At 52.8% G+C, this 56,977-nt stretch carries 55 protein-coding genes (1 of these 55 cut by a window edge); 32 read left to right on the top strand and 23 right to left on the bottom strand.

Annotation, left to right across the window (positions count from 1 at the left end; genetic code table 11):
• Positions 1-330: 330 nt before the first annotated feature.
• Positions 331-630 carry a putative quinol monooxygenase gene (locus tag ACPUC7_RS00005; RefSeq protein WP_494921302.1) on the bottom strand — a complete coding sequence of 100 codons (300 nt, stop codon included), beginning with the start codon at positions 628-630 and terminating at the stop codon, positions 331-333.
• Positions 631-788: 158 nt separating this feature from the next.
• Here ACPUC7_RS00005 and ACPUC7_RS00010 point away from each other — a divergent pair, with 158 nt between their 5' ends.
• The 12 genes from ACPUC7_RS00010 (at position 789) to ACPUC7_RS00065 (ending at position 12,830) form a co-directional block, all read left to right on the top strand.
• The gene (locus ACPUC7_RS00010; RefSeq protein ID WP_494921303.1) at positions 789-1,421 is read left to right on the top strand and encodes a LysE family translocator; all 633 of its coding nucleotides are present in this window, start codon (positions 789-791) and stop codon (positions 1,419-1,421) included.
• A gap of 247 nt (positions 1,422-1,668) precedes the next feature.
• Positions 1,669-2,697 (top strand): substrate-binding domain-containing protein, encoded by a 1,029-nt coding sequence (locus ACPUC7_RS00015; protein WP_494921304.1) that lies wholly within the window; start codon positions 1,669-1,671, stop codon positions 2,695-2,697.
• Between the two features lie 10 nt (positions 2,698-2,707).
• Positions 2,708-4,216 (top strand): sugar ABC transporter ATP-binding protein, encoded by a 1,509-nt coding sequence (locus tag ACPUC7_RS00020; protein ID WP_494921305.1) that lies wholly within the window; start codon positions 2,708-2,710, stop codon positions 4,214-4,216.
• On the top strand, positions 4,213-5,208 hold the full coding sequence (locus tag ACPUC7_RS00025) for an ABC transporter permease (RefSeq protein WP_494921306.1): 996 nt from the start codon (positions 4,213-4,215) through the stop codon (positions 5,206-5,208). Before ACPUC7_RS00020 ends, ACPUC7_RS00025 begins: the two co-directional genes overlap by 4 nt.
• Positions 5,209-5,221: 13 nt before the next feature.
• Positions 5,222-6,211 carry a sugar-binding transcriptional regulator gene (locus ACPUC7_RS00030; protein WP_494921307.1) on the top strand — a complete coding sequence of 330 codons (990 nt, stop codon included), beginning with the start codon at positions 5,222-5,224 and terminating at the stop codon, positions 6,209-6,211.
• Positions 6,204-7,958 carry a glycerol-3-phosphate dehydrogenase/oxidase gene (locus ACPUC7_RS00035; protein ID WP_494921308.1) on the top strand — a complete coding sequence of 585 codons (1,755 nt, stop codon included), beginning with the start codon at positions 6,204-6,206 and terminating at the stop codon, positions 7,956-7,958. The genes ACPUC7_RS00030 and ACPUC7_RS00035 overlap by 8 nt, the downstream gene beginning before the upstream one ends.
• Complete coding sequence (locus ACPUC7_RS00040) at positions 7,942-8,781, top strand: class I fructose-bisphosphate aldolase (protein WP_494921309.1); 840 nt, start codon at positions 7,942-7,944, stop codon at positions 8,779-8,781. The genes ACPUC7_RS00035 and ACPUC7_RS00040 overlap by 17 nt, the downstream gene beginning before the upstream one ends.
• 59 nt (positions 8,782-8,840) lie before the next feature.
• Positions 8,841-10,325, top strand: a complete 1,485-nt coding sequence (locus ACPUC7_RS00045; protein ID WP_494921310.1) for an FGGY-family carbohydrate kinase — start codon at positions 8,841-8,843, stop codon at positions 10,323-10,325.
• Positions 10,326-10,688: 363 nt separating this feature from the next.
• Positions 10,689-11,015 carry a hypothetical protein gene (locus ACPUC7_RS00050; RefSeq protein ID WP_494921311.1) on the top strand — a complete coding sequence of 109 codons (327 nt, stop codon included), beginning with the start codon at positions 10,689-10,691 and terminating at the stop codon, positions 11,013-11,015.
• A gap of 384 nt (positions 11,016-11,399) precedes the next feature.
• Positions 11,400-11,729, top strand: a complete 330-nt coding sequence (locus ACPUC7_RS00055; RefSeq protein ID WP_494921312.1) for a DHCW motif cupin fold protein — start codon at positions 11,400-11,402, stop codon at positions 11,727-11,729.
• A 103-nt stretch (positions 11,730-11,832) separates the two neighbouring features.
• Complete coding sequence (locus ACPUC7_RS00060; RefSeq protein ID WP_494921313.1) at positions 11,833-12,315, top strand: Xre family toxin-antitoxin system antitoxin; 483 nt, start codon at positions 11,833-11,835, stop codon at positions 12,313-12,315.
• Entirely contained in the window at positions 12,315-12,830 is a 516-nt protein-coding gene (locus ACPUC7_RS00065) for an RES family NAD+ phosphorylase (RefSeq protein ID WP_494921314.1), read from the top strand. Before ACPUC7_RS00060 ends, ACPUC7_RS00065 begins: the two co-directional genes overlap by 1 nt.
• Positions 12,831-12,904: 74 nt before the next feature.
• On the opposite strand, the gene ACPUC7_RS00070 is transcribed toward ACPUC7_RS00065, so the two are convergent.
• Together ACPUC7_RS00070 and ACPUC7_RS00075 are read right to left on the bottom strand one after the other, a co-directional pair.
• A complete protein-coding gene (locus ACPUC7_RS00070) occupies positions 12,905-14,164 on the bottom strand; it encodes an acid phosphatase (RefSeq protein WP_494921315.1) in 1,260 nt (419 codons plus the stop codon).
• A 76-nt stretch (positions 14,165-14,240) separates the two neighbouring features.
• Positions 14,241-14,480 carry a hypothetical protein gene (locus ACPUC7_RS00075; RefSeq protein WP_343551997.1) on the bottom strand — a complete coding sequence of 80 codons (240 nt, stop codon included), beginning with the start codon at positions 14,478-14,480 and terminating at the stop codon, positions 14,241-14,243.
• 32 nt (positions 14,481-14,512) lie between these two features.
• On the opposite strand from ACPUC7_RS00075, the gene ACPUC7_RS00080 reads away from it, so the two are divergent.
• Both ACPUC7_RS00080 and hpxO read left to right on the top strand, forming a co-directional pair.
• The gene (locus tag ACPUC7_RS00080; protein WP_494921316.1) at positions 14,513-14,716 is read left to right on the top strand and encodes a hypothetical protein; all 204 of its coding nucleotides are present in this window, start codon (positions 14,513-14,515) and stop codon (positions 14,714-14,716) included.
• Between the two features lie 14 nt (positions 14,717-14,730).
• On the top strand, positions 14,731-15,888 hold the full coding sequence (gene hpxO / locus ACPUC7_RS00085) for an FAD-dependent urate hydroxylase HpxO (protein ID WP_494921317.1): 1,158 nt from the start codon (positions 14,731-14,733) through the stop codon (positions 15,886-15,888).
• Positions 15,889-15,922: 34 nt separating this feature from the next.
• On the opposite strand, the gene dcp is transcribed toward hpxO, so the two are convergent.
• From dcp to guaD, 5 genes are all read right to left on the bottom strand, one after another.
• A complete protein-coding gene (dcp, locus tag ACPUC7_RS00090; protein WP_494921318.1) occupies positions 15,923-17,971 on the bottom strand; it encodes a peptidyl-dipeptidase Dcp in 2,049 nt (682 codons plus the stop codon).
• Between the two features lie 71 nt (positions 17,972-18,042).
• Positions 18,043-18,822, bottom strand: a complete 780-nt coding sequence (gene xdhC / locus ACPUC7_RS00095; RefSeq protein ID WP_494921319.1) for a xanthine dehydrogenase accessory protein XdhC — start codon at positions 18,820-18,822, stop codon at positions 18,043-18,045.
• Positions 18,809-21,175, bottom strand: coding sequence for a xanthine dehydrogenase molybdopterin binding subunit (gene xdhB, locus ACPUC7_RS00100; RefSeq protein ID WP_494921320.1), 2,367 nt, complete (start codon positions 21,173-21,175; stop codon positions 18,809-18,811). Before xdhB ends, xdhC begins: the two co-directional genes overlap by 14 nt.
• Complete coding sequence (gene xdhA, locus ACPUC7_RS00105) at positions 21,165-22,607, bottom strand: xanthine dehydrogenase small subunit (RefSeq protein WP_494921321.1); 1,443 nt, start codon at positions 22,605-22,607, stop codon at positions 21,165-21,167. Before xdhA ends, xdhB begins: the two co-directional genes overlap by 11 nt.
• Entirely contained in the window at positions 22,604-23,932 is a 1,329-nt protein-coding gene (gene guaD / locus ACPUC7_RS00110; RefSeq protein WP_494921322.1) for a guanine deaminase, read from the bottom strand. Before guaD ends, xdhA begins: the two co-directional genes overlap by 4 nt.
• 383 nt (positions 23,933-24,315) lie before the next feature.
• On the opposite strand from guaD, the gene ydfG reads away from it, so the two are divergent.
• Complete coding sequence (ydfG, locus tag ACPUC7_RS00115; protein WP_343551989.1) at positions 24,316-25,062, top strand: bifunctional NADP-dependent 3-hydroxy acid dehydrogenase/3-hydroxypropionate dehydrogenase YdfG; 747 nt, start codon at positions 24,316-24,318, stop codon at positions 25,060-25,062.
• A gap of 72 nt (positions 25,063-25,134) precedes the next feature.
• Here the strand turns inward: ydfG and ACPUC7_RS00120 are convergent, their stop codons facing one another.
• Positions 25,135-25,461, bottom strand: coding sequence for a YnfA family protein (locus tag ACPUC7_RS00120; RefSeq protein ID WP_494921924.1), 327 nt, complete (start codon positions 25,459-25,461; stop codon positions 25,135-25,137).
• Positions 25,462-25,594: 133 nt separating this feature from the next.
• Here ACPUC7_RS00120 and ACPUC7_RS00125 point away from each other — a divergent pair, with 133 nt between their 5' ends.
• A complete protein-coding gene (locus tag ACPUC7_RS00125) occupies positions 25,595-25,930 on the top strand; it encodes a DUF1283 family protein (protein WP_494921323.1) in 336 nt (111 codons plus the stop codon).
• A 52-nt stretch (positions 25,931-25,982) separates the two neighbouring features.
• Entirely contained in the window at positions 25,983-26,279 is a 297-nt protein-coding gene (locus tag ACPUC7_RS00130; RefSeq protein WP_494921324.1) for a DUF1161 domain-containing protein, read from the top strand.
• Positions 26,280-26,315: 36 nt separating this feature from the next.
• Here the strand turns inward: ACPUC7_RS00130 and ACPUC7_RS00135 are convergent, their stop codons facing one another.
• Positions 26,316-27,776, bottom strand: a complete 1,461-nt coding sequence (locus ACPUC7_RS00135; protein ID WP_494921325.1) for an MDR family MFS transporter — start codon at positions 27,774-27,776, stop codon at positions 26,316-26,318.
• Positions 27,777-28,161: 385 nt separating this feature from the next.
• Between ACPUC7_RS00135 and ACPUC7_RS00140 the strand changes: the two genes are divergently transcribed.
• Genes ACPUC7_RS00140 through osmV form a run of 4 tightly spaced genes read left to right on the top strand, consistent with a single transcriptional unit; the run spans position 28,162 to position 31,614 of the window.
• Entirely contained in the window at positions 28,162-28,878 is a 717-nt protein-coding gene (locus ACPUC7_RS00140; protein ID WP_494921326.1) for an ABC transporter permease, read from the top strand.
• Positions 28,879-28,894: 16 nt separating this feature from the next.
• The gene (locus ACPUC7_RS00145) at positions 28,895-29,821 is read left to right on the top strand and encodes a glycine betaine ABC transporter substrate-binding protein (RefSeq protein WP_494921327.1); all 927 of its coding nucleotides are present in this window, start codon (positions 28,895-28,897) and stop codon (positions 29,819-29,821) included.
• Between the two features lie 9 nt (positions 29,822-29,830).
• Positions 29,831-30,478 (top strand): osmoprotectant ABC transporter permease OsmW, encoded by a 648-nt coding sequence (gene osmW / locus ACPUC7_RS00150; protein WP_343551983.1) that lies wholly within the window; start codon positions 29,831-29,833, stop codon positions 30,476-30,478.
• On the top strand, positions 30,478-31,614 hold the full coding sequence (gene osmV, locus ACPUC7_RS00155; protein ID WP_343551982.1) for an osmoprotectant ABC transporter ATP-binding protein OsmV: 1,137 nt from the start codon (positions 30,478-30,480) through the stop codon (positions 31,612-31,614). Before osmW ends, osmV begins: the two co-directional genes overlap by 1 nt.
• Before the next feature lie 140 nt (positions 31,615-31,754).
• Here the strand turns inward: osmV and ACPUC7_RS00160 are convergent, their stop codons facing one another.
• From ACPUC7_RS00160 to ACPUC7_RS00175, 4 genes are all read right to left on the bottom strand, one after another.
• On the bottom strand, positions 31,755-33,128 hold the full coding sequence (locus ACPUC7_RS00160; RefSeq protein ID WP_494921328.1) for a nucleobase:cation symporter-2 family protein: 1,374 nt from the start codon (positions 33,126-33,128) through the stop codon (positions 31,755-31,757).
• 178 nt (positions 33,129-33,306) lie between these two features.
• On the bottom strand, positions 33,307-34,011 hold the full coding sequence (gene bioD, locus ACPUC7_RS00165; protein WP_494921329.1) for a dethiobiotin synthase: 705 nt from the start codon (positions 34,009-34,011) through the stop codon (positions 33,307-33,309).
• A 101-nt stretch (positions 34,012-34,112) separates the two neighbouring features.
• The gene (mlc, locus tag ACPUC7_RS00170; RefSeq protein WP_494921330.1) at positions 34,113-35,330 is read right to left on the bottom strand and encodes a sugar metabolism global transcriptional regulator Mlc; all 1,218 of its coding nucleotides are present in this window, start codon (positions 35,328-35,330) and stop codon (positions 34,113-34,115) included.
• A 134-nt stretch (positions 35,331-35,464) separates the two neighbouring features.
• Complete coding sequence (locus tag ACPUC7_RS00175) at positions 35,465-36,361, bottom strand: LysR family transcriptional regulator (RefSeq protein ID WP_494921331.1); 897 nt, start codon at positions 36,359-36,361, stop codon at positions 35,465-35,467.
• A gap of 94 nt (positions 36,362-36,455) precedes the next feature.
• Between ACPUC7_RS00175 and ynfM the strand changes: the two genes are divergently transcribed.
• The 3 genes from ynfM (at position 36,456) to ACPUC7_RS00190 (ending at position 39,663) form a co-directional block, all read left to right on the top strand.
• Positions 36,456-37,712 carry a multidrug efflux MFS transporter YnfM/SxtP(Kp) gene (ynfM, locus tag ACPUC7_RS00180; RefSeq protein ID WP_494921332.1) on the top strand — a complete coding sequence of 419 codons (1,257 nt, stop codon included), beginning with the start codon at positions 36,456-36,458 and terminating at the stop codon, positions 37,710-37,712.
• 167 nt (positions 37,713-37,879) lie between these two features.
• The gene (locus tag ACPUC7_RS00185) at positions 37,880-38,137 is read left to right on the top strand and encodes a hypothetical protein (RefSeq protein WP_494921333.1); all 258 of its coding nucleotides are present in this window, start codon (positions 37,880-37,882) and stop codon (positions 38,135-38,137) included.
• A 344-nt stretch (positions 38,138-38,481) separates the two neighbouring features.
• Positions 38,482-39,663 (top strand): sugar transporter, encoded by a 1,182-nt coding sequence (locus ACPUC7_RS00190; RefSeq protein ID WP_343551975.1) that lies wholly within the window; start codon positions 38,482-38,484, stop codon positions 39,661-39,663.
• A 107-nt stretch (positions 39,664-39,770) separates the two neighbouring features.
• Here ACPUC7_RS00190 and bhsA read toward each other — a convergent pair whose 3' ends face one another.
• Positions 39,771-40,028, bottom strand: a complete 258-nt coding sequence (gene bhsA / locus ACPUC7_RS00195; RefSeq protein ID WP_343551974.1) for a multiple stress resistance protein BhsA — start codon at positions 40,026-40,028, stop codon at positions 39,771-39,773.
• A 294-nt stretch (positions 40,029-40,322) separates the two neighbouring features.
• On the opposite strand from bhsA, the gene ACPUC7_RS00200 reads away from it, so the two are divergent.
• Positions 40,323-40,976 carry a TetR/AcrR family transcriptional regulator gene (locus ACPUC7_RS00200; protein ID WP_494921334.1) on the top strand — a complete coding sequence of 218 codons (654 nt, stop codon included), beginning with the start codon at positions 40,323-40,325 and terminating at the stop codon, positions 40,974-40,976.
• Between the two features lie 61 nt (positions 40,977-41,037).
• Here the strand turns inward: ACPUC7_RS00200 and rhaM are convergent, their stop codons facing one another.
• From rhaM to rhaB, 4 genes are read right to left on the bottom strand one after another with little or no spacing between them, the layout of a single operon-like run.
• Entirely contained in the window at positions 41,038-41,352 is a 315-nt protein-coding gene (gene rhaM, locus ACPUC7_RS00205; protein ID WP_494921335.1) for an L-rhamnose mutarotase, read from the bottom strand.
• Positions 41,342-42,184, bottom strand: coding sequence for a rhamnulose-1-phosphate aldolase (rhaD, locus tag ACPUC7_RS00210; protein WP_494921336.1), 843 nt, complete (start codon positions 42,182-42,184; stop codon positions 41,342-41,344). Before rhaD ends, rhaM begins: the two co-directional genes overlap by 11 nt.
• Before the next feature lie 10 nt (positions 42,185-42,194).
• Complete coding sequence (locus ACPUC7_RS00215; protein WP_494921337.1) at positions 42,195-43,451, bottom strand: L-rhamnose isomerase; 1,257 nt, start codon at positions 43,449-43,451, stop codon at positions 42,195-42,197.
• Entirely contained in the window at positions 43,444-44,916 is a 1,473-nt protein-coding gene (rhaB, locus tag ACPUC7_RS00220; RefSeq protein ID WP_494921338.1) for a rhamnulokinase, read from the bottom strand. Before rhaB ends, ACPUC7_RS00215 begins: the two co-directional genes overlap by 8 nt.
• Positions 44,917-45,206: 290 nt before the next feature.
• Between rhaB and rhaS the strand changes: the two genes are divergently transcribed.
• A complete protein-coding gene (gene rhaS, locus ACPUC7_RS00225) occupies positions 45,207-46,028 on the top strand; it encodes an HTH-type transcriptional activator RhaS (RefSeq protein WP_343551967.1) in 822 nt (273 codons plus the stop codon).
• Between the two features lie 15 nt (positions 46,029-46,043).
• Entirely contained in the window at positions 46,044-46,910 is an 867-nt protein-coding gene (gene rhaR / locus ACPUC7_RS00230) for an HTH-type transcriptional activator RhaR (RefSeq protein WP_494921339.1), read from the top strand.
• A 25-nt stretch (positions 46,911-46,935) separates the two neighbouring features.
• Here rhaR and rhaT read toward each other — a convergent pair whose 3' ends face one another.
• The gene (rhaT, locus tag ACPUC7_RS00235) at positions 46,936-47,970 is read right to left on the bottom strand and encodes an L-rhamnose/proton symporter RhaT (RefSeq protein WP_494921340.1); all 1,035 of its coding nucleotides are present in this window, start codon (positions 47,968-47,970) and stop codon (positions 46,936-46,938) included.
• 366 nt (positions 47,971-48,336) lie between these two features.
• On the opposite strand from rhaT, the gene ACPUC7_RS00240 reads away from it, so the two are divergent.
• The 3 genes from ACPUC7_RS00240 to aldA all read left to right on the top strand — a co-directional run bounded on the left by ACPUC7_RS00240 (position 48,337) and on the right by aldA (position 50,412).
• On the top strand, positions 48,337-48,660 hold the full coding sequence (locus ACPUC7_RS00240; RefSeq protein ID WP_343551963.1) for a hypothetical protein: 324 nt from the start codon (positions 48,337-48,339) through the stop codon (positions 48,658-48,660).
• Between the two features lie 14 nt (positions 48,661-48,674).
• Complete coding sequence (locus ACPUC7_RS00245; RefSeq protein ID WP_008108862.1) at positions 48,675-48,773, top strand: YoaK family small membrane protein; 99 nt, start codon at positions 48,675-48,677, stop codon at positions 48,771-48,773.
• A gap of 202 nt (positions 48,774-48,975) precedes the next feature.
• Positions 48,976-50,412, top strand: a complete 1,437-nt coding sequence (gene aldA, locus ACPUC7_RS00250; protein WP_494921341.1) for an aldehyde dehydrogenase — start codon at positions 48,976-48,978, stop codon at positions 50,410-50,412.
• A 39-nt stretch (positions 50,413-50,451) separates the two neighbouring features.
• Here the strand turns inward: aldA and ACPUC7_RS00255 are convergent, their stop codons facing one another.
• Positions 50,452-51,726: an MFS transporter gene (locus tag ACPUC7_RS00255; RefSeq protein ID WP_494921342.1), complete on the bottom strand. Its 1,275-nt coding sequence runs from the start codon at positions 51,724-51,726 to the stop codon at positions 50,452-50,454.
• Positions 51,723-53,144, bottom strand: coding sequence for a M20 family metallopeptidase (locus tag ACPUC7_RS00260; RefSeq protein WP_494921343.1), 1,422 nt, complete (start codon positions 53,142-53,144; stop codon positions 51,723-51,725). The genes ACPUC7_RS00255 and ACPUC7_RS00260 overlap by 4 nt, the downstream gene beginning before the upstream one ends.
• A 147-nt stretch (positions 53,145-53,291) precedes the next feature.
• Between ACPUC7_RS00260 and ACPUC7_RS00265 the strand changes: the two genes are divergently transcribed.
• Positions 53,292-54,203, top strand: a complete 912-nt coding sequence (locus ACPUC7_RS00265) for a LysR family transcriptional regulator (RefSeq protein ID WP_494921344.1) — start codon at positions 53,292-53,294, stop codon at positions 54,201-54,203.
• A gap of 6 nt (positions 54,204-54,209) precedes the next feature.
• On the opposite strand, the gene ACPUC7_RS00270 is transcribed toward ACPUC7_RS00265, so the two are convergent.
• Positions 54,210-55,805 (bottom strand): ABC transporter substrate-binding protein, encoded by a 1,596-nt coding sequence (locus ACPUC7_RS00270; RefSeq protein ID WP_494921925.1) that lies wholly within the window; start codon positions 55,803-55,805, stop codon positions 54,210-54,212.
• A gap of 126 nt (positions 55,806-55,931) precedes the next feature.
• On the opposite strand from ACPUC7_RS00270, the gene pepT reads away from it, so the two are divergent.
• Positions 55,932-56,977 carry the 5' portion of a peptidase T gene (gene pepT, locus ACPUC7_RS00275; protein WP_494921345.1) on the top strand. It continues 181 nt past the right edge of the window, so only the first 1,046 of its 1,227 coding nucleotides appear in the window; its start codon is at positions 55,932-55,934; its stop codon lies beyond the right edge, outside the window.

The following is a 56,977-nucleotide window of genomic DNA, read 5'->3' on the forward strand; positions in this document are numbered from 1 at the left end:
CAACAGGCTGATACTGGCATATTATGACCGGACAGAAAGACGTATTATCCGAATCGACTGAGCACAAATGTGTCACCTATGTGCCCGGTCTGATCTGTTACCTATGTGCCCGGTCGTACCTTTATGGTGACCGTGTGCTAATTCGGAAGTCGGATCTTATTAATTCGGGATGGATTACGTTAGGAAGTTAAGTTGGAGGTCACCATAAATGGCGCCCCTACTAGCTTGAGGCATGGTTTAAATAGGCTATGTTTTTGCGTTCTCATTATTTAGCTCCATTCTTTTTTATCGGACCGCCAATCATAGCGGTCCTTACACTAATAAACGCTATTAAGCATCGCCTCCGGCGACTTTACGTAATGGCACCACTTCTGCATGCTCTAGCAGCGGCTCCAGATCGGCAAACAGCTTAACAATATGTGGCGCATTCAGGTGATTATCCAGCAATTCCTGGCTTGCCCACTCTTCCGTCCAGACAAAACGCCGCGGATTAGTGCGGTCGATATTCAGTTGGTAAGTGATGCAACCTTCTTCGCGCAACGTCTTTTCAATCACACCACGAAATAATTGCTCTGCTTGATCTTCACAACCAGGTTTAGCCGTTAATAACGCAACAACAGGAACCGTCATAATCATCTCCAAATAAAAGCAAAAAAAGTTAACGCGGTTTCAAATTACTCCAGCTTAAGCGTGCTGTCAGTCTGAAAAGGTGCGTTGCCGGAATACCCGATTTCACGCCATAATCGCCAGCGAGATATTTTTCCGCACGCCTAATACGAGGAATTTGCATGCCGGACTTATCCAGTTGGTTAGCTTTTGCATTAGTGGCGCTGGGATTAGTATTAACGCCTGGCCCCAATATGATGTATTTAATTTCTCGATCGCTGTGCCAGGGAAAGCGCGCCGGATATATCTCGCTTGGCGGTGTGGCATTGGGTTTTGTCTTCTACATGTTGTGTGCGGCGTTGGGCATTACTGCATGGTTACTGGCGGTGCCATGGGCTTATGATGCGCTGCGTTTTACCGGTGCGCTGTATCTGCTGTATCTCGCCTGGCAGGCATTAAAACCCGGTGGACGCTCGCCATTTGCGGTGCGAAATCTGCCGGCAGACAACAACCGTAAGCTGTTTACCATGGGATTTCTCACCAATCTCGCCAATCCAAAAATCGCCATGATGTTCCTCTCCTTGCTGCCGCAGTTTATTACCCCCAATCATGGCAGCGTGTTGTTGCAATCGCTGGTGCTTGGCTTGACGCAAATCGTGATCAGCCTGACGGTGAATGCCATTTTTATTACCACGGCTGGCCAGGTTTCGACATTTCTAATGGAGCGTCCCAGCTGGCAGCGCCTGCAACGCTGGTTGATGGGCACGGTACTGGCCGGCATGGCGGTTAGGTTAGCGTTGGATTCCCGCAAGTAATTCCCTTCTCCTCTCCTGCCAAACAGGCGGAATCGTGCCGGTCGATTCCGCCTGTTAAGTGAACAAAATCACAACTACGAAACATTTTGTTAACCATAAATTGATCTTTTCCCGCGCCGCTTTTATACCTTGTGAAAATTATTTCACCCTTACGAAATAATTTTCAGCGTTAACCCCGGCTCGTTTTTCCGCGTTTTGTCGTCACGGCTGAGCCATACACATTCAGCGTCAGTTCCGGGGAAACATCATGAAAAAGATCGCCACGCTTTTTGCCAGTTTGCTGTTGGTCGGCAGCATCACCAACAGCGCGCACGCCGCCGACGAAACGCCACAATTTCGCTGTAAACCCGGCGAAACCTACTACATGAACGTGATGGTAACCGGCGTTGAATACTGGTTCCCAGTGTATGAAATGTTCAAGCAAGCGGCGCATCAATTAGGCTGTAAAACCGTGTACGGCGGCACGCCGGCGTATGACGTCAACCAGCAACTCTCCAGTTTTGAACAAATATTGGCGCAAAAACCTGCCGGTATTTTCCTGCATCCGATGAATCCGGATCCGTTTATTGAGCCGATCAATCGCGCCGCCGAAATGGGCATTCCGGTGGTGACCTTCGCCGCCGATTCGCCAAACAGCAAACGTGTCGCTTACATCACCTCCGATAACTTCCGCGAAGGCAAAGCCGCCGCCGATGAACTCGGCAAAGCGATGGGCAAAGATGCTGAGTTCGCGGTACTGGAAAATCCCGGTCAGGATAACCACGACCGTCGCGTCACTGCGTTTATCAATGAAATGAAAGCCGCCTTCCCCGACAGCAAATTGGTCGCCCGCGCGGCCACCAATCAAGACCCGTCTAAAGCCTATAACGCGGTGCTTTCGATGTTGCAGGCGCATCCGAACCTGAAAGGCATCTTCATGCCGGAAGCCAGTTCCGCGATCGGTGCTGCACAAGCGGTAGCGGAAAACGGCGGCAAAGTGAAAGTGATGACGGTAGATGTTAACGCCAAGGTGCTGGATATGATCAAGAGCGGCCAGGTGTTTGGTGCCATCAACCCGAATCAGGGCATTCAGGGCTACATGGGCTTTATGACCTTATTCCTCGCCGCGCACCCTGAATTGATCGACCCAATGAACGATGCCAAACGCAACGGCACCAATCCTTTCGCCTTCCCAATTCTGGATAACGGTTATGCGGTGGTGACCAAAGACAACGCCGACGATTTCCGCTGGGATACCTATCTGAAACGCCGTGGCACCAAAGGCATCAACGAGTAAGGCGACGATTATGACGGCATTGCTTGAATTGCGCGGCATCAGTAAAAGCTTCGGCGCAGTACGCGCGCTGCAAGGTGTTGATCTGACCTTGCGCGCCGGAGAAATTCACGCGCTGGCAGGAGAAAACGGCGCAGGCAAATCCACCTTGATGAATATCATTGACGGCATTTTACGCCCGGACAGCGGCGAAATGGTGCTCGATGGCAAAGCCATCACCGTGCATTCGCCGCGTGAAGCGCAGCAGCTCGGCATTGGTTTGGTGCATCAGGAAATCGCATTGTGCCCGGATATCAGCGTGTATGAAAACATCTGGATGGCGCACGCCGCCAGCCAACGTGGCCTGCTGATGCCGCATAAACAATTGCGTGAAAAAGCTCAGCAGGTAATGAACCGTCTGGCGCCGATCCCGGTTAGCAAAAAAGTCGGCGAACTGTCGTTGTCGCAACAGCAGTTGGTGGAGATCGCTAAGGCGTTAACGCTGGATTGCCGCCTGTTAATTCTCGATGAACCGACCGCCGCGCTGACGGAGCCGGAAGCGCAAACACTGTTTGGCATTGTGCGCCAACTGCAAGCGCAAGGCATCGCGGTGGTGTATATCAGCCATCGCATGGCGGAGATTTTTGCGCTGTGTCAGCACATCACCATTCTGCGTGATGGCCGCACGGTGCACAGTGCACCACTCAATAGCATGACGCCGGATCAGGTGATCACCCGTTTGGTTGGCCGCGAACTCTCCCAGCTCTATCCGGATAAACGTCCGGTGACGGCTGCCACGCCGTTACTCGAAGTCCGCGCGCTCGGCGATGGCAAACGCTTTCACGATATCGGCTTTGATCTGCGCCCCGGCGAAATTCTTGGCATTGGCGGTTTGATGGGCGCGGGCCGCAGCGAGATTGCGCAAGGGATTTGCGGTTTGCATCCCATCAAACAGGGCGAGATTCGCCTGCACGGCCAAGCGGTGAAGTTACGCGATTACGCCGCCAGCATTGCACAGCGCATGGTGTATTTGTCGGAAGATCGCAAAGACGCCGGGTTGTTTCTCGATATGCCGATTGCGTGGAATATTTCAGCGCTGGATATTCAGGCGGTGAGCCATCAGCGCTGGTTGCTCAGTCCACACCGCGAACAGAAGCAAGCGGCAGCGCTGGCCCAGCAGGTAAAACTCAAACACGGCAAGTTAAGCGATCCGGTGTCGTCGCTGTCGGGCGGCAATCAGCAGAAAGTGGCGTTGGCGCGGGTGTTATCGGTGCAGCCACAGATTGTGTTTCTCGACGAACCCACGCGCGGCGTTGATGTTAGCGCCAAAGCGGAAATCTACAGCATTCTCGCCAAACTGGCGGCGAACGGCATCGGTTTAGTGGTAATTTCGTCAGAATTGCCGGAACTGATTGGCCTGTGCGACCGCATCATGGTGATTCACGAGGGGCGCATCAGCGGTGAAGTCACCGGTGAGGCGATGACAGAAGAGAATCTGATGCGGCTGGCAGCCGGCATCACTGCACAAGCGGAGGCCGTATGACCATGAATTCCACCCTTCCCGTCCTGCCCAAATCGCGCTGGTCACTGTTTGGCAGTATTCACAAACAGCGCGAAGTCGGTTTGGTGGTGATCATTGCATTGATCTTCGTGGTGATGAGTTTCACCTCGCCGTATTTCCTCACCTGGGCCAACATGAAAGCGATGCTGCTGTCGTTTTCGATTGAAGGCATCGTGGTGATCGGCATGACCATTTTGCTGATTGTCGGCGGGATCGACCTGTCGGTAGGCGCGGTGGTGTGTTTGTCGATGGTGGTCGCCGGTCAGTTGTTCCTCAGCGGCGTTGATCCGTGGCTGGCGAGCCTGGGCGGGATCGGCGCGGCGGCACTGGTTGGCCTGTTGATGGGATTAACGGTCACCAAAATCGGCCTCAGTCATTTTATTGCCTCGTTGGCGGCGATGGTGATCGTGCGTGGCCTGTGCATGATCGTTACGCAAGGCACGCCGCTGTCGCTGTTTACCTTGCCGCTGAGTTTTAAATTTATCGGTCAGGGCGCGTTGTGGGGCATTCCGTTTGTCATCGTGCTGTTCTTTGTTTTGGTGGCGTTGTTCGACTTTATGCTGCGTAAAGCCACGCTGTTCCGCAAAGTGTTTTATACCGGCAGCAATGAACGCGCCGCCGCCTATTCCGGCATCAACATCAATCGCATCAAATTATGGGTCACCGTGCTCACCTCCACGTTGGCGGGTTTAGCGGGCATCATCTATATGGCGCGCCTCGGTTCAGCAACCCCGACGTTTGGCGTTGGCATGGAGCTGAACGTCATCGCAGCGGCAGTGATTGGCGGTGCCAGCCTTAAAGGCGGCAGCGGATCGATCCTCGGCGCGGTGTTGGGTGTGGCGCTGCTGTCGATCGTCACCAGCTCGCTGATTTTGATTAACGTTTCCGTGTACTGGCAGGAGCTGATTAAAGGTCTGATTTTGCTGGCCGCGGTCTCCATCGACCATTTACTGAATAAATACCGTGCAGCCTAAGGAACACTCACTCATGGAATTCGCTAGCGAACATCCGGCGTTTCACAGCGCACGCCAGATTTACCAGGTTTTAGTGATGTATTACCTCGACGGCAAAAAACAGTCCGAAATTGCCGTCGAAACCGGCTTGTCGGTGGCCAGCGTCAATCGTCTGATCCGCCAGGGCAAAGAGAGCGGCATGGTGGAAATCACCATTAAATCACCGTGGCTCTCCGCGCATCAGCTGGAAAGTGATTTGGCGGCGTTGGGCAAATTGCAACAGGTGGTGGTCGCGCCGAATGTGGCGCGCAGCGAGGAACAAAACCTGCAAATGGTCGGCGCAGCGGCGGCGGAATATCTGCTATCGCGCATCAAAGATGGCGACGTGATTGCGATTACCGGCGGCAAAGGGGTCAGCGCGTTGGTTGACGCCTTGCAGCCCGCGCGCAAATACGATGTGCAGATCGTGCCTGCACTGGGTTGCGTGCAAGGCAAGCACTACACCGATGTGAATCATGTGGCATCAGAAATGGCTGCGCGCCTGGGCGGCCACGCCTGGCAGATCCACGCCCCGTTATTCACCGATTCTGCCGATGAACGCGACATGCTGATGGGGATTAGCGCCGTCGAACAGGTGCTGGATAAAGCGCGGCATGCCACGCTGGCGGTGGTTGGTTTGGGTTCGATTTACAGCGACAGCTCCAGCTATTACGACCTCAACCTCGCCGCGCGTGATGCGGCAGCCAGCATTGAAACCAGTGGCGCGCGCAGTGAGCTATTGGCGTGGCTGCTGGATGCTAACGGCCAACCGGCACCGTTTGATGCCAATCGTCGCTTAGTGGGATTAACGCTGCCCGAACTGCAACGGATTCCCTTTTCGATGGCGGTGGTGGCCGGTCGCGACAAAATCGACCCGATTCGTTGTGCGCTGCACGGGCAATGGCTGAAAGCCATGGTTACCGATGAATCCACGGCGGCGGGCGTGCTGGAGATGACACTGAGCGAAGGAGCTATCGATGGATAAATTACTCACCCGCGAACAGCGTTTAAACGCCCTGCGCCAACGCACCTCAACACCGGTTTTGATCGTCGGCGGCGGCATCAACGGCATCAGCACCTTTCGTGAGCTGGCGTTGCAGGGCATTTCGGCCATTTTGGTGGAAAAAGGCGACTGGTGTCAGGCCGCCAGCGGTGCGCTCTCACGCATGATCCACGGCGGTTTACGTTATCTGGAAACCGGTGAATTTACCTTGGTAAAAGAGTCAGTGACCGAACGCGATCGCCTGCTGAAAAACGCCGCACATTACGTGTTCCCGCTGCGCACCACCGTGCCGATTGATAACCTTGCCGGTGGATTGATCAACGCCACGCGCCGTTTTCTGCACCTGGGCGATAAACCCACCCGGCGCGGCGCGCTGCTGATCAAAACTGGCCTGAGTTTGTACGACATTTACACCCGCCAGTATGGCTCAATGCCGAAACATCAGGTGCGCAGCGAAGCGGCGACACGCGAACGCTGGCCGGGTTTTGCGCCTTGGGTAAAATACAGCGCCAGCTATTACGATGCGTGGATCAGCGCACCGGAACGGCTGGGATTTGAATTGATTGACGATGCTGAACAAGCTTGCCCGGAAGCATTGGCCGTCAACTATCTGCAATTGGTGAGTGCAGAAGGTGAAACGGTGATGTTGCAGGACGCCTTGAGCGGCGAACGCTTTAGCCTACAACCGCATGTGTTGGTCAATGCCGGTGGAGCGTGGATCGATCAACTAAATCAACGCGTTTCACCCACCAGCGATCTACCAAAATTGATTGGCGGCACCAAAGGATCGCATTTGATCCTCGATCATCCCGAACTGTTGCAGATGCTGGATGGCGAAATGGTCTATTTCGAGAATCAGGAAGGCCGCGTCTGCATCATGTTCCCATGGTTTGGCAAAGTGCTGGTGGGTTCCACCGATATTCGCGTTGACGATCCTGATGCGGTGGTGTGCGAAGAGGATGAAAAAGCCTATATCCTCGAATCACTGCGCTTTGTCTTCCCTCACATCACGGTGCCGGATGCCGCCATTGTGTATACCTTCTGCGGCGTACGCCCGCTGCCCGCCAGCGATGCCAAACTCAACGGCCAAATTTCACGTAATCACTCGTTAGTGCTGCTGCCGCCCGATGCGCAACGTGCCTGGAGCACGCTGTGTTTAGTCGGCGGCAAGTGGACCACTTTCCGTCAGTTCGGCGAAGAAGCTGCCGATCGCGTATTGCGTTTGCTGGGCGAAAAACGCCAGCTTTCCAGCGGCGATCTGCCGATTGGTGGCGGACGCGACTTTCCGCCACCTTCCGGGCAAAACGCCTGGCTGGCGCAATTAGTGCAACGCTTCGGCGTACCGCTGCCGCGCGTCACACAGCTGGCGAAACGCTATGGCAGCCGCGCCTTGCCGCTTTTGGATCTGATTCAGCAGCACGGCGAGCAAGCGCTGCAACATCACCCCGCTTACAGCGATGTTGAACTGCGATATCTGATTGAACACGAGCAGGTTTGTCAGTTGGAAGATTTGCTGGTGCGCCGCACTTCGCTAGCCATATGCGGCGAACTGACTGCGCCGCTGGTGCAGGAAATCGCCACCTTGCTGGCATCCACCCTTGGCTGGAACGACACCCAACGCCAGCAGCAACTGCAACGTTGCTGTGACAACCTCGCCCGCTTGCATGGTTTATCCAACCTCAATCCCACGATTTTTCAGGAGGAAGCACGACATGTTAGTAACCAATAAAGTTCGCCTCAACCGCCTGTTTCAGCACGGCAAATGTCTGGATGTCGCCATTGATCATGGCATCGCCAACGAGCCGGACTTTCTCATCGGGCTGGAGAATATCGAAGCGGTGATGGATAACCTGATCGCCGCGCAACCGGATGCGATTCAGGTGAATTACGGCCAGGCCGATTTACTGCAACGTGTCGCCGGACGCAAACCGGCATTGGTGATGCGTACCGATGTCGGCAACGCCTACAACGCCGCGCGTCACCGTGAAATGTGGGCGGTGCTGCACAATCCGGATGAACCGATCCTCGCCGCGTTGCAAATGGATGCCGCTGCGGTGGTGGTTAATCTCTATCTGATCCCCGATGAACCGGGCATTTTCCGCATGTGTGTCGAGAATATTGGTCGTTTACGCCAGGCCTGCGATCGCTACGGCATGCCGCTGATGATTGAACCGCTGGTGATGGCTCCAGCAGGACAAGGCGCGGCATACGGCTCGCTCGGCGATGTCGAGAAAATCGTGCCGCTGGTACGTCTCGCACGCGAACTCGGCGCGGATATCGTCAAAGCCGATCCCACGGAGAATGTGGAAGATTTCCATCGCGTGGTGGAAGCGGCCCGTTGCCCAACGCTGGTGCGTGGCGGCGGCAAAGGTGAAATCGCCGGTGTGCTGGCAAAAAGCGCGGCGCTGATGGCGCAAGGCGCCAGCGGCATGGTGTATGGCCGCAACGTTTATCAGCACGACAATCCTTCACGCGTGGTGAAAGCGTTGATGGCGATTATTCATCAGGGTGTCAGCGGCCCGGACGCATTGGAAATTTATCAGCAGGGTTAAGCCTTACCTGCACCGGCGCTTAAGCGGTGCGCCGTCTTCGCCAGTTAACGGAGTCGGATATGAAGATAGTCGGGATTGATGCCGGAAACACCATGATCAAAGCGGTGCTGTTTGATCTCAGCGGCCGGGTGTTGTCGGTGGCCGAGTGCGCGGGCGAAACCCATCGTCCGCAGGAAGGCTATGCCGAACGGCCGGTGGAAGATATCTGGCACGGCGTTAGCGCTGCGGTGAGTCGCTGTTTGCAACAAGCGGGGTCGCCCGCCAGCGATGTGATCGCAGTTGGCGCCGCCGGTCACGGCAACGGTTTGTATGCACTGGATAAACAGCAGCGACCGCTGTTTGGCATCCAATCGATTGATCATCGTGCCAGTGAAACCGTGCATGCGCTGGAAAATAGCGGAGCGGATCAGCGCATTTATCAGATCTCGCTACAAAAGCCGTGGCCCGCTGCCACGCCGGTATTAATCAGCTGGATTAAGCAACATCAGCCACAACGTTGGGCGCAGATCGGCCATTTGCTGTGTGCCAAAGACGTCATCGCCCACTTTCTCAGTGGCGCAATTAGCGCCGATTACTCGGACGCCGCCGGTGCCGGATTAATTGATTATCGTCAGCGTGGTTACAGCCGCGAATTGATGGCGCTGTACGACATTGAAGAGGCGCTCGCCCTGCTACCCGAATTGCGTGAATCTTGCGATGTGGTCGGCCATGTCACGGCGCAAGCCGCGCAACTCACCGGCCTGCCCGCAGGTATTCCGGTGGTTGCCGGGATTTTTGATGTGGTGGCCAGCGCAATTGGATCTGGCGTGGTGAACAGCGGAGAAGCGTCGATTGTGGCAGGCACCTGGAGCATCAATCAGGTGGTGATGGATAAGCCCGATTATCTGCGCCCAGTGTTTATGAATTCGATTATCGAATCCGATCGCTATATGGCGATTGAAGCCAGCGCCACCTCTGCCGCCAACCTCGACTGGTTCCTGCGCGAATTCGACGACGGTCGCAGCGGCCAGGGCGCAGCACGCAGCAGCGATACCGTTGCGCATGTCGAACCCAACGCGCAGTTGCCGCTCTATCATCCTTATCTCTATTCAGGGCGCAAGTCTGAACCGGCTAAAGCCGGATTTTACGGGCTGGGCGGTTGGCACACCCGCGCCGACATGTTGTTTGCCCTGTTTGAAGGCGTGACCTTTGCCCATCGCGCGCACATTGATCGCTTGCGTGCCGCCGGTATCCCTTTTACGCAAGCCATTTTGTCGGGTGGCGCGGCGCGCAGTTGCATCTGGCCGCAGATGTTTGCCGATGTATTGGGTATTCCGATTCGCGTGGCCGAATGCAAAGAGACCGGCGCGTTGGGCGCAGCGTTGTGCGCGGGTGTTGGTGTGGGTACGTGGCGCAATCTCGCTGAAGCCGCTCAGCAAGCGGTGCAACTTAATCCCGGCGAATTATTACCGCGTCCGGAACGCTTTGCTTTCCACGATGCGCGTTATCGGGTATTCAAAAAACTTGAGCTGGCAATGCGCGAGATGTGGCAAGAAGCGAGTTGATTGCTATCTTCGTGTGGGTGGGAGATTGCTGCTCACACATAAATCTATTACTTATTCCTCTAAATGACGCACAATATAAAATTGATACAGTTCAAAGTTTTTTAATTTTATTTTTTCGGAAATTAAAATAAAAAACCAAGTTAGCACTCAAAAAATTAATGTTTGAATTGATATTAATCAAGATATTAAGATTTTACAGTCTCTTGAAAATCGAAAAACAAGACACTTCTTAATTCATATTTAAATAACTATAATTACGCCAACTTTAATCCAACCACAAGAAATTAAAAAACATTTTATTAGTTTGTTTGGATGTTGTAAAAAATAATTCGATTTAATTGAGTTATTTTTAAAGGAATGATTATGAGAACACTTAACTTGCAAGAGATGGAAATGGTATCAGGGGCGGGTAACTATGCTGACAAACATGGTCCGGGAAATAATAATTCATCACGCCAAAATGGGGGTAATTATGGTGGAGTTCCTAAAACCTGCGAAAACATGGTTGGCTTCGGTATTATTTCAGGAATGATTGCTGGCAGCATTGGGGGCCCTGCAGGAATTGTTGCAGGAGGCGCACTTGGAGGTGTCACCTCTGCTGTTAGCGCATGTGATAATAGTCCTTACGGTGGAAACAAAGGGGGGAATACTTCAGGAGGTGGGTATGGAGTTGGCCAGTGCACCTGGTGATGGATGGGAATGAAAATATGAGGCGCTATCAAAGAGCTGCAATCAATGTAGCTTGGGTTGTGACTTTATTACCTTTTATTTTTAAAGAGACACCCTGTAGCTATCTTGAGACAGGAAATAACATTGATTTGATTAAATCGCTTTTCATATCAATTGGGATATATTCTTTTTATTCTTGGATGGCCCGATTTTACAGTCACTGTAAAAATAGTTAATGATGTGTTTATAACCAAGCCTCTCTAGCTGAGGCCTGGTTTTTATTTATAAATTCTGCTAACGCAGATTCATAGCATGACTGTCTTTAAGAAACGTTTATAATCCTTTTTATGTTGAACAACATGCTACTGCTCATCACTTTAAACTCATTATAAAAAGGACATCCGCATGCAAATCAATCAAATTCCCTTTGGCATTACCAACTGGGCCGACATCGCGCCGGAAACGCATCCGGGCGAGCACGGTTTTGCGCTGTGGCGTACCCAACGCTTCGGTGATATTCGCGTACGCATGGTGGAGTATTCGCCGGGTTATCTGGCAGATCACTGGTGCAGTAAAGGCCATATCCTGTTGTGCCTGGAAGGTGAAATGATCACAGAGTTGGATGATGGACGTACCTTCACGCTCACGCCTGGTGTCAGCTATCAGGTGGCAGATCATGCCGAAGCCCATCGCTCATCCACCATTAACGGCGCAAAGCTGTTTATCGTGGATTAAGCGCCAGAGAAAGAGTGGCGTTGTACAAAAAATGACAACCTCGTCGCCATGATGTACACTTGAACCATGTAAATGTTCAAATGAACATTATCTGGAGGTTGTTATGACAACGATATCCCCTTTAAACCACGGCAATGCGGCACGCGTGTTTGATCCTTCGCTGATTCAACACGCCGATAAATCCTTTATGGATCAAATGGGATTACCGCGCAATCCGCTCAAAGCGCATCAGCTGATTACCGAAGGATTGGATGTCGGCATCGTGGAACGTGCTGCCACAGTATTGAAAGCCACGCCGCTGGACGTGGCGCAAATGGTGTCGATGGATCGCAATACCTATCGACGCCGCGAAAAAGCCGGTACCCAGCTTTCAGTTGAACAAGGTGCGCGTGTGTACCAGGTATTCGAAATTTTGGATGCCGTACTCCAATTGTTCGCAGGCGACGTTGACGCTGCGATGCACTGGATGTATCAACCTGCTCTGGCACTGGATGATGCGCTGCCAATGGATATGCTAAGTACACCCGCTGGTTGTGATGCGGTGTTGACGCTGATTGGTCGACTGGAACACGGAGTGATTGTGTAATGACGCGACGGAAGGAATCGGAAGCTCCCTACCGACTGTTTTATCGTTTAGTCAAAGAAGAGTACGCCAGCGATGCCTTTAGCGGCGCTGGCGCAGAAAAATGGGGTGGACGCTGGAACCCGCCCGGCATCAAAACCGTGTATCTCAGCAGCTCAAAAGCGCTGGCAACACTGGAATTGGTGGTACACGCCGGGAAAGCAATGTTGGAGAAAAGCCACTTCGTGGTGTTTACCCTGCCGATCCCGGAAAGCGAGATCATGGTGTTGGATTGCAGCAAGCTGCCCAACAACTGGGAGAAATATCAGCAGCAGGAAGAGACGCAAGCCATGGGCGCCGCCTTCCTGAATCTGGACGGCGGCTATCCGTTGCTGCTAACGGTGCCGAGTATTCTCACCGGCGAAGACAATGCCATTTTGAATCCCGATCATCCGTCCGCCGCCGATGTTTTCGCACACGCCACATCAGCGCCCTTCGCGCTGGATCGCCGTATCAAAAATGATAATCCTGCGTTATAAGGTCACCATAAATGGCGACCCTACGAAAACGCGTTTAACCTTGGTAGGGTCGCCATTTATGGTGACCGCTAATATCAACGCGTAGGTTTCGCCATCGCAAACGCCGCATTCAAATCAACACGCTGCCAGAACGACTGTTCGGCATTGCCTGACAACGGATAACCGTTTGGCAGCGCCGTTTTCACCAGCAGATTGCGGATTTGCGCATCAGACAGATGAGGCAACGCGGTCTTCAGCAAAATCTCCGCGCCTTGCGGCACCTTAACTGGCGTGTTTTTCGCGCTGATTTTCGGCAAGTTGTAACTCATGGTGAAACGGTAGAACTGTTTCATCGCCGGTGAGCTGTAAGGATCGTCTTTGCCCGCACTGCGTGCACATTCCGCCAACGACGTACCACACTCTTTCTCCAACGCGGCACGCAATTGATCGCGTGCTTCGCTAAACAGCGCCTGATATTTTGCATCGCTGAGATAGTTTGCCACGTTGCGTTCAGCGACCATGCGCGATCCCATCACATCCAGCGGATAGTGCACGCCCAGCACCAAACGTGAGTAACCGTAGCGTGCACCGCGCGTGACTAGCGCTTCAAAACGCTCTGGCACCATTTCCGCCATCAGCAACGCATCGGTGTAACCGGTATTGGTGTGGCCACTCGGGAAAGAGCCGCCATCCGCGGTATAACGCACATTATCTTTAATCACCACATCATCTGGCACCAAATGAATGGTGTTGCCTTCATGCAGGAACGGTCGTGGGTAATTGAAGTGCTTTTTCGCCGCGCTGGTACTGACTTCGCTGGCTTTGATCAACGCCGCCGCTTTGCTCAGTTCGCCTTTATCGTAAGCGGCGAGGAAGGCTTTGCCGAGACGTGGACCCAGCGCATCTGACAGGAAATAGAGTGAACTGATGGCTTCCGCATCGGCCAACGCCTGATGGCGCACATCTTGCGTAGCGTTCAGGTTGATGTTGGTGACCGTGGCGCGGTTGGCAGTCAGCACGTTGTCCGGCAGCGTGCTAAAGCCCGAAAGTAGCGCAATACCCGCTTGCTGATTCTCTTTACTTTTAAAGTCGTAGCCGCTGTTTTTCAGCCACTGTTTATCCGCTTGCTTCGAGGTTTGTTTGACCTTTTCCAACTGCTCACGCTCGAGTGAACTGTTGTCGCCTTGAATGTAGTGGCGTTCAGCTTGCAGCGATTGCTGCTCAAGATCGGTATACGCCGGAGATGAACCGGTTGACGATAAGCCAGCCAGCGCAGCCGCATCGGGCAGTGAAACCGCGTGCGCCTGCTGTGCCAGCAGTAAAACCGTTGCAATCAAAGTGTAGCGGATTTTCATTATTTTCCCCTGTTATCAAAATATTACCTTGCCTGGGGAAACACGCTAGCACCCGCTTATGACAGATTTATTTCATTTAGCGACACTGGCTGGCACAGTTTTGTACGCAAATTTGTGCGAGTGAGCCACAACCGCCGCCGCTGTCGTTTTTGCATTGAGATTGCTGTACATAACAATTTTGCTGGCAGGCAGACACATCACACTTCGCGGCAATCGGTGTCAATTGCACCACGGGCGCCTTGTGTTCAGGTTGCCATGGCGTTTGTGCCAGTGCGCTGGCGCTGAGCAGTAACGCGAAAGCCATTAGCCACTTCATGATCACATCCTCGCAGAAAGGTTCTAACCAGTATGGCTACTGGCAAAATAATTGCCATGCTGAAACATTCGATTCAGAACAAACGCATCAATGCCCTGCTTCAGTGCGAACCGATGCGCTACGACAGTGCAACACAATCAGTCATACCATCATTAAATGCATATAAATTCAACCAATTACCTCTTTCATATCTTGTTGCGCAAACTGGTACAAAAGTTGCAACTATTTTGCCATAGCCAAGGAGACGAATATGAAAGCAATTGTGATTGGTGCCGGTATTGGCGGAATGAGTGCGGCGATTGCGCTGGAGCAAGCAGGATTCGAAACCGCCGTGTTTGAAGCGGTAAAAGAGATGAAACCGGTTGGCGCAGCGATCTCCATCTGGCCCAACGGCGTGAAATGCCTTAACGCTTTGGGGATGAAAGAAGCGCTCCGTGCGCTGGGCGGCAATATGGCGTTTATGGCCTACAACGATGCACACAGCGGCAGCACGCTCACCCGCTTTAGCATGAAACCGCTGGTGCAGCAGGTCGGTGAATATCCTTATCCGGTGGCGCGCGCCGAATTACAGGCGATGTTGATTGAAACGTACGGGCGTACGCGCATCAGTTTTGGCAAACGCGTCACGCAAGTGGAGCAGCATGAAAACGGTGTTACGGCGTGGTTTGATGACGGCAGCCAGGCGGAAGGCGATTTTCTGGTCGCCGCCGACGGCACGCATTCGGTGATTCGCCACTACGTGTTAGGCGAAAGTGTGGAACGTCGCTATGCCGGCTATGTTAACTGGAATGGCTTAGTTAACATTGACGAATCCATCGCCCCCGCCGATCAGTGGACTACCTTTGTCGGCGAAGGCAAGCGCGTTTCGCTGATGCCGGTGAGCAATAATCGTTTCTATTTCTTCTTTGATGTGCCGCTGCCAAAAGGTTTGTCAGAAGATCGCGCAACCTTGAGAAACGATCTTAAAGGTTACTTCAGCGGCTGGGCCGATCCGGTGCAACGGCTGATCGACAGCATCAATCCCGACACCACCAATCGCGTCGAAATCCACGATATCGAACCGTTTAGCCGCTTTGTGAAAGGTCGCGTAGCGCTGCTTGGCGATGCGGCCCACAGCACCACGCCTGATATTGGCCAGGGCGGTTGTGCGGCGATGGAAGATGCGGTGGTGCTGGCGCAAACGTTGGCATCGCATTCGTTGGGCATTGAAGATGCGTTACTGCGCTATGAAGCGCGTCGCGTGGAACGCACCAAAGATTTGGTGTTGAAAGCGCGCAAACGTTGCGATGTAACGCATGCCAAAGATGCGCAGGTAACGGCGGCGTGGTATGCAGATTTGAAAAACGAAACCGGCGAGCGGGTATTGGCGGGAATGTGCGAAACCATTGAAGGTGGGCCGTTGGGGTAAAAAAGCAGGTCGCCAACAATGGCGACCTTTCGTATTAACCTTCTAAACCGCGATTTTTCAACATTGGGCCGATTTCCGGCTCTTTGCCGCGCCATGCCAGCCACAAATGCTGCAAATCGCTGCTGTTACCGCGCGACAGAATATGCTCGCGGAACTGCTGGCCGTTTTCACGGCTTAAACCGCCGCGCTCGACAAAGGCCTGATAACCATCATCGGCCAGCATCTGCGTCCAGATATAGGCGTAATAGCCCGCCGCATAACCGCCGCCCCAGATATGACGGAAATAGCTGGAGCGATAACGTGGCGGCACCGTCGCCAGCGCGATGTTTTCGGCGGCCAACGCCTGCAACTCGAAGTGGCTGACGTCTTGCGGATTGTCATGCGTGGTCAGCGAATGCCACTGCAAATCGAGCAGTGCCGCCGCCAGCAATTCGGTCATGTCATAGCCTTTATTGAACTTTGAGGCACGCACCATTTTGTCACGCAGTTCCGCTGGCATCGCCTCACCGGTTTTATAGTGACGCGCATAGTTAGCAAACACCGCTTCGTTGCTGGCCCAATGCTCGTTGATCTGCGACGGGAACTCGACAAAATCGCGCGGCGTGGCGGTGCCGGACAAGCTCGGATAGCGTTGCGTAGCGAACAAGCCGTGCAGCGCGTGACCAAACTCGTGGAACAAGGTGATCACTTCATCCCAGCTCAACAGCGCCGGTTGCCCCGTCTGCGGCTTGGTGTAGTTGCACACGTTGTAAATTACCGGTTTGGTATCCAGCAGCGTGCTTTGATTAACGAAATTACTCATCCACGCGCCGCCGCTTTTGTTATCGCGCTTGAAGAAATCGGTAAAGAACAGCGCTAACGGCGTGTCGTCGGCATCGAAAATCTCGTAAACATTGACGTCCGGATGGTAAACCGGCAAATCGTGACGCTGCTGGAAGCGAATACCAAACAACTGGCTGGCCGACCAAAAAACACCCTTTTCCAATACGTTATTCAGCTCGAAATAGGGACGAATTTGGCTCTCATCCAGCGCGTATTGCGCTTTACGTACTTGCTCAGCGTAGAAGTTCCAGTCCCAGACACGCAGCGGGAAGCTGTGATGTTGCTGCTCAATCATCTGCTGAATATCGGCAGCTTCGCGTTCGGCGCGAGCACGAGCGGCAGGCACAATGTTACGCATAAAGGCGAATGCCGCTTCCGGCGTTTTGGCCATCTGATCTTGCATGCTCCATTCGGCATAGGTTTTAAAACCCAGCAAACTCGCCTGCTCGGCACGCAACTGCGCCATGCGTAACACGATATCACGCGTGTCGTTGTCATCGCCGCGCTCGCTGCGCGTCAACGCATGTTCAAACAACGCTTCTCGCGTGGCACGAACTTGCAGTGATTGAAGCGCCGGTTGTTGCGTGGTGTTTTGCAGCGGGATCAGCCATTCACCGTGCAATCCGCGGGCTTCGGCAGCGGTTTTAGCATGGGCTAACTCTTCGTCGCTCAATCCCGCTAATGCCGCCACATTACTTACCGTATAAGCACCGGCTTTGGTTGCCGCCAGCAGCTTGTTGCCAAACTTGGTACTGAGGCTCGCCAGCTCCTGATTGCAGGCGCGCAGTTGGGTTTTATCCGCATCGTTCAGGCTGGCGCCGGCTAACTGGAAATGTTGCCAGGTCACTTCCACCAAACGCATTGATTCTGCATCCGGGCAATGCGTGCCACGATGTTGATAAACGCTATCGAGACGCGCAAACAGTTGGCTGTTAAGGCAGATTTCATCATTCAGCGCAGTGAGTTGCGGCGTAATCAGTTCGTCGATCGCTTGCAAACCATCGCTGGTATTCGCAGATGTCATCGCACCGAACACCAAATTTACGCGATTTAGTAACTGGCCGCTGCGTTCAAGGGCTTCATAGGTATTAGCAAAAGTCGGCTTGTCTGAATTGCTGGCGATCGCCGCCACTTCGCGACGCTTCTCAGCAATGCCCGCTTCCAGCGCCGGTAAGAAATGCGCTTCCTGAATCTGGTCAAATGGCGGGGTTTGATACGGCAAGGTGCTGGCGGTGAAAAACGGATTGGCGGGTGAATTCATTATCGCTCCTGATAATCAGCAACGCCGCACACGGCGGCGGGATGTTTCTATCCTGGCAGTTTCCACGTCACTCAACAACTTATCGCCTGTTGGTAAATGCTGATGATCTCACCGGCCACCGCTACGGCGATTTCGGCCGGTAATTTACCCTTCACATCCGGCAAACCTATCGGACAGCGCAGGCGCGCCAGCGTTTCTGCGGCGATGCCCTTTCCTTCTAATCGATAGCGAAAACGCTGCGCTTTGGTCGCGGAGCCGATGACACCAGCATAGCGAAAATCACCACGACGCAGAATCGCCTCGCTAAGCGCCAAATCCAGCGGGTGATCGTGCGTCATCACCACAAAATAGCTGCCGGGCGCGGCTTCTTTGACGCAATCAATTGGATCGTCAACCTGGCGCACCGTGACATCCGGCGGCACGCAGCGAAACTGCGCGGCGCGGCTATCAATCCAGGTAATGTGGCATGGCAATGTCGCCAGTAATTGCACTAACGCCTGACCAACATGTCCCGCGCCATACACCTGAATCTCGGGTTGCTGCTGCATCAGCGGCTCAAACAAAATTGTCGCATGGCCGCCACAGCACTGACCTAGACGCGCGGCGAGCGCGAAGTCTTCAGTGCGCGGTTCGCGACTGCGCTGTTGCAGCATCTCGCGCGCTTGGGCAATGCATTGATATTCCAGATGACCGCCACCAATGGTAAGAAAGGTGTCGCTGGCGCTGACCACCATTTTGCTGCCACGATCGCGTGGCACCGAACCGCGCTGGCTGAGTACCGTCACCAACACGCAGCTTTGACGCTTTTCCCGCAGGCTATGCAATACGCTAATCCAGTCATGATAAATCATGGTCCGCTCCTGATAAGCGCTGAATCCCCCAGAACACCCGTTCCGGCGTTGCGGGCGCATCCAACTGCGGGTGGCGACGATAGTTATCCACGCTGGCAACTGCATCCTGCAGCGCGCACCACACCGCAATCCCCAACATAAATGGCGGCTCGCCCACCGCTTTGGAGTGAAACACCGTGTCCTGCGGGTTTTTACGGTTCTCGACCAGCGTGACGCGCAGATCGCTGGGTACATCGCTGATCGCCGGAATTTTGTAGCTGGCTGGGCCGTCGGTGAGCAATTTGCCCTTGTCGTTCCACACCAACTCTTCGCACGTCAACCAGCCCATACCTTGTACGAAACCGCCCTCAACTTGCCCGATATCAATGGCCGGATTCAGCGATGCGCCGACGTCATGCAGAATATCGGCTCGCAGCAGGCGATATTCACCGGTCAGCGTATCCACCAGCACTTCACAGCACGCTGCACCGAACGAGAAGTAATAGAACGGTTTGCCGCGTCCGGCGGCACGGTCGTAGTGAATGCCCGGCACTTTGTAGAATCCGGTAGCCGAAAGCGGCACCTGATTGAGCCACGCTTGCTGCGCCACCTGCGCAAAGGTGAAGTGCTGATCGCCAACCCGCACGATGCCATTGTTGAAACTTACCGCTTCGGCGCTGCATTGATGCTGCTGGCACAACATCTCCGTCATGCGATCACGCAAGATCTGCGCCGCATTTTGCGCCGCTTTGCCGTTGAGATCGGCACCGCTGGATGCCGCCGTCGGCGAGGTGTTCGGCACTTTGCCGGTGTCGGTCGCGGTCACCTGAATCTGGCTGATATCGATTTGCAGCACTTCGGCAACAATCTGCGCCACTTTGGTGTTCAATCCCTGGCCCATTTCGGTACCGCCGTGATTGAGCTGCACCGTGCCATCGGTGTAAATCAGAATCAGCGCACCGGCCTGGTTGAGGAAACTGGAGGTGAAAGAGATACCAAACTTCACCGGCGTCAGTGCCAATCCGCGTTTCATAAAACGACTGCTGGCGTTGAACGCGCTAATTTCTGCACGCCGTGCCGCATATTCACTGCTGATTTCTAGCTGCGCGGTCATCTCATCCAGCAGGTTGTCCTCGACCTGCTGGTGGTAATGGGTGATGTTGCGATCGGTTTTGCCGTAATAGTTACGTTTACGCAGCTCTAACGGATCGAGCCCGATTTCACGCGCGATGTGATCCATGATCTGTTCAATCGCCACCATGCCTTGCGGGCCACCGAAGCCACGATACGCGGTGTTTGAGGCGGTGTGCGTGCGGCAGCGATAACCGGTAATCAGTGCATCGCCGAGATAATAGGCGTTGTCGGCGTGAAACATCGCGCGATCGACAATCGATCCGCTAAGATCGAGCGAATAACCGCAGTTACCGGCCAGATCGATTTTCACGCCACAAAAGCGCCCTTCATCATCCACGCCGACATCGTAGCATACGAAAAACGGATGACGTTTGCCGGTGATTTGCATGTCGTCACGCCGCGCAAGGCGCATTTTTACTGGTTTGCGCAACTGGCGCGCGGCAATCGCACACAAACAGGCAACACCCGCCGCCTGAGTTTCTTTGCCACCAAAACCGCCGCCCATGCGCCGCATATCAATGGTGACTTTGTTCATGCTGATGCCCATCACTTCCGCCACCAGCTTCTGTACTTCAGTGGGGTTTTGCGTGGAGGAAAACACCTGCAAGCTATTGTCTTCGCCAGGAATGACCAGCGCGGTTTGCGTTTCCAGGTAGAAATGTTCCTGGCCGCCAATGTGAAATTCGCCTTGAATACGCCGTGGTGCACGTGCCAGCGCCGCCTCTGCATCACCGCGTTGATGAATGTGCGGCTGCTGCACGAAAAAGCGCTGTTCCAACGCTTCGCGCACGTCGAGCACCGCAGGCAATGGTTGATACTCGATGATCGCCGCCGCTGCACCCGCCCTTGCCGCTTCGGGTGATTCAGCAGCGACCGCAATCACAATTTGGCCAAAATATTCGATGGTATCCTGCGCCAGCAGCGGATCGCCGGGTTCCAGCGGCCCAACATCGTTGACGCCAGGCACATCGCGCCAGGTCAACACACTGACAACGCCAGGCACCGCGTAGCACGGCTGCACATCCAATTTGGTGATACGTGCATGCGCATGTTCGCTGAGGCGCGGACAAAGATGCAGCAATCCCGGCAAATCCGGTTTATCGTCGATATAGATGGCTTCGCCGGAAACATGCTTATCGGCACTTTCATGCTTGTTGCTGCGACCGACGCCCGTTTGCATGGTGCTGGCAAACTGGGTTTTCAGTAAGGTTTCGTTGAGTTCCGGACGGTTATGAGACATAGCGCGACACCTCCGCAATGGTCAGTTCGCCACAAGCCTGCGCGTAATAGCGGCGCAGCAGATTGCGCGCCACCTGTAAGCGATAATCCGCACTGGCACGAAAATCACTCAGTGGCTGGAAGTCTGTGCCCAATGCGGCACAGGCTTTTTCAATGCTGGTTAAATTCAATGGCTGACCAAGCAATTCAGCTTCTGCCGCCAGTGCGCGTTTCGGTGTCGCCGCCATACCGCCAAACGCCAACCGTGCTTCAACCACCAATCCACTCTCGATTTGCAGATTGATGGCGGCAAACACCGCTGAAATATCGTCGTCGAGGCGTTTTGCCACTTTCCATGCCGCAAAGTTGGGTGACAATGTCACTTTAGGGATGGTGATGGAGCGGATAAATTCGCCAGCTTGTAATTCCGTTTGACGATACGCGGTAAAAAATTGATCCAGCGGCACTTCTCGCAGATTGTCGCCCTGTTGCAACACCAGCCGTGCATTTAGCGACAGTAACATCGGTGCGCCGTCGCCGATGGGCGACGCATTGCCAATATTGCCGCCCAGCGTGCCTTGATTACGAATTTGCAGCGAAGCAAAGCGTTCCAACATGTCGCTAAATGCCGGAATGTGTGGTGCGAGAAATTGATAACAATGATGTAACGACGCCGCCGCGCCAAGGTGAAAACTCTCTGCATCTTCGGAGCAGTGCTTCAATTCATCAATCTGTTCCAGCGCGATTAATAACGGCAGTCGTTTGTATTGCTGAGTGATTTGCAGCGTCAAATCGGTGCCACCGGCCACCAAACGTGCCTCGGGATATTGCTGATACAGCGCAGCAAGTTGCGCTACGGTTTTCGGTAGATAACAGCGACTGCCATTGGCTTCAATGCTCTGCACCTCATCGCTGCTTAACGCTTGTAAACGCTGTACCAGCGCAGCGGCATTGTCGCTGAATTCATCGTTAACAGATGAAGCACAGGCTTGTTGTGCCGCATCCATAATCGGTCGATAGCCGGTGCAACGACACAAATTCCCCGCCAGTGCCTGCTCAGCCTGATGGCGATCCCAGCCCTGGCTATTTTTTTGCAGCGTGAACAGCGACATCACAAAACCTGGTGTGCAGTAGCCGCATTGCGAACCGTGGCAATCCACCATCGCTTGTTGCACGCTGTGTAATTCGCCGCCCTGTTTGAGATCTTCTACGGTAATCAGTTGCTTACCTTGCAAACTACTCACCAACGTTAAGCAACTGTTCACCGCTTGATAGTGCATTTTACCTTCAACCACTTTGCCCAACGTAACGGTACAAGCGCCGCAATCGCCCGAGGCGCAACCCTCTTTGGTGCCACGCCGTTGCTGTTGGCCACGCAAATAGTTGAGCACGGTGAGATTGGGATCCAGCTCATGTTCGGTGATTAAACGATTGTTGAGTAAAAACTGAATCATGCGATTTGCTCCTCAGTTTCACGCTGCCAAACCGGTTTGCCACTTACCCAGGTTTGCGCGATGTTACGATCGTCACCCAAGGTCATCATCACAAACAGACGTTCCCAAATATCTTTGCTATTGGCGTTACGCAGTTTTTGCAACGGCGACACCGCCGGATCGAGCACCACAAAATCGGCCTCTTTGCCGGGATTGAAGTTGCCAATCACATCATCGAGATCCAAGGCGTGCGCGCCGCCCAACGTGGCATGATAGAAGGCTTCGCAGGCGCTGAGTTTGTATTGTTGCAGCTGGCCCACTTTGTAGGCTTCGCCCAAGGTTTGCAGCAGATTAAAGGTGGTTCCTGCTCCGACATCGGTGCCAATCCCCATACGTACGCCTTGCTGCCAGCAACGTTTGATATTGAACAAACCGCTCCCGAGGAACAGATTTGAGGTTGGGCAGAAAGCAATTGACGAATCGGTATCATGCAGGCATTGCCATTCTTTATCGTCCAGATGCAAGCAGTGGGCAAAGACGCTGCGTTTTCCAGTCAGTTGATGATGATGATAGACGTCGAGATAGCCTGCGCGCTCTGGGAATAACGATTTAACCCAGGCAATTTCCTGCTGGTTTTCGCTCAGATGCGTATGCATCCAAACATCTGGAAACTCATCACGCAGTTGACGGACTTTATCCAGCAATTCTGGTGATGACGTAGGGGCGAAACGCGGCGTTAATGCATAGCTCAGACGACCACGTTGATGCCAGCGTTCAATCAATTCCCGCGTGTGCTGATAACTCTGTTCCGGCGTTTCGGTCAGATATTCCGGCGCGTTGCGATCCATCATCACTTTGCCAGCTATCAAGCGCATATCAAGCTGCTGTGCCGCACTGAACAGCGCATCGACCGATTGCTTATGAACCGTGCCAAACACCAGCGCCGTGGTGGTGCCGTTCGAAAGCAATTGATGCAGGAAGAATGCCGACATCTGCGCCGCGTGATCGGGACAATGATATTGGCTCTCCACCGGGAAAGTGTATTGATTGAGCCACTCAAGTAGCTGCTCGCCAAAAGCGCCAATCATTTCGGTTTGTGGATAATGAATATGGGTGTCGATAAAACCCGGCACGATCAGTTTGCCGCGCAGATCGATGACGTTGGCCGCATCAACACGCCCTTCTGCGATTTGCCAGCTTTCAAGGCTGACTACTTTGCCATCACGCAGCGTTAATAGACCATCTTCGAGATAGCGCGCATTGGCGGCGATGTCGTCGGGCTGCGCGGCCAGAGCGGTAAAATCAAAGAAGCTGGCGCGCAGCAGCGTTTCGGGTGCGTAAGGCATAAGGGTTCCTTGGATCTTTTATTTGTGCAGATGATTGCCTTAAACAGTGTTTGCAAAGCGCGTGCCAATCCAAATAACAAAAAATAGTGTTTATTTTCAATAATATGCATTGATAATCCCATTTTTTCTGTCACGATGAGATTGCAATCGTGTGCGCAACCGGTTGCCTACATTCGCAATCGGTTGCGATTTAACATTCGTTGTGTTGAGCGGATTTTTGGCAGTGAAGAAGACTTCATTCCCTGCGCGTTCGTGGTGCGTTAATGCACTTGTACTGTGCAGGTAAAATTCTGCAACACGCTGCTTTGGCTTTTCATGAGCAAGGGTTCGAGGTTAATGCTAAGGTGTGGCAGATAACCTGAAATCGTTTAAGGAACAGTGAGATGATTATTTTTGTTACTGGTGCAACTGCCGGTTTTGGTCAAAGTATCACCCGCCGCTTCATTGCTACAGGTCATAAAGTGATCGCCAGCGGTCGCCGTGCTGAGCGCTTAAAAGAGTTGAAAGATGAGTTGGGCGACAACCTGTATACCGTGCAACTCGACGTGCGCAATCGTGCCGCCATTGATGAAGTGATTGCTTCCCTGCCCGCTGAATGGCGCGATATCGATGTGCTGGTGAACAATGCTGGCCTGGCGTTGGGCGTGGAACCTGCGCATAAAGCCAATATCGAAGACTGGGAAAATATGATCGACACCAACAATAAAGGTTTGGTGTACATGACGCGTGCGGTGCTGCCGGCGATGGTGGAACGCAACGTCGGTCATATTGTGAATATCGGATCGATTGCCGGTAGTTGGCCATATCTGGGTGGCAACGTGTATGGCGCGACCAAAGCGTTTGTGCGCCAGTTCAGCCTCAACCTGCGTACCGACCTGCACGGCACTGCGCTGCGTGTCACCGATATTGAGCCAGGATTGGTTGGTGGCACCGAGTTTTCCAACGTACGCTTTAAAGGCGATGACAATAAAGCTGAGCAAGTTTACGAAGGAACGACGGCGTTGACCGCTGAAGATGTGACGGAAGCAGTATATTGGGTGACTACGCTGCCGAAGCACGTCAATATCAATACTTTAGAAATCATGCCAGTCACGCAAACCACTGCCGGTTTGAAGGTGCATAAGGGTTAATTAGATTTTATGGGTGCGCACTTTTGCGCACCCGGTCACCATAAATGGCGACCCTACGACAATACAAATACTCTAACCGCGGCCCCAGCCTGAAACGATAATCAGCATGCCGCTTAACGCTACCAATCCGCCGACCCAATCCCAGGTACTCAACTTTACGCCATCCACCACACGCAGCCAGATCAAAGCCGTTAACACATAGACGCCGCCGTATGCGGCATAAACCCGTCCGCTGGCCGCCGGATGCAAGGTTAACAGCCAAACAAACATCGCCAAACTGGCTGCCGCCGGAACTAATAGCCATGCGGTCATGCCCTTCTTCAACCATAACCACGGCAAGAAACAGCCAACAATTTCCGCTATCGCAGTAATAAAAAACAGCAAGGCGGTTTTTAGCAGCATACAAACTCTCTCTGTTACTTAAACAAATGGCTCAGCGCTGGTGAGCAAAGAAGCAGCGATGATATACTAGCGCACAGTGTTGTTACAGCCGCGATCCCAGCTGTAATGGTGTTAACTAAAGGAAGTCACGATGAAAAACCTGTTTTCTACTTTGCTGGCTGCGGTGCTGACCTCCAGCGTATTACTGGCTGCGCCAATCGCTTTTGCCAAAACCGATCGCCTGATCATCGAAGACGGCAGCAGCGCCTCGAGCAATGAAGCCGCGCGTCAAAGCAAAGAGCAGTGGAACGACACGAAAAATCTGCGCAACATGGTGAATACTCGCGTGGAGAAAGAGTTCGATAAAACCGATAAAGCCTTTGATACCCGCGATTCCTGCGAAAAGAGCTACAACGTCAACGCGTATTGGGAACCGAATACCCTGCGTTGCCTTGATCGCCGTACCGGGCGCCCGGTTGCACCGTAATGCGTTAACACTGCTATAGTTTTTAAAGGAATTCTGACCAAAGGAGTGAACGATGAAAAAACGTAATGCAGTTCTGCTGCTGGCGATGCTGGCACTGCCGGTGCTGGCACAAGCTTCTTGCGAAAGTGTGAAAGCGGACATCAGCAAAAAGATCATCAACAATGGTGTCGCGGAAGGCGATTTCACCCTGGATATCGTGCCTAACGATCAGGCCGATCAAGCCGGTGGCCAGGTGGTTGGCCATTGTGAGAACGACACACAGAAAATCGTCTATAAGAAGAATGGTCGCGATGCGGATAGCAACGTGCCAGACAGCGCAGGCAGTTCGCAAGACGCGCCAGCGCAATAAAGAGTCCCTTCGGGCGGCGAGCTAGCCGCCCTGCTTTTACTCCGCTTCCGGCCGCTGACGCGGCATCAGCCAGGCAACCCACAGCGTTAATATCGCGATCAGCAATGACACCACAAATACCCAATGCAACGACGTGGCAATCTGCCCGGTCCAGTGCTGCAAAGTGGCTTCCGGCAGCGCCTGACGGCTTTGATGCGACATGATTTGCTGCATCGGATCGTCTGCTTGTGGTAAACGCAGTGACAGGTTGAGATTGAGTACCGCACCGAGTAGCGCCGTTCCTAATGCTGAACCCAGCATCCGGCTGAACATGATCGATGCGGTACAGATGCCGCGGATATCGTAATGCGCATGATTTTGCACCGACACCAAAAAAGTGGTGCTGGTCATGCCCATGCCGGTTCCAATCACAAAGGCAGTAAATCCGGCCTGCATGATCGAGCTATCGCTACGTAATAGCAGCAATAACGCGCTACCCGTGATAAGCAAGAGCGCGCCCAACTGTGCGGTAAATCGATATGAAGTGATCAGCATTAATCGGCCACTGAGGGTGCTCGCCAGCGGCCAGCCAATCGACATCATCGCCAATGCGCTGCCCGCTTGCAGCGGCGTGCCGCCGGTAATGCCTTGAATCCAAGTCGGTAAAAATGCGCTGATGCCCATCATGCTGGCACCAATGATCAGATTGCCGATATTGCCCGCCACAATCAAACGGCTGCGCCAAATTTCCAAAGGAAATAACGGCGCCGTCGCGCGTTGTTCATGATGCTTCAATCGCCAAGCTGCAAACACCGCCAACAACAAGAATGGCACCAACCACAAGCCGAGCACTTCCGCTTGCAGCAAGGCGACAAGCAACGCTGCGACACTGATCATTAGCCAGCAACTGCCGGTGAGATTAAGTGAGTTTTGTTGATGATGTTCACGCGCCGGCAGAAAACGCGCCAGCAACAACATGGCAATCACGCCGATCGGCACGTTGACCCAGAAAATCACTGACCAGCTAAAATGCTGCACCAACCAGGCGCCGCTCAGCGGTCCAATGATTGCAGCAATGCCCCATACGCTGGACAACCAACCTTGTACATGCGCACGTTCACGCGGGGAATAGACGTCAGCGACAATCGTCGATGTCAGCGGCATAATCGCGCCCGCGCCTAATCCCTGGAAAGCGCGAAAAACAATCAACCACAGCATGCTGTGGGCAAAACCACACAAAATCGAACCCAGCAAGAACAACGAGACACCAATAAAAAGCAGCCGTTTGCGGCCCCACATATCGGCTAAGCGGCCATAAAGCGGCACGCTAACGGCTTGCGTCAGCAAATAGATGGAAAATACCCATCCAAACTGCGAAAAACCGCCTAAATCGGCAATGATGGTGGGCATCGCCGTCGCCACAATGGTGACTTCAATTGCCGCCATAAACATCGCTAGCATGCAGCCGATGAGAATCCAATGGCGATGTTCCGTGTTCAATTCAGCCGTTTCAGTCATACGTCTCCCTAATTTTCTAACAAGGCTAGCTGAAAATTGTTCACCGCAGTTTCCTCTGCGTGCGCCCGTTTGTGACGGCGTCACCTATTTCGATGAAATTTTTTTATTGTCGGATGATGCCTTATTCCACGCGGCCTGAACACGTATTTCTGTAACTACTATCTACCTGATTTTGCCGCAAAAACTGGCGCTTATCCGTAAGCATTGCTATAGCTTTAATCGGTGCTTTCCAGTTATTCACTGTAAAAGCATCGGTAAAGAGTCATTTTAACTGTAATTTGACAGGGTGAAGGATTTTCGTAGTTGTGAGGTTTGCTGCTACGCCGCCATTCTGGGAATGACGTCACTATATCAAACGATTTTTCAAATCAGGGAGACACTTGCTATGCAAAATGCATCGCTTACCCGCCGCGCGGGGTTAGCACTGCTCGCGATTGTTGCGGTGATAGCTCTGCTGGTGTGGGGATTAGGGGTGAACACGCTGCGCGAGCGCCGGGAGGATTTGATTTATCTTGGTCAGCAGCATCTGTTTTTAGTGTTTTGGTCGATGTTCTTCGCCCTGCTGGTCGGTATTCCCAGCGGGATTTTACTCAGCCGTCCTTTTGCCCGTCGTTGGGCAGAATATGTGATGCAAATCTTCAATGTCGGTAACACGCTGCCGCCGCTGGCGGTATTGGCGTTAGCGATGGTGATTGTCGGCATCGGCGATCGTCCGGCATTGATTGCCCTGTTCCTCGCCTCGCTGTTACCGATTGTGCGTAATACCTTTGCCGGTTTAAGCGCGGTACCGCCGTCGCTGATCGAAGCCGCCAACGGTCTCGGCATGACCAAGTTTCAGCGTTTGCGTCAGGTAGAGATTCCGAATGCGTTACCGGTGATTTTAGCCGGCGTGCGTATCGCCACCGCCATCAATGTGGGAACCGCGCCGCTGGCATTTTTAATTGGCGCCAGCAGCTTTGGTGAGCTGATTTTCCCCGGCATTTATCTCAACGACTTCCCGACATTGATTCTTGGCGCAGTCGCAACCGCGTTGGTTGCGCTGATCCTCGACATGCTGCTTGCGGCATTGGGACGTTATCTCAGCCCGCACTCTGCGGCTTAACACAAGGAGTTTTGTGATGGCTACTGCCAATAAGCTGACGCGCTGGGTGAAACGTACGGCGCTGGCCCTGACGGCGACACTGGCAATCAGCCAAAGTGCCGCTGCTGCCACCCCAATCACCATGGCGACCAAGAGCTTTACCGAGCAGCATATTCTGTCGGCGATGACGGTTTTGTGGTTGCAAAAGAAAGGTTTTCAGGTGATCCCTAAGACCAACATCGCGACCACTATCGGTCGTAACGCAATGATCAATAAACAAATTGATATGACGTGGGAATATACCGGTACCTCATTGATCATCTTTAATCACATCAATAAACCGATGTCGACGGAAGATGCCTATAAAACGGTGAAACAACTGGATGCCAAGTTGGATCTGGTGTGGCTCAATCCGGCTCCGATGAATAATACCTATGCGTTTGCCATGCAGCGCGATCGTGCCGACAAAGAAGGCATCAACACCATGTCACAATTGGTGGCGAAGCTGGAGCAAGTGCGTAAAGACGATCCCGACCACAATTGGAAACTCGGCTTAGATTTGGAGTTCTCTGGTCGTTCGGATGGTCTGAAACCGTTGCAGAAAGCTTACGACATGCCGCTCGACCGCCCGCAGATTCGTCAGATGGATCCCGGCTTGGTGTATAACGCAATTCGGGATGGCTTTGTCGATGCTGGCCTGATCTACACCACCGATGGTCGCGTGAAAGGTTTTGATCTTAAGGTGTTAGACGATGACAAGCACTTCTTCCCGAGTTACAACGTCACGCCTGTGGTGCGCAAAGACGTGCTGGAGAGCCATCCAGGATTGGATGCGGCGCTCAATCAACTGTCGGCGTTAATCAATGACGAAGCGATCACCGAGATGAATAAGCGCGTCGATATTGATCATCAGTCACCCCAACAGGTGGCCCGTGATTTCCTTAAATCTAAAAACATGCTGTAAGGAGGCGCTGTGGATACCTTGCATTACATCATGAATAACTGGCACACCCTGATGACGCTGACCTGGCAACATACCTGGTTGGTGTTGGTCGCGGTAGGTTTCGCCATCATCGTCGGCGTGCCGTTGGGCATTTTAATTGTGCGCTTTAAATGGTTAGCCACGCCGGTATTGGGCGTCGCCACCATCGTGTTGACTATTCCAACCATCGCCTTGTTTGGTCTGATGATTCCGCTGTTTTCGATGATTGGCCAAGGCATTGGTGCCCTGCCCGCCATTACTGCGGTGTTCCTCTACTCATTGCTGCCAATTGTGCGTAATACCCACACCGCGCTGGAGAATCTGTCGCCGGGATTGCGCGAAGCTGGACGCGGAATTGGCATGACCTTCTGGCAACGTCTGCGTTGGGTAGAGATTCCAATGGCGCTGCCGGTGATCTTTGGCGGCATTCGCACCGCCGTGGTGATGAACGTCGGTGTGATGGCGATTGCCGCAGTCATTGGCGCGGGTGGTTTGGGCCTGCAACTGCTGGACGGCATCAGCGGCAGTGATGTGCGCATGTTGATTGCTGGTGCATTAATGATTTGTTTGCTTGCTATTGTGCTTGATTGGCTGCTGCACCGTTTGCAGTCGGCGCTGACTCCTAAGGGGATTCGATAATGATAAAGCTAGAAAACCTGACGAAAACCTTTACCCAGAAGAACGGCACCTCTTTAAATGCCGTTGATAACGTCAGCCTGGAAGTGCCTGCGGGTGAGATGTGTGTGCTGCTGGGCCCTTCGGGCTGCGGTAAGACCACCACGCTAAAAATGATTAACCGCTTGATCCCCGCTTCCAGCGGCCGGATTTTAATTAACGGTGAAGACACCAGCGGGCAAGATACCGTGACCTTGCGCCGCAATATTGGTTACGTTATCCAACAGATTGGTCTGTTTCCCAATATGACCATCGAAGAGAACATCACCGTGGTGCCGCGCATGTTGGGCTGGGATAAGAAACGTTGTCGCGAACGCGCCACTGAATTGATGAGCATGGTGGCGCTAGATCCCACCAAATTCCTGCATCGCTATCCGCGTGAAATGTCGGGCGGTCAGCAGCAACGTATTGGCGTGATTCGTGCGCTGGCCGCGGATCCTCCGGTACTGCTGATGGATGAACCGTTCGGTGCGGTCGATCCAATCAACCGTGAAGTGATTCAAAACGAGTTTTTGGAGATGCAGCGCCAGTTAAAGAAAACGGTGATGCTGGTCAGCCACGATATCGATGAAGCGCTGAAGTTAGGCGATCGTATTGCGGTATTTGGCCAAGGCAAAATTGTGCAGTGCGCTAGCCCGGATGAACTGTTGGCTAAACCGGCCAACGATTTTGTCGGCTCGTTTGTGGGTCAGGACCGTACGTTGAAACGTTTGTTGCTGGTACAAGCCGGCGACGTTACTGACCAACAGCCAACCATTACCGTGCAGCGCAATACGCCGTTGCAGGAGGCTTTTGGCACCATGGACGACAACGATATGCGTTCGGTGACAGTAGTTGATGAAGATGGCAAACCGCTTGGATTCGTCAAGCGCCGGGAAGCACGTGGCGCCACCGGACGCTGCGAAGAGATGCTGCACACCTTCAAGGTGACGGGCAAAGCGGAAGAGAATCTGCGCGTGGTGCTGTCGAAATTGTATGAGCACAACACGGTATGGATGCCGATTGTTGATGAAGATGGACGCTACAGCGGTGAAATATCGCAGGATTACATCGCGGATTATCTCAGTTCTGGACGTACACGCCGTCGTTTGAACCCATAACCGCACAAGGCTTAATACGTAGAAAAAGGCGACAGAAGAGCAAAGTGTCCCGCGCCATGGAAGGCGCGGGCCAAGCCCCAGGGATGGTTTATGGCGTCTTTGCGATCTGACGCCTCTTTCTGCGACTGCACCCTGCCGGTTTAATGTGTTTCTTCCACCGTTTTCACCGCAACAGCTTCTACACGCTCCGAAGGCAAAACCACGTTTAATACCATTGCCAAAATCCCACCAGTAGTGACCGCATGACCAAACAAATTGCTCACCAGTTGCGGGAATTGCTTCAACACCTCCGGCACGGCTTCTACACCCAGGCCAATGCCGAAAGAAACTGCGACAATCAGCATTTCACGACGACCGAGCGGCGTTTGTGTCATCACACGAATACCGGCAGCCACCACGCTACCAAACATCACAATCGTTGCTCCGCCTAACACCGGCGGCGGAATCTGCTGTAACAAATAGCCAATCGCCGGGAACATGCCGAGTAGCAGCAACATCACGCCAATCACCATGCCTACGTAACGGCTGGCAACGCCGGTCATCTGAATCACGCCATTATTTTGCGCGAAGGTAGTATTAGGAAAAGCCGAGAACGCCGCAGCAAGCAGGCAACTGATACCATCAGCGAAAATACCGCCCTGCATGCGGCGTTCAAACGTTTCGCCTTCGATAGGTTGCTGAGAGATCAAGCAATTGGCGGTCAAATCGCCCACCGCTTCGATTACTGCGATGACTGAAACCAGGGCAATCGGTACGAAGATGGTCCAATCAAACGCAAAGCCAAAACGGAAAATCGACGGCATGACAAGCCAAGGTGTATCCGTCATCGGTTTCAAGGTGAGATGGCCGGTCAATGCGGCGGCAACGCAACCTGCCGCGATACCGGCAACCACTGCAACCAGGCGCGTCCAGCGATTCTGCGAGCGATTGAGCACAATGATCACCAGTAGCGTTAACGCACCCAGCGCCAAATTACCCGGTGCACCAAAATTGGTGGCGTTATGTCCGCCCGCCCAATCGGTGATGCTGACTTTGATCAGGCTGATGCCGATTAAGGTAATAACCGTTCCGGTGACCACTGGCGTCAACACTTTGCGCAGCGGCGCGATGCAGCGGCTGATGAGGATAGGAATAAATGCCGCGATAAGGTTGCAGCCGAAGATCATTGCCATGATCTCTTCAGGCGAACCACCGCGCGCTTTGATCATCAAACCGCCTGAAAGGATCACCCCCAGAAAGGCGAAGCTGGTGCCTTGCAAGCAAATCATGCCTGCGCCAATCCCCATAAAGCGGCGCGCCTGCAAGAAAGTGCCAAGGCCGGAAACAATCAACGACATGCTGATCAGATATGGAATCCATGCTTGTAATCCCAGTACGGAACCAATGATCAGTGGCGGAGTAATAATGCCAACCACGCTTGCCAACACATGTTGTAGTGCGGCGCAAAATGCGGGAACTGGACCGATGCGGTCATTCAGCCCATACAACAAACCTTTCTCATTTGATTGCGACATAGCGGTGCTCCGGCAAAATATTCATCAGCAGCGCTGATGCATGAATCACGCCATTGCAAAAAGATTTGTGATTATTTTTAATAGAGTCTTGAAATTGAAGGGGTTTAATTCGATTTTAAAAGCGGCCGAACCTGAACCTTTAGGTTCAGCCACGCTTAATTTGCTGATTTTTGTTTCATCAGGCTGCGGGCTTTGCACTGCTGTTGTGCGCGTTTACGTCATCTAATAATGAAATATCGATATAACCGCTCAGTTCGCGTTGTTCAGCGCGCGGCAAATAAGGCAACTCACCTAATAGTGGCGCACCGAGCTTATCGCGTAAAACATCAATAATTTCAGCGTAGTGAGCCAATCCCGGGTTAATTCGGTTCGCCACCCAACCGGCAAGCGGCAAGCCATCGCGCGCAATGGCATCGGCGGTTAGTAAAGCGTGACTGATGCAACCTTCTTTAATGCCCACCACCAGCACCACCGGTAATTGTTCTTGCTGCACCCAATTTGAAAAAGGCTGTAGGTCATTCATTAAACTGCGCCAGCCGCCGGTGCCTTCCACCACCACCTGCTCTGCGCGCTGCTGCAACTCATTAAGTCCTTTGCGTAATACCGCATAATCAATGCGCTGAGATGAGCTGGTGCTGATTTCATCCTCTTCCAGAGTAATAGGATTGACCGCGGAATATGGCAAAGAGAGACCTGAAGCTTGCTGTAATAGCAGCGCATCTTTATTGCGTAAGCCTTCAGGTGTGCGTTGCGCGCTTTTCGCTACAGGTTTGTAGCCTGCGGCGCATAAACCCGCCTTTGCAAAGCACTGTAACAGTGCGCGGGATACCACGGTTTTACCCACCGCGGTGTCGGTACCGGTGACAAAAAGCGTATTCACCATTCTCCTCCTTCATTAAAGCGATGTGTAACGTGCGAAGGAGGAGTTTAAGGAAATGTGGTTGGAAGCAGATTGCGTTAGCGCAAACTTAAGGCAGGCTGTCATTATCCCTGCAACAGTTTTACCAATAAATGGCCGCTATACAGCGAATCTTTGATCAAGGCGGCGCCGCCAAAGGTGCCAGGATCGCTGAAAGCCGTTGGTGCTAGCTGAATTTCATTGCTGTATGCCGGTAATGCCTGTTGGCGAATGGTACTGCTCACCGCAGGAAACAGCACGTCGGCAGCTTGATTGAGCGGTGAACCGATAAGAATTTGTTGTGGATTGAAGATATTTACCATCATCGCCAGCATCCGCCCGACATGATGCCCAACGCCGGCTATCACATCGCGCGCCAGGCGATCGCCCTGCTGCGCGGCGGCACACAGGCTCGCAACGGTAAGCGGTGACTGATGCAGCATACTATCCGGTTGCGTCAATAAGCGTTGCGCGGTGAGTTTAAGCAAACTTCCGGTGCTGGCGACGGTTTCCAAGCAACCATTATTGCCGCAATAGCATTGCTGACCATACGGATCTATCTGCGTATGACCAATTTCCACTAAAGTCCGTCCGCTTTTGTGCAGCAACTGGCCGCCACTGATCACGCCTGCGCCGACCGTTTCATCAATCACAATTTGAATCACATTTTGCGCGCCCTGCGAGGCACCAAACAACGCTTCGGCCAGCGTCCAGGCAGAAATATCGTGCTGCACAAACACTGGCAAACCCGTTCGCTCCGCCAGGGTTTCACCCAGCGGCATATCCTGCACCTCATAACCTGGCATACGGTGCACCACGCCTGACGCCGCGTTGATTAATCCCGGCAAGGTAATGGCAATTGCCGTTAATCGCTCAAGCATACTTTGATGACGAATGAAGAAGTCATTCACCATCTGAAGCAAAACGGGCAACAAGGGTTGTTCAACGCTGACCTGCAATGGCAAGCGATCTTCTTGCAGCGCACGGCTGCTGAGATCGCGCAGCGTCAGCGTAATGAAACCAGGTTGAATGCGAACGGCGAGATAGTGCCAGGCAAAAGTATCGAGGATCAGACCTATTGCTGGACGTCCGCGACTGCCCGGTTCCTGAAATTCGGTTTCCTGCACCAGATGAGCATCAAGCATTTCACGCACGATTTTGGTAATGCTGGCGGGAGCTAATTGAGCGCGCTTTGACAGCTCAATACGCGAAATCGGGCCATAAAGGTTAATCAGACGGTAAACCACACCTGCGTTGGTCTGTTTTATCTGGTCAATATGGCCAGGTTGACTGTACAGATTCACGCCCTGCTCCCATTATTTTCGCGCTTCTAAATAAACAGCAGCTATGGTGATGCAGATTGGCAGGCAGCGTCAAATATTTGATTAGAAATGTGATTTATCGCACATAAAGTTTATGCCCTTTAGCCTGAGTTGGTTTAATTCTCCGCATTGTGCAGCATCAACGCCATCATATTGGCCATTTGCGCGGTCGGTTCGCGTGTCGCCGACCAGACCAACCAAACTTCAGAAATCGCATCACTTTCCTGCAACGGAATCCACACCACATCGGCCAAACGCGCACGACGAAAAGAGGCCGGCAGAATCGATACGCCTAGCCCGGTAGCGACTAAACCGAGAATGGTCATCGCTTCGCCCACTTCCTGAGTAATAAACGGTTTTATTTGATAACGATGCAGCAGCGCCAGAATTTCACTGTATAACGCGGTGCCGCCTTGCGGATCAAAGAACACAAAGGGTTCATTGGCTAATGCCTGAATCGAAATCGTCTCGGCATCAGCCAATGGATGCGCCCAATGCACCACCGCGCACAACGGTTCACGCAGCAAGACGCGATGTTGTAAATCACTCGGTAACGGTGTGTTACGCATCACACCCAAATCCAGCCGATCTTCATGCAACGGCGCGAGTTGTTGCCGGGTGTTGTTCTCCTGCATTTGAATATGCACTTCCGGCCAACGCTGGCGGAACTGGTAGAGCGCATCGGAAACCAGGCCAGTAAAAGGCGCCGACGAGGTGAAGCCGATGCGTAATTCCCCTTCCTGCCCGCTATGAACACGCGCAGCACGGCGAGTTGCCTGCTCAACCTGCAATAAAATAGCGCGTGCATCATTAAGGAAAAGTTGTCCGGCCGCCGTGAGTTGTACGCTACGATTGGTGCGCGTAAAAAGTTGCGCGCCAATCTCCTGCTCCAATTGTTGGATTTGCTGGCTGAGCGGTGGCTGAGAAATATTCAATCGCAGTGCTGCACGACCAAAGTGCAACTCTTCGGCGACAGCGATGAAATAGCGCAGATGGCGCAATTCAATATTCATACTTTAAAAGTCTCAATTGAGATTATTAATATATTGTACAACCTAATGTCACTTTCCTACAGTATCGCCATATTGCCTAAACCGAGGATGTTCCGTGAGTCGCTCTTCCCAAGCGGTGATACTCGATGAAGACGAGTTAGCCGTTAAGCCTGATTCAGTAGTCACCCCTTCAGAATGGATTGAACGCGGGTCGCCGCAATTTATGCGCGTGACGTTGGCGTTGTTTTCCGCCGGACTGGCAACGTTCGCATTGCTCTATTGCGTCCAACCGATATTGCCAGTCCTGTCTCAACAGTTTGGTGTATCACCTGCCGAAAGCAGTATTTCATTGTCGCTCTCCACCGGCTTAATGGCGCTGGGATTACTGTTTACTGGCCCTTTATCCGATGCGATTGGTCGCAAATCGGTGATGGTCACCGCGTTGTTGCTGGCCGCCATTTGCACTCTGATTTCCGCCACCATGTCTAGCTGGCAAGGCATTTTGCTGATGCGCGCGCTGATTGGTTTGTCGCTAAGCGGTGTCGCTGCCGTTGGCATGACCTATTTGAGCGAAGAGATTCACCCGCGTGTTATCGCATTTTCGATGGGTTTATATATCAGCGGTAACTCGATTGGCGGTATGAGTGGACGACTGCTGACCGGCGTGCTGACCGATTTCTTCTCATGGCGCATTGCTGTGGGTGTGATTGGCTGCTTTGCACTTGCGGGCGCATTGATGTTTTGGAAGATCTTACCGGCTTCACGTCATTTCCGCCCCGCTTCACTACGCCCGCGCAGCCTGCTGATCAACTTCCGTTTGCATTGGCGAGATAAAGGGTTGCCGTTATTGTTCGCCGAAGGTTTCCTGTTAATGGGGGCTTTCGTCACGCTGTTTAACTACATCGGTTATCGCCTGTTGAGCGCGCCCTGGTCACTGAGTCAAGCCGTTGTGGGTCTGCTTTCCGTGGTGTATCTCACCGGTTCGTGGAGCTCACCCAAAGCAGGAGCAATGACCAGCCGTTTTGGGCGTGGTCCGGTGATGATTGCTGCCACGGCAATTATGTTGGCGGGTTTATTGTTGACGGCGTTTAATTCGTTGTGGCTGATCTTGCCGGGCATGATGTTGTTTACCGCCGGTTTCTTTGCCGCGCACTCGGTGGCGAGCGGCTGGATTGGTCCACGTGCGCGACGCGCCAAAGGCCAAGCCTCGTCACTGTATTTGTTCAGCTACTACGTGGGTTCAAGCGTGGCGGGAACCTTGGGTGGTGTGTTCTGGCACAGTTATGGCTGGATGGGCGTCACCCTTTTCATCAGTGCGTTATTGTTAATCGCTTTGCTGGTCGGCTGGCGTTTACAGTGCCGAAAACTGTAATACTGTTCATCTTTTATACGGGGCGAACGCGCCCCGTTCTCCCCTCAACTCCCCGCCATTTCGCCTTCTCACAGTCCCAGATAAAACAAACCGGCGATTCATCGCTATAATCATTTCATTCCAACAATAGTTAGACTTTTATTATTTCACAGCAATGAGGACGTTAGATGGGACTCTATTATTACGTCGATAAGCACGCCGGCTATAACGACAATCATGTAGTTCACGCAACGGGCTGCCCGTTCCTTCCGCCCGATGAAGCAAGGCGTTTTCTCGGAACTTTCTATACGCCGACCGCGGCCATTCAGCAGGCACGCAAATACTATGCTAGCGCGATGGGCTGTGAGCACTGCTGTCCGGTTGGGGTAAAAAAAAACATGACCACTCAGAATAGCGTGGCACTAAAACACATGGTGACACTCTGATAATGCTGGCATAACAATAGTTAGCCGGTTAAGTAATTTTGTTAAGCAATACTGAGGCGTTACATCATTACCCTAAAATTCGGCTTAATAATGACTGGACCTTGAGGCTATATGCGTATTGCGGGTCCAGTCGCTCACACAGGCATCGGATAAAAGCAAGAAACGATAATAACCTCAGGCTATTAACAACGACTTTTGAGATAAAAAATATTCAGCAATAAAAGCCTGCCAAACGGTTTCCCTCAGCTCATTAATGCTCCACAATAGCGGCAATTTGTGACAAGCGTCACTTAAATGGGGTGCAATTTTGGCCCTTACACTCGCCGTCTGACTGATTGAACTCCATGCAAACAACCGTTTCCCGTAAAACAGCCTGGCTACGTGTCGTACTGCTGGCTATTGCTGCTTTTGTATTTAACACCACGGAATTCGTTCCAGTTGGCCTGCTGTCGGATATCGCCGCCAGCTATGCGATGAAGACCGCCGATGTCGGCATCATGCTGACTATTTACGCGTGGGTAGTCGCGTTATTGTCGCTGCCGCTGATGTTGCTAACGCGCAACGTCGAGCGACGCTTGTTGCTTTCGATACTGTTTGTCCTGTTTATCGCCAGCCACGTGCTCTCTTCTTTTGCATGGGATTTCACCTCATTGGTGGTTTCGCGTATCGGCATTGCGCTGGCGCACGCGGTGTTCTGGTCAATTACCGCGTCATTGGCGATTCGCGTCGCACCCGCCGGTAAAAAAACTCAGGCATTGAGTATGCTGGCAACCGGAACCGCACTGGCGATGGTACTGGGTGTGCCGATTGGTCGCATCGTCGGTCAATATCTCGGTTGGCGCACCACGTTTGGCATGATTGGTTTGTCAGCGTTAGTGCTGTTGGTACTGTTGATGCGCGTGCTGCCGCGCCTGCCTAGCGAACATACCGGCTCGCTGAGCAGCGTACCGATGCTATTCCGCCGTCCGGCACTGGTGGCGATGTACATTTTGGTCACCGTGGTGGTTACCGCGCACTACACCGCGTACAGCTACATTGAACCGTTCATGCAAGTAGTGGCGAATGCCGACGATAACTTCACCACCTTGCTGCTGCTGCTGTTTGGATCGGCTGGCATTATCGGTAGCGTGTTGTTCAGTACGCTCGGCAACAAATTCCCTTCGGCGATGCTGATCGCGGCGATTGCCATGATCACCCTGAGCATGGGCCTGTTGGTGTTTGCCGCCGTTCGCCCTGCTGCCATTACTATGCTGTGTATCGTATGGGGCATGGCAATGATGATGATTGGTTTGGCTATGCAGGTGCGCGTATTAGCTTTGGCACCCGATGCGACTGACGTTGCGATGTCACTGTTCTCAGGTATCTACAACATTGGTATTGGCGCAGGCGCGTTGCTGGGTAATCAGGTTAGCTTGCATATGCAGATGTCGGATGTTGGTAACGTAGGCGGCATTATCGGCCTGGTTGCGTTGTTCTGGTGTATCGCCATCTTCCGGCGCTATCCTCAGCTTCGTTCAAACGGATAATAAAAAAGCTCCAGAAGGTCATACTTCTGGAGCTTTTTAGTTTCAGGTTCATTTTCCTGCACTGCTATCAGCAACCGCCATCAATGGCGGCCCCGCAGCGTATCCACTCAGTTATAAATAACTGCTGTGCCATTTAGCTTGTTGTTGCCAGAGGTCGAAGTGATGCGGAAGGACTTTGCTCCGGCAGCATTGGCCTTTTCCGAAAGCTGATTCTCCAGCGATGTCAGGTTAGTGCTACCTGAAGCACTGATTACACCAACCTGTTGTTGATTCAGTGGCGCTTCGTTGACCAAATCGGCAGCCATGCTACCGAATGCGATTGAGGACAGTGCTACAGCGGCTAAAGTCAGTTTAATGCTTTTCATAATCGTCTCACTTATACAGATGAATTTGGGGTCGGTCGCGATTTAGTTAACAACCGTTAATTAAATGCTAGCGCCGAAGTGGCCTGCGCGTCAATTATTTTATTAATGGTCGTTATTTTAATCGAAAGTGGCGTGATTATGGGCTTTCAGCCCTTTTTTGACTTATCCATTCGGGTGCTTACATTACTCAAAAGCACAAACGGGCAAAGGCCGAATCCGCTCTGCCCGCATGCACTTGCATATTTATTTAATGATCGGTAATTTAATTGGGTGTTTTTAAGCATTGAGGTGTTCATGACAGCCATTACCGAAACCGCAAACCGTAAAACGCGTGGTCGTCCAAGAGTGTTTGACCGCGATGATGCGTTAGATAAAGCATTAATGCTGTTCTGGGCGCATGGATACGAAGGGACTTCACTGTCGGATTTGGTCAGTGCGACCGGTGCGAAAGCGCCAACGTTGTATGCTGAATTTGAAAACAAAGAAGGTTTGTTCCGTGCGGCAATGCAACGCTACATCGAGACATTCAGCGCACAGCGAAATGCCGTATTAAATGATGATGGGTTGGATGTAAAGGCGGCAATTGAAGCCTATTTTCGTGCTACGGCGGCGTGCTTTACCGAATGCGATAAACCAGCCGGCTGCTTTTTTATCTGTACGTCCAGCGCGTTGTCTTCCGAGTCTCAGGAAGTGGCGCAGATGCTTTCCCGACAGCATCATGCGCAAGAATCAGCGTTACAGGCGTTTTTGGACACGCGACAAGCCCGCGGTGAATTGCCTGCATGTGCCAATTCAGCCACGTTAGCCCGCTATTTAGCGTGCTTGCTGCAAGGCATGTCGGTGCGTGCTCGCGAAGGAGCAAATCGCGAGGAGCTGGATCAAATTGTCGATACACAAATGGCGATTTGGCCGGCGCTCGCGGGATATTGCGAACTGAGCGCGGTATAAAAGAAATGGCAAAGTAGTAACGTCTCAGTGCGCGTAGATCCACACTGAGACGTTGTAGGTTTTAAGGTTGGAAGAACATCGGTTTTAACTCTGCGCTAATCGGGCTGTTATCAGGATTTGATGGCATCAAATCCTTCATCGATGCCCACCACCGTTGGCACACTTCCGTTTTTGCCACCGCTTCCCAGCGCACTTCCGATTCAATTTCCACACTGGCGAACAGCAGATTGCGTTCTGCATCCAACCAAATGGCGTAATTGTGTGCGCCATGCGCTTTCAGTGTTTCAGCCAGTTCCGGCCATATCGGCGAATGGCGGCGCAGATACTCGTCATGACAATGAGCATGTACCTGCATCACGAAAGCTTTACGCAACATCGCTTCGCTCCGCCTGCAAAGCAGCCTGCCATGGCTTGACGTTGAAACGCTCGCCCAATGCGACTAATTGCTCTGTGGTAATGCTTTGACGGATGCCGCCCATCGACAGCGCTTTCACTACCACTTCTGATGATTTCTCTGCGGTGTCGATTAACCCAAATGTTTCGTCCAGGTTTGGACCCGCACCAAAGATGCCGTGGAACGGCCACATCACAATGCTGTGATTTGCCATCGCATCCGCAGTAGCCTGACCAATGCCATCGGTGCCCGGCACCATCCACGGCAAAATGCCGACACCATCCGGGAACACCACCAAACATTCGGTGCTGCCTTCCCACAACAGGCGTGTGAAGCGCGCTGAATCCAAATTCACCACGTAGCTTAGCGCCATAAAGTTCGTTGCGTGGCAATGCATGATGACGCGGTCGACTCCGTTTGAGACTTGCTTACGCACGCTATGTGATTGGAAGTGTGCTGCCAGTTCGGAGGTTGGCAAACCGCCATTGCTCAATCCCCAATGGATTTTGTAGGACAGCCCTTTGTCATCCACCTGTAGTAGCGCTAAGCAATCTGCGGGATCAAGCTGGACGTTACGGAAAAACTTACCGGAGCCCGTCACCAGGAACCAATCATTAGCCAGCGCCGGTGCAGGTTGGGTCAACTCAATGCAACGGGGTTCTGCATAAAATTCACTGCTGAAATCTTTAACTTCTTCCGGTAATAAACGCAGGCTGACGTTGCCGCCGTTGCGCTCATCCCAACCTTTCAACCACATATCACTGGTGGCTTTAACCATTCCCTGAACAAAAGAGGAAGAGAGAATATTTTGCATGGTGTATCCCTTAACGTTGACGCAGTGTTTGTTGTTCATAATGACGGACTTCGCTCAGCCAGCTGGCGTCAGCCGGGACATCGTGGCGCAAACACCATGCTTCCCACACCGCTTGCCATGGCAAGGATTTTTGTTCTTCCAGCATCGCCAGACGCCCGGTGTAATCCCTTTCCGTTTCCAGCTTGCGCAATTGGTCGGTGGGTTCCAGCAATGCGCGCAGCAGCGCCTTCTTGGCATTACGCGTACCAATCACCCACGCCGCTATGCGGTTGATCGATGCATCAAAGAAGTCAAGGCCGATATGAACTTTGTCGAACAGTTTATGACGCGCAATTTCTGTGGCGATGGCTTGGGTTTCGTCATCGAGAATCACCACGTGATCGCTATCCCAGCGCACCGGACGACTGACATGCAGCAGCAAACGCGGCACATACAGCATCGCAGTGGAGATCTTGTCGGAAATGACTTCTGTTGGATGGAAGTGACCAGCATCCAGCGTCAAAGCGGTTTGGCGGCTGCTGGCGTAGCCAAGGCAAAACTCATTGGAGCCCACGGTGTAGCTTTCAGCACCAATACCAAACAGTTTGCTCTCTACTGCATCAATGTGATGTGCGGGATTCAGTTTTTCACTGATCACTTCATCCAGCGCGCTGGCCAAGCGTTGACGCGGTGCGAGGCGATCAACGGTGAGATCTTTCATGCCATCCGGCACCCAAATATTCATGACGGAAGCTGTACCGAGCTGTTCGCCAAAATAGGCAGAAATGCGGCGGCTGGCTTTGCAGTGATCGATCCAGAATTGACGAATGCCTTTGTCAGCATGGGAAAGCGTAAAGCCATCCGCGCTCAGTGGGTGCGAGAAACAGCTTGGGTTGAAGTCGAGGCCCAGCTTTTGGCTTTTGGCCCATTCCACCCAATTACTAAAGTGTTTAGGCTCAATCGCATCACGATCTACCGGTTTATCGCTCTCCAGATAGATCGCATGAAGATTGAGGCGCTTGGCGCCGGGAATCAGCGACATCGCTTTTTCAACGTCGGCACGCAGCTCATCGGCATTGCGGGCGCGCCCCGGATAATTGCCGGTGGCTTGAATGCCGCCAGTCAGTTCACCGTTCGGGTTCTCAAAACCGCGAACATCGTCGCCTTGCCAGCAGTGCATTGATACTGGAATGCCATCCAGTTGCGCCATTACCTGTTCCACATCTACGCCAATTGCCGCGTAGCGTTGTTTAGCCAGTTCAAAGGCCTGTTCAATCAGCTTAGTCATATGCAAGTTCCTTAGCAGGTTGGCACAGCGCAACAAAGCGAGCCTGATTGGCTGCAAAAGCGCTGTTATTCAGCGGTTCAAATTTTTCGAGTGGGAAGTTTTGGCTAATGCAGCGGCGCAGGTCGCTGACGTCACGCAGTTCGCACAGGGCAATTAATTGGCAACCAACGTTGCCCAGCGTTGACGCTTCAATCGGCCCGGCTAATACCGGCAGTTGGCACGCATCCGCACAGAGTTGGTTAAGTAGCGGGTTTTGGCTACCGCCGCCGACCACGTGGAGTTGGCGCAGCGGTGCGGCACGCAATTCACCCAACTCAGCTATCACCTGGCGATACAGCATTGCCAGGCTGTCAAAAATGGTGCGAGCCAGTGCGGCAGGTGTTTGTGGCACCGGCATATTTTGTTCAGCGCAGGCATTTTGAATCTCCTGCACCATGCTGTTTGGATTAATGAAACGTTGGTGATTGGGGTAAATCAGTGACCGACAGGCAGGTTCTTGTGCGGCATCCGCAATCAAGCGACAGAGGTCGGTTATTTGCAGCTCGCTGCAAACGCGTTGTAACAGCCATAAACCCATGATGTTTTTCAGCACGCGATAGCCTTCCGCGCCGCCTTCATTGGTGATGTTGGCGTTCAGGGCGGAGGTACTCACGCAGGGCTGTAAGCTCTCAATGCCGATCAATGACCAGGTTCCGGAGCTAAGATACGCCGCATCGTCCTGCATTAATGGCGTTGCCAGTACCGCGCTGGCGGTGTCATGTGTCGCGACGGCTACCACCGGAATTTGTTGACCCCGTGGGCTGGTCCAGTAACCGACGGTGTTACCCGGTGCGCTGGTTTTCCCAAACCACTTGGCAGGAATGCCCGCCCAAGCCAGCAAATCAGCATCCCAATCACCGCTGTGAATATTGAGCAATTGCGTCGTGGTTGCGTTGGTGTATTCCCAGTTCATCTGCCCGGTTAAACGAAAGTGCAGATAGTCCGGAATCATCAGTGCATGCTGCACTTGCTGCTGCCAGTCAGGTTGTTGCTGATGCAACGCCCGCAGTTGATACAGAGTGTTGATTGAAAGAAACTGGATGCCGGTGCGTTGATAAATCGCTTCTTTACCCAGATCATGAATGGCCTGCTCCATCACGCCTTCCGTGCGTTTGTCGCGATAACTCACCGCTTCACCGACGCGCTCACCGTTGGCATCCAAAAGCACCAGATCAACGCCCCAGGTATCGATGCCAATGCTGTCCGGCACAATCCCTTCATCATCTAACTGAGCCAGACCCAAGCGAATTTCCTGCTCTAAACGATCGAGGTCCCAGCAATCATAGTCAGCACGTTGTACGCGCTGATTGATGAAGCGGCGAACTTCACGCAGGCTGATCTGCTGACCTGCTGAATTCCACTGTGCGAGCATCACGCGCCCGCTGGATGCGCCTAAATCAATGGCAACAATGTTACGCATACTCATGGCGTTTTCTTCCTGTAATGTGATGACAACAGATTAGAAATCTCTGCGTTTTGCCACCTTCCCCTTACTGCCAGTGCGTAATAGTCACTGGCAGACTGACAAAGAAGTTCGTGAGAAAGCTCACATAACCACGCAAAGAGAGAGTTGTGAGCCTTGCCGCATTTCCATCATTCACTGCTGAGATCTTGAAAAATTAGCCATTTTCCTGCGCCACGCAGTTCAAAATTCAAGGTAAGGTGCAGTTCGCCTGCGTAGACTCGGCTGCGGTTGAGTTAATTAAGAGGCGAATTATGACCGTTTTACATAGCGCAGATTTCTTCCCGGAAGGGAATTACGCCATCGCCATAGAACCGCGCGTGCCGCAGCAGGCATTTCCGGAACACCATCATGATTTCCATGAAATTGTGCTGGTTGAGCAAGGTTCTGGCATTCATGTGTTTAACGGTCAGCCGCAGGCATTATCAGCGGGCTGCGTGTGTTTCATCCGCGATCATGATCGTCATCTCTATGAGCAAACAGAAAATTTATGCCTGACCAATGTGCTCTATCGTAGCCCGGCGGCGTTTCGTTTCTTATCTGGCTTGCAAGCGCTGTTGCCGAGCGAAAATGATGATGAATATGCGTCACACTGGCGGATTAATCACAAAGTGATGGCACAAGCACTGCATATCGTGACGCAGATGAAGCAGCAAGATAGCTGGTCGCTGGAGCGCCATGCTCATCAGGAGCAGCTGTTTTTGCAACTGTTGGTGCTGCTGCGCGAGGCGGCTCACAACGATCAATCGCAGGATCAGGAAGCCCGTTTACATCGGTTGCTTGACTGGTTGAATGAGCACTACAGTGAAGATATCGCGTGGGATGTGTTGGCCGACCGGTTCTCTTTGTCGCTACGGACGCTGCATCGTCAGATGAAGCAGCAAACCGGCAATACACCGCAACGTTATCTCAATCGGTTGCGCCTGTTACAGGCGCGGCATTTATTGCGTCATAGTGATATGCGCATTACGGACATCGCCTATCAGTGTGGGTTTGGTGATAGCAATCACTTCTCCACCCTGTTCCGGCGCGAATTTGGTTGCGCCCCGAGATCGGAGCGCCAGCAGATGCTATAACGGGAGCGTTTCCACATGTCGCTGATATTGACGCGCGAAGACTATTTTCCAGCCACCAATCTGCCGATTGCTGTGGCTGAGCGCATGCCGCAACCCTCCTTTCCGCCCCATCGTCATGAATTCAGTGAAATCGTCATCGTCTGGCGCGGCAATGGCCTACATGTTTTAAACGACCGCCCGTGGTTGATTACCTGTGGCGACGTTTTTTACATCAACGACCATGACTGCCACAGTTATGACAGCGTCAACGACTTAGCGCTGGATAACATTCTTTACTGCCGCGATCGTTTCCAACTGGGGTTGGATTGGCATCAGTTAATTCCTCCGCAGGAAGAACACTCACCGGCCTGCTGGCGATTGACGACACGCGGCATGGCATTGGCGCGGGGTGTGATCAGTCAGTTAGAGCGAGAAAGTCGTAAAAGTGATTCACTGTCGACCCAACTATCAGAAGCGTTATTTTTACAGTTGGCGTTGATTCTGCGGCGTCACGGATATGCTGCCGATCGGCCTTGGGCATTGCCCGAAGGCGAACAACTTGATCTGCTGATGTCGGCCTTGCAAGGAGCGATCAGTCGTCCCTTTGATTTAGCCGCGTTCTGCGAACAAAACCAACTAAGTGAACGTGCCTTAAAACAACTCTTTCGCCAGCAAACTGGGATGACAGTCGGGCACTATTTGCGTCAGTTGCAATTGTGTCAGGCGAAGTATTTGTTAAGAACGCAGGATTGTTTAATCAGTGAAGTGGCTGCACGTTGCGGTTTTGATGACAGTAACTACTTTTCTGTGGTGTTTACCCGTGAAACCGGTTTGACGCCGAGTGCATGGCGGCAGCGTTTTGTGCCGCAGCGTCTGGTTGTAACGGAAAAGGCAAAAGCCTGACGCACATTCTGCGTCAGGCTTTTGATCAGGCTGCCATACCTAATCCAACGATGTTGGCTGCAATGATAATCACCACACAACCCAGCGACAACACACGAACTGGACGCTGTCCCACGGCTTTCCACTCTTTCAGTACCAATCCAACCAAGCCGCCGCACAACACATACAAGCTCATGTGCAGCATCCAGCTGACGAAGTCATACTGCGCAGGGATTTTGGCGTGGCCCCAAGCGTAGAAGAAGAATTGCAGATACCACATGGTGCCGCCTAATACAGCAAACGCGATATTGGCGAGCAGCATTGGTTTGGCTACCGAGAAATCACGACGTACAGAGATATCGGTTTTTACACCTAAACGAATGAAGCAGTAAGCCAGGTTGACCAGCGCGCCGCCACCCATGATGACGACATAGCTTGGCAGTGCCACGTACAATGGATTGATTCCCAGATTGGCAGCGGCTTCGTGCATCGGTTTGGCCGCATCCATCGCAAATGACATCCCGGCTGAGAAGATGCCGCACAATACTGCCAGCACCAGCCCTTTTTTTAGGTTGAACTCTTCCGCATTAATCCCCAGCGCCCGCTCTTTCAACAGACCGGCACGCGACACAATCCCGACTCCAATTAACGCCACAAACACGCCAAGCAGCGTCATGCGGCCACCTGCTGAACTAAACAGTTCGACAAAGCGCCCTTGCAGCAACGGCGTCATCAAGGTTCCTACCACCAAGGTGATGCCAATGGCGATACCAATCCCCATCGACATGCCCAGATAGCGCATGGTTAAACCGTAATTAATGTTGCCAATGCCCCACATGGCACCAAACAAAAACACCGGTAACAGTTGAGAGAAGCTAAAACTGCCGTAATACGCCCAGAAGTTTGGCAGCAGCACCGCACTGACCGTCCATGGCAGAATCAACCAGGACATGATGCCGCCCACCGACCACATTGTTTCCCAAGACCACTTCTTCACCTGCTTAAATGGAGCATAAAAACAGGCGGCGCTGGCGGCACCCACCAGATGCCAGAAAATACCTGCAATGATGGCACTGTTCATTGTTATTCCTTCGTAAGGTTGAGGCCAACAGGAAACCGACGGTTTCCCGATTACCCGCAGTCTACGGTGGGGAGCTTTTCGTCAGCCTTTGAGTGACTGCCGGAAAATGGAGGTTGCTGGCAAAATTCGGTGGGTTGTCAACATAAGGATCACAAAATCGCATTTGCAGGTAATAAACGCACTAAGTCGGATAAGTAACTTATTATTCAGCATATTTCGGGAATATGTTGTGTCGATCAGCACAGTTTTTGCTTTGCTGCCAACTCTCCGCTTAACATGGCAGTCACACAAAGCCGCGCGCCAGGCTTTCCCCAATGGCAATTAATCCGTATAACGTTGGGAAAATCATCGGGACGAAGGATTGAGATGAATACCAAGAGATTGAGGCTGTTGCTGTCGCAATCGGTCAGTCGTGTGATGCTGGATGACATCCGCGCGATCGTGCCTGCGCAGGCGTTGAACGTGTTTATTAATGGATTAGATGAAGCCCATTACGCCACGTTGGATTGTGTGCAGAGCGAAGAGAACTGCGCGCTGCTGGCATCGGTGATTGTGGTGTGGCGTCAGTTAGGCCATGTGCACAGCATTCATTATCAGAAAGGTGAACATCTGCGTCAGGTTGACGACGCCACGCAATTCCAGTTGTTCAGTATGATGAAAACCCATCGCGCGATCGTTCAGCTCGCTTAACTTGCGGAATTATTATGAAAATCGGACTGCTGTTCCCCATTGCCATCATTATTGCTGGTGTCAGTTTCCTCGCGTGGTTTATCGCCAGCGGCGCGGCGATGCCGGGTTCTTGACAATTATTTAACCTTCCTGTTTCTGACACTAACCCGCTGAAAGCGCGGCATTTCGCCAGGAATGCTGCGTTGGTCGTGCTTTTCTTCCCATCCTTGCCACCAGTCGAACGTCATTGGCAGTGACAAAAAGGTGCTACACCTTGATCTGTTTCACTCTCCATTTCACACAAATTTAACGAAACCGATCGCGGAGACCCTGCACATGACAACACACCATCAACATTATATTAATGGCGCGTTTGTTGCCGATCAGAACGACAAATGGATAGAAGTGATCAATCCGGCAACTGAAGCACTGCTGTCACGCGTGCCTGAAGGACGTAAGCAGGACGCTGCTCAGGCGATTGCAGCTGCGGAAGTGGCGCAACCAGGCTGGGAAGCCTTACCAGCGGTTGAACGTGGCACTTGGCTGCGCAAAATTGCCGCTGGGATTCGCCAACGCGAGCCTGAACTGACCACGACAATCGTTGCTGAAGGCGGTAAAACTCAAGGTTTAGCGCAAACCGAAGTGTTATTCACCGCCGATTATCTTGAATATATGGCGGAGTGGGCACGCCGTTACGATGGCGAAATCATTAATAGCGACCGCCCTAACGAGAACATCTTCGTCTTTAAGAAAGCCATCGGCGTCACCACCGGTATTTTGCCGTGGAATTTCCCGTTCTTCCTGATTGCGCGTAAAGCCGCGCCAGCGTTGGTCACCGGCAATACCATCGTGATCAAACCCAGTGAACTAACCCCGAACAACGCGGCGATTTTCGCGCAAATCATCCATGACATCGGCCTGCCAAAAGGCGTGATCAACTTTGTTTACGGTTACGGATCAGAGATTGGTCAGGAGCTGGCGGGCAACCCGAAAGTGGGATTAGTCAGCTTAACCGGCAGCGTCAACGCCGGTATCGCCACCATGGAAGCGGCGGCGAAAAATGTTACCAAAGTGTCGCTGGAGCTAGGCGGAAAAGCGCCGGCCATTGTAATGGATGACGCCGATCTGGATCTGGCGGTGAAAGCCATCGTCAGTTCACGTGTTATCAATACTGGGCAAGTGTGTAACTGCGCCGAGCGCGTTTATGTGCAGGAAGGTATTTACGATCGTTTTATCAGCGCACTGACCACGGCGATGCAGCAAGTGAAGTTGGGTAATCCCGCGGAGCAGAACGATATTGATATGGGGCCGCTGATCACTGCCGCGGCGCTGGAACGCGTCGAGAAGAAAGTGGCGCAAGCGGTGTCTGACGGTGGCAAAGTGGTGTTAGGTGGCAAACGTGTCGGCAACAAAGGCTTCTATTTTGAGCCGACCATTATCACCGGCGTACGTCAGGATATGGAAATCATGCGCGAGGAAATTTTTGGCCCCGTGCTCCCGGTGATGACTTTCAAAACGTTGGATGAAGCCGTCACGCTAGCGAATGATTGCGAATACGGGCTGACGTCGTCGATTTATACCCAGAATCTGAATACCGCGATGATCGCTCTGCGTAAGCTGAAATTTGGCGAGACTTACATCAACCGAGAAAACTTTGAGGCGATGCAAGGTTTCCATGCCGGTTGGCGCAAATCGGGTATTGGTGGTGCTGATGGGCGTCACGGTTTAGAAGAGTTCCTGCAAACACACGTCGCGTATTTGCAGTTTTCATAACTAAGCAGACAGGTCGCCTTACCGGCGACCTGTTACTTTCTAGCCCAGACGTTTTTGACTGCGTAACAACGCCAAACCACTCAGCACTGACATCGCCATCAAATAATAGCCGGGGGCTAAACTGGTACCGGTCGCGCTAATTAGCAAGGTACAAATCAACGGTGCGAAGCCACCAAATACCGTGACCGCCACGTTATAGCTGATCGCCATGCCGCTAGCACGCGTGCCAATCGGGAACAGATCGGCCATCACTGAAGGCACCGTCGAGAAGTAGATCGACTTGAGCAGCGCCATCCAACACACCAGCAAAATCAGCGTGGTTGGCGTGGTGTGTTCGACCACCAGCTTAAAGGCTGGATAAATAGTGACGATCAGCAGCATCAATGAGCCCCACATCAACGGCACACGTCCTACGCGCTCCGCCCACAAACCCATAATCGGCGTCACCACCGTCAAAATCACGCCCGCCAACAAGGTTGCGGTAAACGCTACGCTACCGGACAAATGGAGATTTTTAGTGGCGTAGGTTGGCACGTAATTCAACATGTAGTTGACCGCCGTAGAGATCACCATCAGGCCAATCGCTAACAACATCAGCTCTTTCTGGCGACCAAACAGGCTTTTCAGCGGTGCCGCTTCTGGTTTGTGTTCGGCAAAGCTTGCCGGTTCGTGCACGTGACGGCGGATATAGATGCCCAGCGGACCAATAAGCAGACCGAAGGCAAACGGAATGCGCCATCCCCAATCCTGAATCTGGTTTTCCGTGAGGATTTGCGTCAATCCCAAGCCAAAGGCGGAAGCCAGCAAGGTACTCGCGCCCTGCGTAGCAAACTGCCAACTGGCGATAAATGCTTTACGCTCCGGGAAATGTTCCACCAAAAACGCCGTCGAGCTGCCAAATTCGCCACCTGCCGAAAAGCCCTGTACCAAACGCGCCAGCAGAATCAGCAGCGGTGCCGCTAAACCGATACTGCTGTAGCTCGGCATAAAAGTGATCACCGCGCCGCCGAGCATCATCAGGTTGATCGACAGCAGCAACGCCTTTTTACGTCCATGACGATCGGCATAGTTACCCAACACAATCGCGCCTAACGGACGAATCAGGAACGATACGCCAAAGCTACCAAAAGTGAGCAGCATGGAAACGGACGGATCGCTGGTAGGGAAAAAGGCATGCGCGATATAGCTGGCAAAAAAGCCGTAAACCGCGATATCAAACCACTCTAAAGCGTTACCGATGCAGGTCGCGAACAGGGTTTTGTGCAGATTAGGTTTCACCGTGCTGATCGGCATTGAGGTATTCATGGTGCTCATTGATCACCTCCAATATGCGCACGATGCTGCGCAACCAATTCCGCGCCCTGCTCACCCAAATCCCACAGCAAGCGGGTCATGATCTGCAAGCCTTCACGCGCAATCGATTTCAGCATGTGTTCGTTGACGCCATGCTGGCCACAAGCCGGATAAGAGTGTGGCACCCACAAAGTTGGCAAACCGAGAATGTCAGAGAACACTTCATTTGGCAGCGAACCGCCGAGATTCGGCAACAGCGCCGGTTTCTTGCCGCTGGTTTCCGCCATGCTGTTTAACACCCAATCAACCAGTGGATCGGTAGGATCGAGGCGCGTCGCCGGTGATCCACGCATAAACTCCACCTCGACATAGCCGAAACCGTGCTGTTGCAGATGCGCGCTGACGTGTTGAGCCAGATTTTCCCAATCGGTACCGACCACGAAACGTAACTGGCACACCGCCGTTGCGCTGCCCGGAATGGCATTCATGGGACGCGCCGGATTGCCGCTCAGGAATGACAACACTTCCAGCGTGTTCCAGCCATACACGCGTTCCGTCGGCGTTAAGCCGGGCTCGCCCCAATTCGCATCAATCGCAGGATCGCCCGGCATGCCGCCAACCTCGATATCGTTGAGAATGTCGCGCACTTGCTGCGTGAGAGAGTTAGGTTTCAGCGCCTCAACCTGCAACACGCCTTGCGCATTGACCAGCGCGGCAATGGCATTGGCCAATTGCGTGCCGGGATTGGTGAGTAAACCGCCCCAATTGCCAGAGTGATAAGCGTTGTCACGCGCGTTGACGGTCAAACGGAAGTTCACCGCACCGCGCGAGCCGAGGAACAGCGTGGGACGAACCGCATTCAAACGCGGGCCGTCGGAAGCGATAAACACATCGGCTTGCAGCAGTTCAGCATGCTGCTGACACAATTGTGCTAAGCCCGGCGAGCTGATCTCTTCGCCCATTTCGAACAGCATCTTGCAGTTGAAGCCTAAACGGCCACCACGTGCGTTAAACACCTGCTCAAGCGCCGCCAGATTGACACAATGCTGTCCTTTGTTATCGGCGCTGCCACGGGCATACCAACGATCGCCCTCTTCAACCAGCGACCACGGCGATAAACCGTCACGCCAGTTTTCATCATCGCCAAACACCACGTCACCGTGACCGTAACTCAGTAAGGTTGGCAGCGACGGATCTTCGATGCGTATCGCCACGAGGAACGGTCGATTGTCGGCTTCTGGGTTATCAATAAAATGCAGAGTGAAGCCCAGCGCAATCAGCTGCGGGCCGATTTCGTCCTGCAAATAACGCTGCAATTCGGTGTCACGATCCTGCCGCTGGCTTTCGGTACGTTGTGCCACGCGACGTGCCAAAATACGTTGAAATTCCCCGCTATCAAAATAAGCGGTGGCCTGTTGAACCGCCTGTTGTGCTGTCATGTTTGCCCTGTCTTTTATTGTTTTAGATCAATTCATCTTTGCGGAAACAATGCTTTGCCACAATTATCAATTTATCGAGTAAGCTTTGCTTTTAAAGCAAACCCATGCTGCCCAGTTTCGAGGCATGCACCAGCTTGAGGCATCGCTATGTTGAGCAGTGAAATCCGCTATTTTCTCGCCGTCGCCAATACCGGCTCGCTCAGCGCCGCCAGCGAACAGTTGTTTGTGGCGGTTTCCGCCATCAGTCGCCAGATTCAACGGTTAGAGCAACAGGTTGGTGTGCCGTTGTTTGAGCGTCACGCACGCGGCATGGTGCTGAATGAAGCCGGAGAAATCTTCGCGCAGCACGTGCGCAAGAATTTGCTGGATATGGAATATGCGTTAGCGGAGATCAAAGGATTGAAAGCGGTGCGCCGCACCCAGATTCGGGTGGCCTGCACCGATGGTTTGGCATTCACCTTGCTGCCACGCTTGGTTGCTGATTTCCGTAACGACAATCCTGGCGTGCTGTTCGATGTGAAAGTTACCAGTACGCAAGGCGTGGCGGAATCATTGCGCAGTGGCGAATGTGATGTGGCGTTGCAGTTTAGTTTGCACGCCGAACGCGGTGTCGATGTGATTGGATCCTGGCCTGCGCCGGTGCTCATCGTCATGCACCAATCACATCCGCTGGCGAGTGCCGAACAGGTGACGCTCGCCGATCTGGGCCATTATCCGTTGGCCTTGCCGCAGCAGAACACCACGGTGCGCCAGCTGTTTGAGCTGGCCAGCCATATGAGCGGCAGCCTGGTTGAACCGGTGATGACCTGCGATACCTTCTCGATGCTGTTCCACTTCTTGCTGCGCACGCCGCTGGCAGTGACGATTTGCAGCGCGTTTACCGTGTTACAAGAGGCCGAAACGCACGGTTTGATTTTGCGTTCCGTGGGTATTGACCAACTCAGTCAGCGCACCTTGCAGTTGCAGACGCAATCAGGGCGGCCTCGCAGCGCCGCCCTGAATGTGTTTCTCGATTTTCTGTTACAGCGACTCAATGCCATGGAGCCGGCGATTGTTTGAGGTCAGTTAGTTTTTGATATCCACCGGATAGAAGATGTGTTTACCAAACGGATCGACTTGATAACCGCTCACTGATTTGCGTACCGGCTCGAAAATCGTCGAGTGTGCAATCATCACCGCCGGCATTTGGTCATGCATGATTTGCTGCGCTTGCAGATACAGCGCCACGCGCTTGTCATGATTCTGCTCGGCGCGCGCTTCGGTAATGATCTTCTCAAAAGGCTGATAACACCACTTCGACGAGTTAGAACCGCCATTCGCCGATGTGCAGCTGTAGAGTGGACCAAAGAAGTTATCTGGATCGCCGGTTGCCGTGGTCCAGCCCATCAAGGCTGCCTGATGCTCACCGTCTTTGACGCGTTTCAGGTATTCGCCCCACTCATAGCTGACGATATTGGCTTTAATCCCCACCTGGGCCCAATCGGCCTGAATCATTTCGGCCATACGGCGCGCATTCGGGTTATACGGACGTTGTACTGGCATCGCCCACAGCGCAATTTCCGTACCCGGCTTAATCCCGGCTTCCTGTAACAACGCTTTGGCTTTGGTCGGATCGTAGTCGTAATCTTTCAGGTCTTTATCGGCGCTCCACACATCCGGCGGCAAGATGTTTTTCGCCACGCTGCCGGTGCCTTTAAAGATGGCATAGAGGATCGCCTGCTTGTTAATCGCCATCGCCAGCGCCTGACGCACTTTCACGTTATCCAAAGGCGCTTTGGTGGTGTTGAACGACAAGAAGCCAGTATTCAGGCCCGACTTCTGTTCAAGGGTGAGATCGGGATTGCTGCGCATTTTTTCCAGATCGGCCGGATTGGGGAACGGCATAATCTGACACTCATTTTTCTCCAGCTTGGCGTACCGCACTGAGGCATCCGGGGTGATAGAGAATACGATGCGATCGAGTTTGGCTTTGCCCTGCCAATATTGCGGGAAGGCTTTATACAGAATGCGTGAATCTTTTTGGTACTGCACCAGCTCAAACGGGCCGGTGCCGATCGGCTGCATATCCACCTTTTCGGGCGTGCCGGCTTTTAGCATTTGAGCGGCGTATTCGGCCGAATGGATCGAGGCGAAGTACCACGCTAAATCGGCGAGGAATGGCGCTTCGGCATGTGCCAGCGTAATGCGCACCGTATTGTCATCGACTTTCTCAATGTTCTTGATCAGCTTGGCTAACTCAAGGCTTTCAAAGTTGGCGTAGTTGCCACCCGAAACATTGTGGTAGGGATTTTTCGGGTCCATCTGGCGCATAAACGAGAAGATCACGTCATCGGCATTCAGATCGCGCGATGGAGTAAACTGCTTGTTGCTTTGAAACTTCACCCCTTTGCGCAGATGGAAGGTGTAGACCGTACCGTCTGGGCTGATATCCCAGCTTTCGGCGAGGCTCGGCACCAGTTCGGTAGTGCCGGGCGTGAAATCCACCAGCCGATTGAAAATCGGTACCGCGCTGGCATCGACGCTGGTTCCCGAAGTGTAAAGTTGCGGGTTGAAATTCTCTGGTGAACCTTCAGAACAGTAAACCAGCGTCTTAGCCGATACGCCGCCCGCCATCGCTAATGCCAGGGCGCTGAGGGTAAGTTTTGCTATCACTTTTTTCATCATGATCCTCGCTTTTTATTGACTTCCATGAGTCAGCTTCGTTATGTAATGTTCATCTGATTAATAAGTAACATGATTTAGCGCGTTGGCGAACCAACAACGCCATATTGCTGATAAGGAAATGTGATGACAGACCAACTCGCCAGCCAATTGACCCAACGTTTTTACCGTTATTTAGCCGTCTCCAGCCAAAGTGACGCCAAATCCACCACGCTGCCCAGTACGCCTTCGCAACATGCGATGGCCGAGCTGCTGGCGAAGGAATTAACCGATCTTGGCTTGCAGGATATCGTTATCGATCAACACGCCACGGTAACCGCGGTGAAGCCCGGCAATCGCCCAAATGCGCCACGTGTCGGCTTCATCACACATATCGATACTGTTGATGTCGGCCTGTCGCCTGATATCCATCCGCAAACCTTGAAATTCACTGGCGAAGATCTGTGCCTCAACAACGCGAAAGATATCTGGCTGCGCGTGGCGGAACATCCGGAAATTAAGCCGTATCTCGGACAAGAGATTATTTTCAGCGACGGCACTAGCGTGCTTGGCGCGGATAATAAAGCCGCGGTCACTGTGGTGATGACGCTGCTGGAAAATCTGCATGGCGATCACGGCGACATCGTAGTGGCATTTGTTCCCGACGAAGAGATTGGCCTGCGCGGCGCGAAAGCGTTGGATCTGGAGCAACGCTTTAACGTCGATTTCGCCTGGACCATCGACTGCTGCGAGCTGGGCGAAGTGGTGTATGAGAATTTCAATGCCGCCGCCGCTGAACTGATTTTTACCGGCGTGCCAGCGCATCCCATGTCTGGCAAAGGCGTGTTGGTGAATCCATTGCTGATGGCGCATGACTTTATCTCGCGCTTTGATCGTCTGGAAACGCCGGAACATACTGAAGGTCGCGAAGGGTATATTTGGTTCAACGATATGCAGGCGAATGCCAGCCGAGCGGTGCTAAAAGCCTCAATTCGTGATTTCGATTTGCAGAGTTTTGACGAGCGTAAACAGCAATTGGTAGAAGCCGCCGATGAGATTGCAGCACGTTATCCAACAGGACATGTGGCGCTGACCATCAACGATACTTACAGCAATATCAGCAATGCGATTGGGGAAGATCGTCGGGCAATTGACCTGATTTTTGCCGCGCTGGAGCAAGTCGGCGTAGAACC

It is taken from the genome of Pantoea sp. CFCC18179, from assembly GCF_059412405.1.

Bases quoted from the DNA above. Each gene is read 5' to 3' on its own strand.
- ACPUC7_RS00005 (WP_494921302.1), bottom strand. From the start codon at position 630: ATGACGGTTCCTGTTGTTGCGTTATTAACGGCTAAACCTGGTTGTGAA.
- ACPUC7_RS00010 (WP_494921303.1), top strand. From the start codon at position 789: ATGCCGGACTTATCCAGTTGGTTAGCTTTTGCATTAGTGGCGCTGGGA.
- ACPUC7_RS00015 (WP_494921304.1), top strand. From the start codon at position 1,669: ATGAAAAAGATCGCCACGCTTTTTGCCAGTTTGCTGTTGGTCGGCAGC.
- ACPUC7_RS00020 (WP_494921305.1), top strand. From the start codon at position 2,708: ATGACGGCATTGCTTGAATTGCGCGGCATCAGTAAAAGCTTCGGCGCA.
- ACPUC7_RS00025 (WP_494921306.1), top strand. From the start codon at position 4,213: ATGACCATGAATTCCACCCTTCCCGTCCTGCCCAAATCGCGCTGGTCA.
- ACPUC7_RS00030 (WP_494921307.1), top strand. From the start codon at position 5,222: ATGGAATTCGCTAGCGAACATCCGGCGTTTCACAGCGCACGCCAGATT.
- ACPUC7_RS00035 (WP_494921308.1), top strand. From the start codon at position 6,204: ATGGATAAATTACTCACCCGCGAACAGCGTTTAAACGCCCTGCGCCAA.
- ACPUC7_RS00040 (WP_494921309.1), top strand. From the start codon at position 7,942: ATGTTAGTAACCAATAAAGTTCGCCTCAACCGCCTGTTTCAGCACGGC.
- ACPUC7_RS00045 (WP_494921310.1), top strand. From the start codon at position 8,841: ATGAAGATAGTCGGGATTGATGCCGGAAACACCATGATCAAAGCGGTG.
- ACPUC7_RS00050 (WP_494921311.1), top strand. From the start codon at position 10,689: ATGAGAACACTTAACTTGCAAGAGATGGAAATGGTATCAGGGGCGGGT.
- ACPUC7_RS00055 (WP_494921312.1), top strand. From the start codon at position 11,400: ATGCAAATCAATCAAATTCCCTTTGGCATTACCAACTGGGCCGACATC.
- ACPUC7_RS00060 (WP_494921313.1), top strand. From the start codon at position 11,833: ATGACAACGATATCCCCTTTAAACCACGGCAATGCGGCACGCGTGTTT.
- ACPUC7_RS00065 (WP_494921314.1), top strand. From the start codon at position 12,315: ATGACGCGACGGAAGGAATCGGAAGCTCCCTACCGACTGTTTTATCGT.
- ACPUC7_RS00070 (WP_494921315.1), bottom strand. From the start codon at position 14,164: ATGAAAATCCGCTACACTTTGATTGCAACGGTTTTACTGCTGGCACAG.
- ACPUC7_RS00075 (WP_343551997.1), bottom strand. From the start codon at position 14,480: ATGAAGTGGCTAATGGCTTTCGCGTTACTGCTCAGCGCCAGCGCACTG.
- ACPUC7_RS00080 (WP_494921316.1), top strand. From the start codon at position 14,513: ATGGCTACTGGCAAAATAATTGCCATGCTGAAACATTCGATTCAGAAC.
- hpxO (WP_494921317.1), top strand. From the start codon at position 14,731: ATGAAAGCAATTGTGATTGGTGCCGGTATTGGCGGAATGAGTGCGGCG.
- dcp (WP_494921318.1), bottom strand. From the start codon at position 17,971: ATGAATTCACCCGCCAATCCGTTTTTCACCGCCAGCACCTTGCCGTAT.
- xdhC (WP_494921319.1), bottom strand. From the start codon at position 18,822: ATGATTTATCATGACTGGATTAGCGTATTGCATAGCCTGCGGGAAAAG.
- xdhB (WP_494921320.1), bottom strand. From the start codon at position 21,175: ATGTCTCATAACCGTCCGGAACTCAACGAAACCTTACTGAAAACCCAG.
- xdhA (WP_494921321.1), bottom strand. From the start codon at position 22,607: ATGATTCAGTTTTTACTCAACAATCGTTTAATCACCGAACATGAGCTG.
- guaD (WP_494921322.1), bottom strand. From the start codon at position 23,932: ATGCCTTACGCACCCGAAACGCTGCTGCGCGCCAGCTTCTTTGATTTT.
- ydfG (WP_343551989.1), top strand. From the start codon at position 24,316: ATGATTATTTTTGTTACTGGTGCAACTGCCGGTTTTGGTCAAAGTATC.
- ACPUC7_RS00125 (WP_494921323.1), top strand. From the start codon at position 25,595: ATGAAAAACCTGTTTTCTACTTTGCTGGCTGCGGTGCTGACCTCCAGC.
- ACPUC7_RS00130 (WP_494921324.1), top strand. From the start codon at position 25,983: ATGAAAAAACGTAATGCAGTTCTGCTGCTGGCGATGCTGGCACTGCCG.
- ACPUC7_RS00135 (WP_494921325.1), bottom strand. From the start codon at position 27,776: ATGACTGAAACGGCTGAATTGAACACGGAACATCGCCATTGGATTCTC.
- ACPUC7_RS00140 (WP_494921326.1), top strand. From the start codon at position 28,162: ATGCAAAATGCATCGCTTACCCGCCGCGCGGGGTTAGCACTGCTCGCG.
- ACPUC7_RS00145 (WP_494921327.1), top strand. From the start codon at position 28,895: ATGGCTACTGCCAATAAGCTGACGCGCTGGGTGAAACGTACGGCGCTG.
- osmV (WP_343551982.1), top strand. From the start codon at position 30,478: ATGATAAAGCTAGAAAACCTGACGAAAACCTTTACCCAGAAGAACGGC.
- ACPUC7_RS00160 (WP_494921328.1), bottom strand. From the start codon at position 33,128: ATGTCGCAATCAAATGAGAAAGGTTTGTTGTATGGGCTGAATGACCGC.
- bioD (WP_494921329.1), bottom strand. From the start codon at position 34,011: ATGGTGAATACGCTTTTTGTCACCGGTACCGACACCGCGGTGGGTAAA.
- ACPUC7_RS00175 (WP_494921331.1), bottom strand. From the start codon at position 36,361: ATGAATATTGAATTGCGCCATCTGCGCTATTTCATCGCTGTCGCCGAA.
- ACPUC7_RS00185 (WP_494921333.1), top strand. From the start codon at position 37,880: ATGGGACTCTATTATTACGTCGATAAGCACGCCGGCTATAACGACAAT.
- ACPUC7_RS00190 (WP_343551975.1), top strand. From the start codon at position 38,482: ATGCAAACAACCGTTTCCCGTAAAACAGCCTGGCTACGTGTCGTACTG.
- bhsA (WP_343551974.1), bottom strand. From the start codon at position 40,028: ATGAAAAGCATTAAACTGACTTTAGCCGCTGTAGCACTGTCCTCAATC.
- ACPUC7_RS00200 (WP_494921334.1), top strand. From the start codon at position 40,323: ATGACAGCCATTACCGAAACCGCAAACCGTAAAACGCGTGGTCGTCCA.
- rhaM (WP_494921335.1), bottom strand. From the start codon at position 41,352: ATGTTGCGTAAAGCTTTCGTGATGCAGGTACATGCTCATTGTCATGAC.
- rhaD (WP_494921336.1), bottom strand. From the start codon at position 42,184: ATGCAAAATATTCTCTCTTCCTCTTTTGTTCAGGGAATGGTTAAAGCC.
- ACPUC7_RS00215 (WP_494921337.1), bottom strand. From the start codon at position 43,451: ATGACTAAGCTGATTGAACAGGCCTTTGAACTGGCTAAACAACGCTAC.
- rhaB (WP_494921338.1), bottom strand. From the start codon at position 44,916: ATGAGTATGCGTAACATTGTTGCCATTGATTTAGGCGCATCCAGCGGG.
- rhaS (WP_343551967.1), top strand. From the start codon at position 45,207: ATGACCGTTTTACATAGCGCAGATTTCTTCCCGGAAGGGAATTACGCC.
- rhaR (WP_494921339.1), top strand. From the start codon at position 46,044: ATGTCGCTGATATTGACGCGCGAAGACTATTTTCCAGCCACCAATCTG.
- rhaT (WP_494921340.1), bottom strand. From the start codon at position 47,970: ATGAACAGTGCCATCATTGCAGGTATTTTCTGGCATCTGGTGGGTGCC.
- ACPUC7_RS00240 (WP_343551963.1), top strand. From the start codon at position 48,337: ATGAATACCAAGAGATTGAGGCTGTTGCTGTCGCAATCGGTCAGTCGT.
- ACPUC7_RS00245 (WP_008108862.1), top strand. From the start codon at position 48,675: ATGAAAATCGGACTGCTGTTCCCCATTGCCATCATTATTGCTGGTGTC.
- aldA (WP_494921341.1), top strand. From the start codon at position 48,976: ATGACAACACACCATCAACATTATATTAATGGCGCGTTTGTTGCCGAT.
- ACPUC7_RS00255 (WP_494921342.1), bottom strand. From the start codon at position 51,726: ATGAGCACCATGAATACCTCAATGCCGATCAGCACGGTGAAACCTAAT.
- ACPUC7_RS00260 (WP_494921343.1), bottom strand. From the start codon at position 53,144: ATGACAGCACAACAGGCGGTTCAACAGGCCACCGCTTATTTTGATAGC.
- ACPUC7_RS00265 (WP_494921344.1), top strand. From the start codon at position 53,292: ATGTTGAGCAGTGAAATCCGCTATTTTCTCGCCGTCGCCAATACCGGC.
- ACPUC7_RS00270 (WP_494921925.1), bottom strand. From the start codon at position 55,805: ATGAAAAAAGTGATAGCAAAACTTACCCTCAGCGCCCTGGCATTAGCG.